Below are 55,526 nucleotides of genomic sequence, written 5' to 3'. Positions count from 1 at the left end.
GGGCTTCACCATATTGGGATTGCGGTTGCCCAGCACATATTCGATCAACCGGTATTGATGGCTCTGGAAACCGGAGCTTGGCCCTAGTGCCTCGCGAAAGGTGGTGTAATCCGCCGGGGTCATCGTACGCAGCACATCCCAGGCGGAGTTGAGCTGTTCAAAGATCCGGCTGACCCGCGCGAGCATCTTGAACATATGGCTCAAATCCCCAGCCTTCAGCGCCTCCCGCGCCGCGCCAAGTTCGTGCAACGCCAGTTTCATCCAAAGCTCGGAGGTCTGATGCTGAATGATAAACAGCATCTCGTCATGCGCGTCGCTTTGCGGGTGCTGCTGGTTCAGGATCCCGTCCAGATGCAGATAGTCGCCATAGGACATGGCATCCTTGAAAGACATTTTGGCCCCGTCGGTGGACGGATCATAAGCTTGCTTTGTCATCATTTCTTCCTCAGGCGGAACCGCTGAATTTTGCCGGTTTCCGTCTTGGGTAATGCGTCGGTGTACACGACCGAACGCGGGTACTTAAAGGGGGCGATGGTGGCTTTCACGTGATCTTGCAACGCTTTGGTAATGGCCTCATCACCAGCCCCGCTGGCCAGGACCACATGCGCCTCCACAATCGCGCCGCGCGCCTCATCCGGCACGCCGATCACGGCACATTCTGCCACCGCCTCATGCGCCAACAAAGCAGCCTCAACTTCCGGCCCAGCGATGTTGTAGCCGGAGGAGATGATCATGTCGTCATTGCGCGCGGCAAAGTGGAAGTACCCGTCCTCGTCTTGCCAGAAGGCATCGCCGGAGATGTTCCAGCCGTCCACAACATATTCGTCCTGCCGTTCGCCGCGCAAGTAGCGACACCCGGTTGGGCCGCGTACGGCCAAACGCCCTACCTCACCGCGTGGCAAGGTCGCGCCATCCAGCCCCACCACTTTGGCCTCATAACCGGTCACAGGCTTGCCGGTACAGGCCGGGCGGTGATCGTCAAACCGGTTCGAGATGAAGATATGCAACAACTCCGTTGCGCCAATGCCATCCAACATCGGCTTGCCGGTTTTCTTTTGCCACTCCTCATAAACCGGCGCAGGCAAGGTCTCCCCCGCACTCACCGCCGCCCGCAAGGAGGACAAGTCTGCCCCCTCGTCCATCGCCGCCAACATCGCGCGATAGGCGGTTGGCGCGGTGAAACAGACAGTGGCCTTATACTTCTCGATAATCTCAATCATATTGGGCGGCGTGGCCTGCTCCAGCAACGTCGCCGCAGCGCCAAAGCGAAGCGGGAAGATCGCCAGCCCGCCAAGCCCAAAGGTGAAGGCCAAAGGTGGGGAGCCGACAAAGACGTCTTCCGGCTGCACGTCCAGCACCTCATTGGCATAGCCATCGGCAATGATCATCAGATCGCGGTGAAAATGCATGGTGCCTTTCGGCTCCCCCGTGCTGCCAGACGTGAAGCCAATCAGCGCCACGTCATCCGCCGCCGTCGGCACCGCCTCAAAGGTCACGGGCTTTTCGAGTGCCAGCCGGTCCAGCTCCGCATCGTGGTTGGCCGTGCCGTCAAAGCCAATCACTTTCAGCCCGTCGCAGGCCTCGGCACTGGCCGTCATTTCCTCCATCAGCCGCGTGTCGCAAATGGCGTGGCTGATCTCCGCTTTCTCAACATATTTGGTCAGTTCCACCGCGCGCAGCATCGGCATGGTGTTCACCACAACCGCACCAGCTTTGGTGGCCGCCAGCCAGCACGCCACCATCGCCGGGTTATTGGCCGATCGAATAAGTACGCGATTTCCGGGCCTTACCCCCAAATCCTCAACCAACACATGCGCCAGCCGGTTGGTCCAGTCGGTTAGCTCCTTGTAGGTCCGGCGGCGCCCATTGCCGATCAGCGCGGTGTTGTCGCCAAAGCCTTTGGCGACCATGCCATCGGTCAACTCCCAGCCGGCGTTCATCTGTTCCGGACAGTCAAACCCCGCCAACAACAGGTCCGGCCACGTCTCCTTTGGGGGGAGATTGTCCCGCGTGAAGCTGTCCTCATGTGCGCTGGCGCCCATCATTTTCCTGCTCCTTCTGCTGTCGCGTTTGCCAAGGTCTGGCGCGCAATCACCACGCGCTGCACGTCGCTTGCCCCCTCATAAATCCGCAAAGCCCGGATCTCGCGATAGAGCCGTTCGACCACCTCGCCGGATTTCACCCCGTCGCCACCAAAGAGCTGTACCGCTTTGTCGATCACCTGCTGCGCGTGGTCGGTGGCAAAGAGCTTCGCCATAGCCGCCTCCCGTGTCACCCGTGGCGCGCCGCTGTCTTTGGCCCAAGCCGCACGATAGACCAGCAACGCCGCCGCATCCACATCCAGCGCCATATCCGCAATGTGCCCCTGCACCATCTGCAACTCAAACAGCGGTGCGCCCTGCACCTCTCGCGCCTGAACCCGTGCCACGGCTTCATCGAGTGCGCGACGGGCAAAGCCCAGCGCCGCCGCCGCCACGGTGGAGCGGAACACGTCCAGCACCGACATGGCGATGGCAAAGCCGCGCCCTGCTTCGCCAATCAAGGCGTCGGCTGGAATGCGGCAATCGTCAAACTTCAAAGTCGCCAATGGATGAGGCGCGATGGTCTCCAACCTCTCCACCACCGACAGGCCCGGCGTGTCCGCAGGCACCACAAAGGCGCTCAGACCCTTGGCCCCCGGCGCTTCGCCTGTGCGCGCAAAAACCGTGTAGACATCGGCAATCCCGCCGTTGGAAATCCAAGTCTTTTCGCCATTCAGAACAAAGTGATCGCCGTCCCGCGTCGCGGTCATGGTGGAGTTCGCCACATCAGAGCCAGACTGCGGCTCGGTGAGCGCAAAGGCAGCGATCGCCTTACCAGCCCGCGTCAACGGCAGCCATGCCGCTTTCTGTTCGTCCGTGCCAAACAGAGAGAGCGCCCCAGTGCCCAGCCCCTGCATGGCAAAGGCAAAATCCGCCAGCCCATCATGGCGCGCCAAAATCTCCCGGCTCAAACAGAGCGTCCGCACATCCAACGCGCCCTCCTCAGACGCCGTGGCCTGCAAAAAGCCTGCATCGCCCAATCGCGCCACCAGATCGCGACAGGTGCCATCCACATCCGCATGGCTCACCGAGGCCAAGGCGCTCTCAGCCCAGGCCTCCAACTCTGCAGCCCGCGCACGATGGGCCTCCTCAAAGAAAGGCCAGTCCAAAAAAGTTTGATCCGCCATGTGAAAGCCTCCCCTGCTTTCTCATTCGTCAAATATCTCGGGGGTCTGGGGGCTGGCCCCCAAGAAACCCTCAGTCGCCCTCAAACACAGGCCGCTCCTTGGCGACAAAGGCATGATAAGCGCGGTGGAAATCCTGCCCCTGCATACAAATTGCCTGCGCCTGTGCTTCGGCCTCGATGGCCTGCTCAATCGACATCGACCATTCCTGCGCCAGCATGGTTTTGGTCATCATATTGGCAAAGCCCGGCCCATCCGCGATGCGCCGCGCCAAGGCCTGCGCCTCGCCCATCAAAGCATCCGCCGCGACCACGCGGTTGAAATAGCCCCAGGCAAATCCTTCTTGCGCTGTCATCGCGCGGCCCAGATAGAGCAGTTCTGCCGCCCGGCCCTGTCCAATGATACGCGGCAGGATCGCGCACGCGCCCATGTCACAGCCTGCCAGCCCGACGCGGTTGAACAGGAACGCCGTCTTGGCCTCCGGCGTGGCAATGCGCAGATCCGACGCCATCGAAATGATCGCCCCCGCGCCCGCACAAACCCCGTCCACCGCCGCGATGATCGGCTTGCCGCAGTTCACCATGGCTTTGACCAGATCGCCGGTCATGCGGGTGAAGGCCAAAAGCTCTTTCATACTCATCTTGGTCAGCGGGCCGATGATGTCATGCACATCGCCACCGGAGCTGAAATTGCCGCCGTTGGGGGCAAAGACCACCGCTTTGACTTCATCATCATAACTCAAATCGCGGAACCAGTCGCGCAGCTCGGCATAACTGTCAAAGGTGAGCGGGTTTTTCCGCTCCGGGCGGTTCAGTTGCACCGTCGCGATGCCGTCCACAACACTGCACAAAAAGTGCTCCACATCCGTGCGCATCGCTCAGATCTCCCTGTCTTCCAATGTCTCAATCAGCCGCTCCAGACGGGTCGCCATGCCGTCCACATCGTCTGCGCCAAGACCGCCAAGCATCTCGTTAAGCCAGCTTTCGTGGGTCGCAGCATGGTCTGCAAAGGCGGCGATGCCCTTGTCAGTCAGCTTCACCAGCGAGGCCCGGCGATCTCCGGGAACCGCCACCCGTTGCGCCAAGCCTTCATCGGACAGCTTGTCCACAATGCCGGTGACATTGCCATTAGACACGCGCAGCAAATCACTGATCTGGCTCATCTTTTGCCCTTCCGGGAAGCGCGCCAGAACCGACATCACGTCAAACCGTGGCAAAGTGCTGTCAAACTCGCGGCGCAGGCGGCGGCGGATTTCATCTTCGATCATGCCGGAGGCTTTCAGAAGCTTCAGCCAAAGCCGCAGCCGCTCTTTGCTCAGGTCATTTTGTGTCTCGGTCATACTTCCCCTCCCGACAGGGTCATGGCGTGGCCGTTTACAGAACGCGCCGCGTCTTCGCACAGCCACAGCGCGGCGCCTGCGACCTCATCCACCTCGATAAACCGCCCCTGCGGGTTGCCCCGCGTGAGGCTGGCGCGGGCTTTTTCCGCGCTCATACCGGTCTTCGCTACGATGTTTGCAATCGAGCGGTCCAGCATCGGCGTGTCGACAAATCCCGGGCAAATCGCGTTGGCGGTGACGCCGCTGTCGCCCAATTCGATGGCCACGGAGCGGGTCAGCCCCACAACCCCATGTTTGGCGGCGCAGTAGCCGCTCACATAAGGGTAGCCTTTGAGGCCAGCGGTGGAGGCCACGGCGATCAACCGTCCCCAGCCTGCCGCCTGCATATCCGGCAGCGCCGCCTGCCAGACGTTCACCACACCGGCCAGGTTCACATTCAACATGGCCGTCAGATGATCCGGTGTCATCTTGGCAAAAGGCACGCTCTCCGCCGCGCCGGCGTTCGCCACGACGATCTCGATCGGCCCGTCCAAAGCCCGCGCCTCGGCGAAGGCCGCACGTACGGCGTCTGCATCGGTCACGTCACAGACCTTCCAGCCGATGAACTTGTGTTTGCCCGCCACTTCGCGCAATGGCCCCTCGCGTCTGCCCACGACGGTGACCTTGGCACCGGCGTGCGCCATGGCCTCCGCGATCGCAGCGCCAACGCCGGTGCCGCCGCCTGTCACCACCGCATGTTTGCCCGCAACACTCATACCCGGATCATCTCCGCTTCACGGTCTGCCAAGCGCCAGGCCTGATCCCGCCCCGCCTCGTAAGGCTTGGGCCAAGTGGCATGGCGGTCCCCAATCCGCGCCGCCTCATGGTGCAGCCAATAAGGATCGGCCAGATGTGGACGGCCCACCGCCACCAAGTCTGCCCGTCCTGCAATCAGGATCGAATTGGCGTGATCCGCCTCATAAATGTTGCCCACCGCCATGGTTGGAAGACCCGCCTCGTTGCGGATGCGGTCGCTGAACGGCGTCTGGAACATACGGCCATAGACCGGCTTGGCCTCGGTGCTGGTTTGCCCCGCGCTCACGTCGATGATATCCGCTCCCGCCGCGCGGAAGGCTTTGGCAATCTCCACCGCCTCCTGCGGGGTTACGCCATCCTCACCGACCCAATCACTGGCCGAAATCCGCACCGACATGGGCTTTTCTGATGGCCAGACCGCCCGCATCGCTGCGAACACTTCCAGCGGATACCGCAAGCGGTTTTCCAGGCTGCCGCCATATGTGTCGTCGCGCTGATTGCTCACCGGTGAGATGAAGCTAGAGATCAGATAGCCGTGCGCCGCGTGCAATTCGATCATGTCAAAGCCAGCGCGCTCTGCCATTTCCGCCGCTGCCACAAACTGCGCCTTGATCGCATCCATATCTGCGCGCGTCGCGGCCCGTGGCACAGCGTTGTTTTCGCTCCACGGGATCGCTGAGGCTGAGACCAGTTCCCAATTGCCCTCTTTCAACGGCGCATCCATGATCTCCCAACCCACCTGCGTGGAGCCCTTGCGCCCAGAGTGGCCAATCTGACAGCAGATCTTCGCGTCCGTCTCGGCATGCACAAAATCCGTCAACCGCCGCCACGCCGCCTCATGCTCGGGCGCATAAAGCCCCGGACAGCCTGGCGTGATCCGCCCCTCAGCACTCACACAGGTCATCTCGGTGTAGACCAGCCCGGCCCCACCCTTAGCGCGCTCCCCGTAGTGGATCAAATGCCAGTCGGTTGGACAGCCATCCACCGCCTTGTACTGCGCCATGGGTGAGACCACGATGCGGTTAGCCAGTTCCATATCGCGCATCTTGTATGGGGCAAACATTGGCGCGCGCACCGGAGCCTCCGCAGGTGCCCCCGCCTGATCCTGAAACCATTTTTCCGCGGACTTAAGCCAGTCCGCATCCCGCAAGCGCAGGTTCTCGTGGCTGATGCGCTGACTGCGCGTCAGCAGCGAATAGTTGAACTGCACAGGGTCCAGATCGAGGTAGCGCTCCACCTCCTCAAACCACTCCAGCGAGTTGCGCGCCGCCGACTGCAGCCGCAACACATCCAGCCGCCGCTCGTCTTGATAACGCTCAAAAGCCCCTTCCATGGTTGGTTCGGAATGCAGGAACTCCGCCAGTGCAATGGCACTGTCAAACGCCAGCCGCGAGCCGGACCCAATCGAGAAATGCGCCGTGGCGGAGGCATCACCCAGCAGCACCACATTTTCGTGGTGCCATTTCTCACACAGCACCCGCGGGAAATTCATGAACACAGCCGAGCCACGCAAATGCGCCGCGTTGCTCATCAACTCGTGCCCACCAAGATGGTCGGCAAAGACCGCGCGGCAGGTCTCAACAATCTCTTCTTTGGACATGTCTTCGAACCCGAAGCTGTCCCAGGTCTCCTGCCCGCACTCCACGATGAAGGTCGCCGTCTCATCATCAAACTGATAGACATGCGCCCAGATCCAACCGTGCTGCGTTTTCTCAAAGATGAAGGTGAAGGCGTCGTCAAACTTCTGATGCGTGCCAAGCCAGACAAATTTACATGCGCGCACGTCGATCTCTGGCTTGAAGTGGTCTGCGTAAGCTTCCCGCACGCGGCTGTTCAAGCCGTCACAACCAACAACCAGATCATACTCCGCGCGGATCGCTTCGATGTCGTCAAACTCGGTCTCAAACCGCATCTCGACACCCAACTCCCGCGCGCGCTCCTGCAACAGGATCAGCATCTGCTTGCGGCCAATCCCGGCAAATCCATGCCCACCGGACACCGTGCGCACGCCGTCATGCACCACCGCAATGTCATCCCAATAGGCAAAATGATCGCGAATACTCTGAGCCGATTTGGGATCATTGACCTGCAGGTTCTCTAGCGCATCATCAGACAGCACCACGCCCCAACCAAAGGTGTCATTGGCGCGGTTGCGCTCGATCACTACAATCTCATGCGACGGGTCGCGCAGCTTCATTGATATGGCAAAGTAAAGTCCAGCGGGACCACCGCCCAAACACGCAACTCGCATCATCCCCTCCAATGTCGACTTGCGGAGCGGCAAGCGCCCCGTCGCTGACTTCACGCTAGGATGAGTCGCAATTTACTTCAAGCTTGAAATTTCTAACCTGTGAATTTCTCAAGCATCCCTTCCGCCACGCACCCCATTGCGCAATGTCTCCCGCCGTGGTTCGATCCGCGTGAGTTTCGAAAGGACGCGCCATGACTCTGCCTGCCATAATGACTGCCATGATCCTCACTGGTCACGGCGGTATGGACAAATACGAATGGCGCACCGATTGGCCGGTACCATCGGTTGGCGCAGGCGAGGTTCTCGTGCGGGTCAAAGCTTGCGGCATGAACAACACCGATGTGAACACCCGCGCGGGTTGGTATTCCAAGGCGGTCACCGGCGCGACGGACAGTTCGGCAGAGGAAGCGCCGGACGGCGACGATCCCAGTTGGGGTGGCAAGCCGCTCGCTTTCCCGCGCATTCAGGGTGCCGACATCTGTGGAGAAGTAGTGGCTGTGGGCGATGGCGTGGATGCCGCCCGCATTGGCGAACGGATCATCACCGATTGCTGGTTGCGCGACCCGGACAACCTCACGGACAAAACCAAAACCGGCTATGTTGGCTCCGAATGTGACGGTGGCTTTGCCCAGTATTGCGTGCTGCCCTCGCGCAATGCCTTGGCGGTCAACAGCCCGCTTTCGGATGCCGAACTGGCCACCTTCTCCTGCTCATACTCCACCGCCGAAGGCATGCTGACCCGCGCGAAAGTCAGTGAGGCCGACACTGTGCTGGTGCCAGGTGCCTCCGGCGGCGTTGGTGGGGCCGTGGTGCAGCTTGCCAAACGCCGCGGCGCGCGGGTGATTGCCATGGCGAGCGAGGCGAAACACGAGGCCGTGGCAAAACTTGGCCCCGACCGCATCCTGCCGCGCGCGCCAGAGAACCTGCGTGCCGCCTTGGGTGATGAGAAAATCACCGTTGTAGGCGACGTTGTTGGCGGCCCCTATTGGCCGACATTGATTGACGTGCTGGAACGCGGCGGGCGCTACACCTGCTCCGGCGCCATCGCAGGGCCGATGGTCGGTCTGGACCTGCGCACGCTCTATCTGCGCGACCTGACGTTTACCGGCTCCACGGTGATTGATCTCGAGGTCATGCCTAATCTGATCCGCTACATCGAAGCCGGGGACATCCAGCCAGCCTTGGCCGCGACCTATCCGCTCGCCGATCTGGTGGCCGCGCAAACCGCCTTCATCGCCAAAAAACACACCGGCAATATCGTGGTTTTACCATGACATCAGAGGTATTTGATCTACTGCTCAACGCAGTAAGGGCCACGCATGAAGCCCACCCTGACTTGTCCGACTTCTGCGCCTTCCCCGAATATGTATGGCAAAACCCGTTCACCCCGCGAACCGTAAGGGCCAGCACAGAGATGCAACGCGCGCCAGGGCAAACCATCGAAGCGCTCGCAGTCATGCGAGACGCGCTTTTGGCGGCGGCGCCCAGCGCCAACTGGCTGGACGTCTATCAGGACACGGATATCGGAGAAGATTTCCTCACCCGTTTTGGCTTCTTTGGTCTGATCGGGGACACCGCGCCATTCATGAGCGACACGATGCGCGCCTGGATGGTCTACATGCCCGCTGGCCTGCATTATCCCTTCCACCAGCATCCTGCGGAGGAGATGTACCTTGTGGTCTCCGGCAGCGCTGAATTTCAACGCGCGGGCCATCCGCCTAAACTGCTGGGGCCTGGCGACACCGTATTTCATGCCAGCAATGAGCCACACGCCACAATAACGCATGACAGCCCACTGATGGCTTATGTGATCTGGCGCAATCGATTTGAGACGCCGCCTGTTTTGACCACTGCTGAGACCGGGGCATGAAAGAATCAGATGTGGAGGACTATTTTGCAAACCTACCAGCGTCTCCCCGTGCGGCCTGTCTCGCTTTGCAATCCCTGATCCGGCGGGCTGCCACCATCGCAGACATACCGCTCACAGAAACCCTCAAATGGGGACAGCCAAGCTTTGCGCCTCCCAAGCGCATCGGCACGCCGATCCGGCTGAGCTGGTCGGCCAAATCGCCAGATCGCGTCGAATTTCTGGTACATTGCCAGACAACGCTGGTAGAGGCCTGGCGGCACAGGTTTGGCGATTTGTTTGACTACGACGGGACGCGCGCAGTCCACATCCCACTTGGGCAACCTCTGCCGGAAGAGGCCTTGCACATCATGGCGATGATGGCGCTGACCTACCATCAGAAAAAGGGCTGAGTTACGTCCGGACCTCAACCAATTGATCCACCGACACGGTGGTCAAGGCCGTCATCACGTCCGCCACAACCATGGCGGCAATCACCTCGGGGCGCTTGTCTGTGCTGCCGCCTGCCCCAATTGGGCAATGCAGCGCCGCCGCGCTCAGCCCATCACATTCGGATTGCGCAAAGCGCTCAAACTTCACCCGTTTGGTGGCAGAGCCAATCATGCCGACCCAGCGCGCGTCCTGGCGGGTCAATCCCTCAGCCGTCAGCAGAAAGTCCAGCGCATGATCGTGGGTCAGCACAATAAAGGCACTGCCCGCAGGCGCGCCGCGCACCTCGGCTTCGGGTAAAGCGGTCAGGCGTTTTTCGACGTTGGCCTGCGACAGCCCCAACTCTTCTGTGCGGCTATCCACCAGAAGACAACGCACCGGCAAATGCTGGAACAGACTGGCCAGCGCCCGGCCCACATGGCCCGCGCCAAAGACGTAGACATGAGGCAATGCGGCCTCTTGTGCCTCAACCTCTGCCACTAGATTGGCACGCGCCGCGCTGTCCATTTCGGTGAGCGTGATTTCCACACGCCCGCCACAGCACTGGCCGATCTCTGGCCCCAAAGGCACATCCATGAAGCCGGAGGACTGACTTAGTTTCAGCAACTTACGCGCCTCATCTAAAGCCATGTACTCGAGTTGCCCGCCGCCAATGGTGCCGACCATTGCCATTGGCGACACCACCATCACAGCGCCTTCTTCACGCGGAGAACTGCCACGCACGCGGGTGATCTCCACCCGCATGGCCCGCGCTTCGCGCTCCAGAAATGCTATGAGGTCGGCCGCTTTCATCCGCGCAGGCGCTCAACCGCCATCAGCACGCACTCCGGCGTCGCGGGCGCGTCGAGACGTGGGCATTCGGCGTAGTCCGCCACCGAGGCCACCGCCATGCCCAGTGCCTCAAAGACACAGATCGGCAGCATAAACGGCGGCTCGCCCACCGCTTTGGAGCGTTTGATGGTTAGCTCGCGGTTCTCAGACCAATCGGCCAGATTGACGTTGAACTCGCGCGGGATGTCGCCTGCCAGCGGGATCTTGTAGGTGCTTGGCGCATGGGTGCGCAGCTGGCCTTTGTCGTCCCACTTGAGCTCCTCGGTGGTGAGCCAGCCCATGCCTTGAATAAACGCGCCCTCAACCTGACCTTTGTCCAAAATCGGGTTCAGCGATTTGCCCACATCATGCAGCACATCGGCGCGATCCACGGTGTATTCGCCGGTCAGCGTGTCCACCGAGACCTCGGCCACCGCGGCCCCATAGGCGTAGTAGTAGAACGGACGCCCCTGTCCCTTTTCGCGGTCCCAGTGGATTTTTGGCGTCTTGTAGAACCCTGCGGCCCAGAGCTGCACCCGCGCCATATAGGCCTGCTTGATGAAGTCGCCAAAGGCAAAGACCTGATCGCCCACATGCACCTCATTCGGGGCAAACTTCACGAGCAGCGCATCAACGCCAAAGTGATCACAGGCCCAACGGATCAGGCGCTCCTTGATCTGCTCACAGGCATTCAGCGCCGCCATCCCGTTCAGATCGGTGCCGGAACTCGCCGCCGTGGCGGAGGTGTTGGGCACTTTTTCGGTGGTGGTCTTGGTGATCTTGATGGTGTCGAAATCCACCTGAAACGCCTCGGCCACAACCTGCGCGACCTTGGTGTTCAGCCCCTGCCCCATCTCGGTGCCACCGTGGTTCAGCATGATGGAGCCGTCGTTATAAATGTGCACCAGCGCCCCGGCCTGATTGTACCAGGTGGCGGTAAAACTGATCCCGAATTTCACCGGCGTGAGCGAGATGCCTTTGCGGATGATGCCACCTTTGGCGTTGTGCGCCAGCACCGCTTGGCGCCGTGCCTGATAATCCGAGCTTTGCTCCAGCTCTTCGACCAGGCGCGGCATAACGTTGTCTTCAACCGTCTGGTGATAGGGCGTCACGTTGCGGTCTGTATCGCCATAGAAATTCGCCTTGCGCACCTCCAATGGGTCTTTGCCCAGCTTGTAGGCAATCTCCTCCATCATGCGCTCTGCGGCGACCACACCCTGCGGGCCACCAAAGCCCCGGAAGGCGGTGTTAGAGACCGTGTTGGTCTTCATCGGGCGGCTTTGCAGTTTAACATGCGGATAGAAATAGGCGTTGTCCGCGTGGAACAGCGCGCGGTCGGTCACCGGCCCGGACAGATCCGAGGTCCAGCCACAGCGCGCGGCAAAAGTGTTGTCCACCGCCTGGATTTTGCCGTCCTCATCAAAGGCCACGTCGTAGTCCACAACAAAGTCATGCCGCTTGCCAGTGCTTTCCATGTCCTGATCGCGGTCCGGACGGATTTTCACCGCACGGTTCCACTTCTTCGCGGCCAAGGCTGCCACGGCGCAGAACTGGTTCATCTGGCTTTCTTTGCCGCCAAAGCCACCGCCCATGCGGCGTACATTGACCACCACGGCGTTGGATGGCACACCCAAAACATGGGCCACCATATGCTGCGCCTCGCTTGGGTGCTGGGTGGAGGAATGCACAATCACATCGTCGTCCTCGCCGGGCATGGCAAAGGCAATATGGCCTTCCAGATACATGTGATCCTGACCACCAATGCGCATCTGGCCCTGAATGCGGTGCGCGGCATCGGCTTGTCCTTCAGCCACATCCCCCCGTTTCAACGTCATCGGCGGAGTGACATGCGGGTAGCCTTTGGCCACCGCCTCATCGGCCTCAATCACATGCTCCAGTGGCGTGTAGTCGATCTTGGCCAGCTCCACGGCGCGGCGGGCAATGTCGCGGCTTTCCGCCACCACGGCAAACAACACCTGCCCCCAAAACTCGACCTTCTCGGTGGCAAAGAGCGGCTCATCATGTCGCCCCGTGGGGCTCACGTCGTTCACACCGGGCACATCTTCGGCGGTCAGCACCCCAACCACACCAGGCGCGGCGCGCACGGCAGAAAGGTCCATCGACTTAATTTCGGCGTGGGCCACTTTGGCGGTGCCAAAGTAGGCGTGCAGCGTGCCAATTGGCTCGGCGATGTCATCGCAATAATCTGCGCTGCCTGAGACATGTTTGATCGCACTGTCGTGGATCAGATCGGTGTGGGCGGAACCGCGAATGGAGACGGTCTGTTTCATAGGTATTCTCCTTACGCGCTGGCCAGACGGGCGGTGTCGCCGTTGGTTTCATGCCAGAAGCGGCGGAACAGGTTTTGCGCCACTTTCATGCGGTAATCCGAGGTCGCGCGCATGTCTGTCAGCGGCTGGAAGTCCTCCGGCAGCTTGGCGGCGGCGGCCACCAAAGTGGCTTCGCTCCACGGTTGGCCAACAAGCGCAGCTTCGACAGCGGCAGCGCGTTTTGGCGTGGCGGCCATACCGCCAAAGGCCAGCACAGCCGAGGCGATCATACCATTTTCGACCTGCACATTCATCCCCACGGCCACGGAAGAGATGTCCTCATCCCGGCGCTTGGATATCTTATAGGCCGCATGGTGGCCGGTGGAGACACGCGGAATGGTGATGCTTTCGACAAACTCACCGGCGGCGCGGTCTTGTTTGCCATAGGCAATAAAGAACTCTTCCAGCGGCAATACACGGCGGGTCGCGCCTTTGCGCAGCGTGATCGACGCACCCAAGGCGATCAGCACCGGTGGCGTGTCCCCAATGGGCGAGCCGTTGGCGATGTTGCCGCCCACGGTGCCCATGTTGCGGACCTGCCAACCGGCGATACGGTCCCAATAGTCACTCAGGTGGGGATAATGCTCCGCAATCACATCTTGCGCTTCGGTGTAGGTCACGCCCGCGCCCATGGTCACGGCATCTTCCGTGACGTCGATGGCCTTCAGCCCATCCAACTGACCAATGAAGACAGCCGGCGAAATCCGCTTGAGGAACTTGGTCACCCACAGCCCCACATCGGTTGAGCCTGCAATGATTGTGGCCTCTGGTTCAGCTTCCAGAACGGCGGCAAGGTCATCCACATCTGCTGGCAGAATGGCGCGACTGTCGCCTTTGGCAACTTCAACCCGCTTGCCATCACGCAGGGATTTAAGTGCGGCCACAACGCCATCGCGTTCGGTCGCGAGGTGTTCCGCAGAGGGCGTGCCATAGTTGGTCACTTCCTGCGCGGCGCGGATGATGGGCGCGTAGCCCGTACAGCGGCACAGGTTGCCTTGCAGTGCAGTTTCCACCTGTTTCACCGTGGGGTGTTCATGCTGCATCCACAGCGCATAGAGCGACATGACAATGCCCGGTGTGCAGAAGCCACATTGGCTGCCGTGGTGCTCCACCATCGCCTGTTGCACCGGCGACAGACGGCCATTTGGCCCGCCAAGGTACTCGATGGTGACCACGTGACAGCCGTCCAGTGACGCCAGAAAACGGATACAAGCGTTCACAGTCTCATAGACCAAGCCGCCATCTGTCAGCCGCCCAACCAAGACGGTGCAGGCCCCGCAATCGCCCTCGGCACAGCCCTCTTTGGAGCCGGTAAGCCGTTGATCAATGCGCAAAAAATCAAGGAGCGTGTCATCCGCTCCAACGTCTGAAAGCGCAATGTTGCGCCCGTTGAGTAAAAACCGAATTTCGCTGCGGTGCTGCATCCTGACCTCTTGCTGGGAGTCGGCACGGAAGTGGCCTTGATCCACTCTACCTGTGGCCTAGCCTTCAATGAAACGGGGGTTTTGGAAAATCTATTTCAACGATTTATTGAAAATCAAATTCCCAAACGCGCGCTATTGAGGCACAATCCCTAAAGGAGGCGCTCTCATGCCCTATCTGGAAAGCCTGCGAGTCTTTGTACGTGTGGTGGAACTTGGCTCCATCACCTCGGGCGGCCGCGACCTGCGCCTGACCCCGGCAGTGGCCTCCAACCGCGTGAAAGAACTGGAAAGCCGCCTCGGCGTACGCCTGTTCAACCGCACCACCCGCAACCTCTCCCCCACCGAAGTGGGCAAAGTGTTTTATGACCACGCCCGCAAGGTGATCGAGACCTTGGATGAGGCCGAGGCCGTGGTAGCCGGGTTCTCTGACAAACCACGCGGCACCATTCGTGTCACCGCGCCGCTTGGCGTGGGCCGTCGCATCGTTGCGCCGCTCATTCCGGCTTTTGCCGACAAATACCCCAATGTGGATGTGCAGCTGCGCCTGTCAGACCGCAAAGTGGACCTGTTTGAAGACGGGTTGGACGTGGCCTTTGTGTTGGGCGAGCTCAAAGACAGCAATCTCAAGCTGCGCAAAATTGCCGATTGTGACCGCGTGCTGGTGGCCGCGCCGGAGTACCTCGAAGCGCATGGCACGCCTCAAACGCCAGATGATCTATTGGGGGATCACAATTGCCTGCTGCTGCGGTTTCCGCGCAGTCCCGAGTATTTCTGGACCCTACAAACCGCAGATGGGCTGCGCAAGATCGAGGCCAAAGGCCGCTATGACGCGGATGACGGCGATGTGCTGACCCAATGGGCATTGGAGGGCGCCGGGATCGCCAACAAACCGCGTTTTGACGTGGCGCAGCATCTCAAAAGCGGGGCGTTGGTGGAAGTGCTCTCAGACACACCACCCCTGCCCGCGTCCTTTGGATGCCTCTATCCGCACCGCAAATTACAGGACCCAAAAATCCGCCTGTTTGTGGATTTTGTCGCAAGCGAAAGCAAGCAGCGCATCGCGCAACTTTGATCTTACGATTTCACAGGCTCAGTGATTGATCGCGAGCGAGCTGTTTTCCCGCAGCTTGGGCGCATACAGCGTATAGGTCGCGCGGCCATCATGTTTGGAGGCATACAGCGCCACATCGGCGTCATCCATCAGTTGCTCAGCAGAGGCATCGCCTTCACCATTATAGATCGCAATGCCGACACTGGCCGAGACCTTGCACAGGCTGTCTTTATAAGCGACCGGACGCTCCACCTCTTTGATGATACGGGTGCAGATCCGCCCAAGGATTTCCGGATCGATGGTGCCATTGATCACCAGCACAAATTCGTCGCCGCCGACCCGCGCCACCACATCGTCGCCGCGGCTGCTGTCCACCAGCACCTTGGCCACATGTTGCAACACGATGTCCCCGGCCGCGTGGCCCTTCGTGTCATTGACCTCTTTGAAAAAGTCTAGATCCACATGCAGCAAGCCAAAAGGCGTGCGATCTTCCACCATGCGCGGCAGGATATGGTCCAGCGCGCGACGGTTTTTCAGGCCGGTCAACGTGTCGGTATAGGCCTGTTCCTCGGCGGCAATCTTGGCGCCTTGCAGCCGCTGATTTAGCTTGCGGTGCGCTTCCATGGCGGCGGATTTTGCCTCCACCAGATAAAGCATCTCAATGGTCAGGTCTGTCGCCGCAAAATCCGACGCGTTCAGGGAGTATTCCTGCACCGCGTCCAGAATGGAGATGCCAAAGCTTAGGTTCACAATTGCGCCGCCGTCGCTGCAGGGCATCAACACGCCTTTGAGCCCGGTCTGCGGCTCCACCCGTTTTTTCAGGTGCAGCTTCTTCCCCGCCGCCGCCAAAAGCGTTTCCATCGAGGTGATGGAATGGGGTCGGTTCAGCTCAAACGCTTCCAGAAACCGGTTTCCGAGAATGGTTTGGTCGCCGTACAGCTTGGTCACAGTAGGACCCGCGTGGGTGATCTTGCCAAACTTGTCCAGGCGCACATGCATTGGACAGAGCACATCCAGCGTCGCCAAAACATCGCAATTGTCGACAATTTCGGTCATCCGGCCCGCGCTCCCAATTCAAACTCTCGCCCACTGGCAAAAGCTTGCTCCACCAGAGTGATGTCGATCACTTCGGCATCTGCCTGCGCGCCACGATGTTCCAAAAACACCAAAGCGCCATAGTCATCTGCCAACGTACGCAAAATGCCGATCATGACATAGCCAAAGCCCGGACGGTCGCCTTTTAGCGTCAAACTAAAGGTCTCAGTGGAATGCTGGCGCACTTCCATCGAGGGCAAGTCCAGATCATCCACAGCCAGTTTGGCACGATCCGGCAGTTCGTCCAGTGAATGCAGAAAATCGACGAAATCCACCCCGCCAAAGCGCAACAAACGGCGCAAGGCCTCCACATTGGGATGGGTCACAAGATAGGTGCCGAGGTCCTCAAGCACGGTTTCCTCAGGCACGCCAATCACATCCTTGGCCGCGGCAATCAGATTGTCGGTGATGTCGTCATCATAGTGCAGCATGGCCTCGAAATCCGTGACTTCGACACCCGCACGGCGAGTCACCTCAAGCCAGCGCGACAGCCCATAACTGTCGCGGACAAAGCACTGTATTGCCCTGTTGACCAACCCATGCATAACGTCACCTCATTCGTCGTGGTCCATAAGACCAGACTCACCTTAAGATTTTCCCAACAGCCTCAGAATTCCGGGAACAGTTCCACGTCCCCGATCCAGAGTGAGCGCCGGCTGCTGGGAGCAACCTCATAGCGCCCCTCCAATATAGAGCGAACTTCCGTCACCGTCACCACTTTGCCGCCAAAGGGCGCCAGTCTTTCACCTATGACGAGATCGCGACCGTCAACAAACACGCTAAATACGTCAAATTTGCGATTTTCAGCTGGGATAAACAGCACACCCTGCTGCGCGCCTTGCTCCGGAGCGAACTGATCCAGCAGCAAAACACAGCCCGGATCGGGGCTATTTACACAGCTTTTGGACCATTCCCGCAGCCGGTAGCTTGGCCAGTCCTCCAGCATCTCCTCAGTCACTGCCGCCGTTTGCGGCAATACGGTCAAATGTGCGTGGATTTCCGCCGCCTGGGTCTCGGACCGGCGGTCCGCCTGTCCGCGCTCAAACTGCCAGCGGCTGTCAGCCGACAACGCCTTGGTCACCTGCGCTTGAAGGGCCGCATCTGTCTGAGCCGCGCCGTCTTGCAGTTGGGCGATCCCCGCCCGCCCCGGCTTGCCCCAATCATGGGCCAGTTCATACAGTGCCATATCCGGCAGCGGCACATTTCCGCTTTCGATCCGCACCACCTGCGACTTGGAGGAGATCTGCTCCGCATTCAGTAGCGGGCTTTGCCAAGCGGCGGCGGTTAAGAGCACCACCACTGCCACCAGAATATTGGCCTGACGAATGCGCGCCATCCAGGGGCCGCGCAGCACCACCGCCACCGCATAGGTCAGCGCATACAGCGCCACAATTGCGGCTGTTGCAGCCGCTGCCAACCGTGCCGGTGTCCAGCCATATTGCGCCACCCGCAACGACAACGCGTAAATCGCCAGCCCGGCAATCACCGGCAATAACAGCGCCAGTGCCGCCGTGCACAGCCGCATCCACCGCGAGCGCACCGCATCCGCATCGCCGCGGTCCAGCGAAATGCTCACCAGGCAAATCATTGCTAAACCAACAAACAAGAGCACCGCTGTGCGGCTCAAAGAGCCAAACAAGGTGCTCGGATCTTGCGACAGCGCCGCCACCACAAAAATCAGCACCACGGCGAGCACCACCGGCACCAACAGCCGCAACAGGCGCAGTACCAGGAAAGGTGAGAGATATTCGCGCATCTCATGCACCACCGACAGGCCCAGTCCCAGCGCAAAGCCGGTCACCACAAAGGGTACGCCGTCGATGTCGAGGATGTCCTCGATGATGGTGAGGCCCACAATCTCCAAAAGCGCGTGGCTCATGAACAGCACCGCCCAGAACAGCCCGGCAAACAGCCAGCCCGCCGAGTAGCGCACCAGAATGCTCCAACTCACGTCAAACAGGTGGCCGTAGTCGCGCAAACTATGATGATCGCGCAGAAGCGCAGCGGCAAAGGGCGCGCCAATGGTGACAAAAACACCCCAGGCCATAATCGGGTGCCCGGCCTCGGCAAAAGCCTCCAGCGTGTCAAAGCGCCAGCCTGCCCAGGTCACCAAGAGCGCGGCCAACGCGGACAGCCACAGCGCCGGAAGCGCTGCGCGCACCACGCGGTACGGACCGCTCAGCCCCATCAAAACGGCAAAGAACCCAGCCACAAAAGAGGTCACAGCCAAATAGACATGCGGGTGGTCGATGACATCGGGGAGATGCTCCGCCAATGCCCAAATCGCCAGGCCTGCAACAGACCCGACAGCGGCCATTTCCGCGCGCCCTGTGACCGTGCGCCCGCCCTGAGTGTGCATGGTACCCCTCCTGCAACCCTGTGCGGCGTTTATAGCGACGAGCGTTTCAAAAACAATGATTTATAGCAAAGGTCGCATGTGACAATTCTGGCAGGCGCGCCCTGCGCAAATTGCATAAAAGCCTCAGAAATCTGTTGGCGCACCGCCTTCTTCTTTGCGTTTGGCGACAAACTCCACCAAGGCCGCGCGATGCTCCGGCGGCATCGGCGGGGCGTCAAACTCGGCCAGAATATCCTTGTAAAGGTGATGCGCCCGCTCTGCGGTCCACGTCCCGCCCGCTGCCTCAAATGCTTCATAATTGCGCCAGTCCGAAACAAACGGCTGATAGAAGGCAGTGGTATAACGTTCCTGCGTGTGATCGATGCCAAAGAAGTGCCCGTCTGTGCCGACCTCAGTGATGGCGTCAAAGGCAATCTCGTCCGGTCCCGTGGCGCAGATCTCCGGCTCCAAATAGCGTTGGATCATCTGTAACTCTTCGCAATCCATGACAAATTTCTCAGGACTGGCAATTAATCCGCCTTCGAGCCACCCCGCTGCGTGATACACCATGTTTGAGCCCGACTGCACCGCGCTCCACAGGCTATTGCTGGTCTCCCACATCGCCTGCCCGTCAGGCACATTGGCTGCACAGACACCGCTGGCCCGCATCGGCAGGCCGTAAAACCGCGCCATCTGACCGGTCATCTGGGTGGCGCGCATATATTCAGGCGTACCAAAGGCAGGCGCACCCGACTTCATGTCCACATTGCTGGTAAAAGTGCCAATCGCACAAGCCGCACCGGGGCGGATGTATTGTGCCAGGGCCACCGCACTTAACGCTTCGGCCAGCGACTGCGCCACCGCGCCCGCCATGGTCACAGGCGCCATCGCCCCTGCCAAGGTGAAGGGCGTGACCACGAGGCCTTGATTGCGCCGCGCCATGCGCATCCAACCATCCATCATCGGGTGGTCGTGTTTGAGCGGCGAGGTCGAGTTGATGTTGGTGAACATCCGTGGGCTGGCCTCAAACGCCTCATGGCTCAACCCGCCCGCCAGCCGCACCATCTCCATCGCGTCCTCAACCCGCTCCGCGCCCAAGGCATAGGCATGCACCACCTTGTCGGTGAGTGTCAGCGCGTCAAACAACACGTCCAGATGCCGGATCGAGGCGTGGATGTCCTGCGGCTCCACCGGATAACCTCCGGTGAAGTGGATACAGTTGAAATACTGCGTCAGCTTAAGCAGGTTGGCGCAGTGTTCTCGCGTACCGGGCACCTTGCGCCCCAGTTCCAGATCCCAATAGTTCGGCGGGCTGGAGACGTTGCCAAAGAGGATATGATTGTCCCCCATCACCAGCTGTCGCTCTGAATTGCGCGGGGTCATGTTCCAGCGCGCGGGCGCCCTTCGGACCATTTCCATCACAAAGGTCCGATCAAAGAAGACCTGATCCTCGACAACTTTACACCCGGCGCCTTTCAGGATGGTCCGCGCCTCATCATTGTAAAAAGCGATGCCAATTTCCTCGAGGATGCGCATCGCGCCCTCATGGATGGCCTGCGTGCCCTCTGCGGAGAGCGGTTCCGTTGGGCGATCCGTATTGACCGGCAAGCGCCAGGGCATCTGCTCGATCACGCCAGATTTCCTGCGCCGCGCCGCATTGCCCGCGCGCCCACCGCCGCGCCGCCCTTTGGGTTTGCTGTCTGTGTCCGACATCTTGGCCTCCCCTTCGCGTTGGGAAAAGCAAATGCCATCTCCGCGCCCAAGTCTGCGCGTTTGCGACAAAAGCTGTCGTTTTTGCCGTTTGGGATTGGCGAGGCACGATTAAACGCAAAACGGCGCGCCCAAAGGCACGCCGTTCACAAACCCAAGTTCTACTGACGCGTCAGGCCGCCATCCACGCCGGGATATGCCCGATATTGGGCAACACCACATCCGCATGCGGGGCCAGTTCTGCCTCCAGTGCCACACCGGTCAGCACGGCCACGGTCTGCATCCCCGCGCGGCGACCGGCGATCAGGTCGTGGGTGCTGTCCCCCACCATCGCCACCCGCGCCGGGGCCAGCTTGGTGTGTTCCGCAAAAGCCAGCAACGGGCCGGGTTCCGGCTTTGCGCCAAAGCCGCTGTCAAATCCGGCGATAAAGTCAAACCGGTCCATCACGCCCGCTTCTGTCAAATGCGCCTTGGCGCCGTATTCCGTGTCATTGGTCATCACGCCCAACTTCAGACCGACCTCACGAAACCCGTCCATCAACGGCGCAAGCGGCACGGCCGGAGCCAGTGGCGCCTCTGCGGCAGCCAACATCAGTTCTTCGTCAATGGCGTCCACATCAGACCCCGGCAACGCGCTTGCCACCGCCTCTGCCGCCTCGCGGTTGGTGCCCGCAATCACAAAGCTCTCTGGCAAAAACGCCTTGGCCGTCAGATCAAACATCAAAGCCTCGGCAATCCGTTGCGACACCGCGGCGTCGCCTTGGGCAAAGCGGTCAATCATGCTCGCCGCCCAGCCGTTCCAAGTCGCCCCGAAATCAAACAGGGTGCCATCTTTGTCAAACAGAAGTCCGTCTACGCGCATGTTTGATCTGCCTTGCCTCACTGTGGTCCTGCCGCAGACCCTGCCCTGCCGCCAACCTCAGTGCAAGCGGATCTGCGCCATTAACCCAATCTTAGGCTCAGGTCCAATGGGTTCGGGCGGTCCCAAGCAGGGTCGTAGCCGCCATCATCGGCACTTCATAGGCGAGTGCATTGCTGTCACAGAATTCAACCACCCAAGCATCATCCATGGTGATAAACTCAAGCACAGAGCCCAGAAAATCAGGCTCCGCCGCCCGTGCGCGCAGGTCCTCTACTGACGCACCGGTTGAGCCCAAAAATACAGAGCACACTTCCTCGTTGTTGACCAACCAGGCCAGGGCCTTCAAGGCGGTGGTCTCGGCGACCTCCTGAGAAACACTCATTTTTTCTCACTTTCGAAAGGGTTTGTTAACCATTCATACCACATTATGAACGTGTCCCTTCTTTCCACAGTTTCAGGTTTCTCTATGGCAGCTCGTGTCTTGATCGTCGACAGCATTTCGGCGAACCGTATCTTGTTGAAAGTCAAACTGGCCAATGCATTCGCTCAGGTTGAGCAGGCTGCCAGTGCCGGGGAGGCGTTAGACCTCCTCGAAAACGAAGCCGCGCCCGACCTTCTGGTGCTGGGGGGCGACCTTGTGGACATGAATGCAATTGACCTTTGTTCGGTCATCAAGAAGCGCCCGCAACTGGCCAATCTGCCGGTCTTGCTGGTGCACACCGACGGCCACCGCGCCGATCTGATTGATGCGCTGCGTGTGGGGGCCGATGACTCCTTTGACATGTCAGTCAGCACCGACGCGCTGCTGGCCCGCATCCGCTCAATCGTACGCGCCCGCAACAGCTTTGAGGAACTGCGCCTGCGCGAAAGCACCGGACATATTCCCGGACTCGCCGAAACGCCCGCCGCGTTTGACTCCCCCGCGTCCGTGCTGATCGCTGCCCGCAATGAAACCGAAGGCGCGCGCTGGCAGGCGCAGCTGTCCAAGCTTGCCCCCTTTGCCCTGCGCCACCAGATGGAAGCCGACATCATGCGCAACATGGGGCAGTTCACTGCGCCGGATGCCATTGTCATTTCCCTCGCCGTGGCGGCTCCGGAAGAAGCCCTGCGCCTGCTCGCGGAAATCCGCGCCCGCGCCGCCACGCGCCAGGCCGCTGTGTTGGTTGTGCTGGATGAAAACGACGACACCGCGCGGATCAATGCGCTGGACCTTGGGGCCAATGACGTGATTGCCGACGGTTTCCATGCCGAAGAGGCAGTGCTGCGGCTCGATAAGATGATTGCCCGTAAGCGCCTGACCGATCGCCTGCGCCAGAAAGTCGAGGACGGTCTGACCGCCTCGGTCACCGACCCGCTGACCGGCCTGTTCAACCGCCGTTACGCGATGCCGCATCTGGACAACATGGCGCAACGCGCCACCGGGCACAGCGACCAGACCGGCGATTTTGCCGTGATGCTGGCCGATCTCGACCACTTCAAAGAGGTGAATGACAAATATGGCCACGCTGCTGGCGACATCGTGCTGGCCGAGATTGCCCGCCGTATGCGCGCCAACATCAAATCCGCTGATCTGATTGCCCGAATGGGCGGCGAGGAATTCCTTGTGGTGGTGCAGACCGACAACCGCGAAAGCGCGGCCAAAGTGGCCCAACGCCTCTGCGATGTGGTGCGAGCGGAACCGGTTTATCTGCGCGGCCGCGACATCCAGATCCCTGTGACCGTCAGCATCGGCGTCGCCATGGGCAGCGACATGCTGGCAGCCAGGAAAGCCAAATTTGGCGGCGGCGAAGACAGCCTGGCCAGCGCCCTGATCGATCAAGCGGATCAGGCGCTTTACGGCGCCAAGGCGGACGGGCGCGACAAGGTGCTGCTGTCGTTCGCTGCGGCTTAAATCAAGCGCCGTTGGGGGCGCTGCCCCCGCCCCATCCTGTGATGGGGCTCCCCCGGGATATTTATCGACAGATGAAGATCAGGGCTGTTTGGAGGAGCGTGGCTTGCCATCCTTAGACGGATGTTTCTTATTTTTGTGCCCTTTCTCCAGCACTTCTTGAAGCCTGTCGGCATAGGCCGCACGCTCCGCATCACTCATCGACAGGATTTTCTGCAGAAGCACCTCACGAGCCACTTTTCGACGATTTTCGCTTGCCTGATCCAACGTCGTGACCAAGTCGCGCAGCGCCGCCTCGTCAAACGGGCTGGTGCGTAAAACCGCGAGCGCCTCTTTGTAATGTTGATGGTCTGCCCGATGATCCACGTCACCTTTACGGTAGGCGTCCCGGATGGCGCGGCCGACTTCGCGCTTGTCATCAAAGGTCAGCGCCTTGATGTGGGGCGAGCCGTATCGGTCTGACACCGGGGGTTTTGATCCATGTCCGCGGATGCTGATCGCCGCGCCGCCAACAACGCCGATGATCAACAGGTTCAAGGCCAGCGATCCGATAAGGAGCGCACGGGTCAAGCGGCGGGGTTTAGGGGTGGGCAATTCGCTTTTTGGCTCAGTCATGCTCACTCCTCCGCTGTAAAATCAAAGGCATAGGTATCATCCAGATCAGAGAGATAGCTTTGAGCGGTCTCTCCATAAATATCAAGGCCCAGGGTATTCTGCATAAAAGTAGTGCCAGACGCGACGCCGATCCAGACACCGGCCACCCCAGCCATAGCCACGCCACTGAGCGCGGGCCAGCCGCCGACGGCCGCCACCAACGCTGCCCAAAGGCTTGGTCGCAACGGTGGTGCAGACGGGACAGGTTCCGCAACCTGGAGCCCCTCGGCCTCACTCAGCACCCGTGCCGGAAGGTCAGGCGACGGGGTGGCGCGGCTGTCATTTCGGGCCGCTGCAAACAGATCGTCCAGCATATCGTCGTCAAACTTCTCAGCCATCGGTATACCCCAGTGCCTCGCGCTGGCTAGCCAAAGCCTGTGCCAACGCCCGTTTACCCCGCGCCGTGAGGCTTTCCACCGCCTCGACGCTGATCTCCATGATCTCCGCAATCTCGGGATTGCTTTGACCCTCTATGTGCCGCAGCACCACTGCCTGCCGTTGCCGGTCCGGCAATGTTGCCAACGCGTTTTGCAAAGCATCCGCACGGGCACGGTCCTGCATTTCTTGGGCCGCCGATTTGGCCCCGTCTTCCGGTTCTGGAATGGCATCTAGCGCCACCCCTTTTGTCTTACGCAACCGGTCGGTGCACAGATTGGCGGTCACGCGATACAGCCAGGTTGTCACCTTGGCCTCACCCTGCCGCCAGTCAGGCGCCTGCTTGAACAGCCGGATCATTGCCTCTTGTGCCACATCTTCGGCCTCTGCCCGATCCCCCAACATGCGGAAGGCATGCGCAAAGGCGCGCGGCGTCAACCGCAGCGTCAAAACCCGCGCCGCCGAACCGTCACCGTTGGCATATAGCACCAACAAGGCGTCGTCCGGCGTGTCCTCCTGTTGATCGTAAGGCATCGTCATAGTCTCGATGGCTAGCCTCTCATGGGCGGTTGTGCAATCAGTCTCAGTTGGGCGGCCCGAAGGCCGCCCTCCCGTGAGCGGGATCAGTTGTCCTGCGTATCGCCACGCTTTTTAAAGCCACGCGCTTCTTTGGCAGCATCCCATTCTTCCTGAGAAATCGTGCCGTCGCCATTGGTGTCGAGCTTCTTGAACATCTCCGCCTTACGCTCAGAGCGCTTGGTCTTGCGCTCTGCCTGCGCGGTTTCGAACTCGGCTTTGGAAATCTTGCCGTCGCCGTCCGTGTCCAGCTTCTCGATCATCTTAGCCAAGCGATCTGTTTTGGGTTTCATCTCATCCACGCTCAACTGCCCGTCGCCATTGGCATCCATCCGGCTGATCATGCGATCCAGCTTTTTCACCATTCGCTCGTTGCCTTGGGATTCGGCATGTGCGGTCAGCTCTTCTTTGGTGATCACCCCGTCGCCGTTGGCATCGATGCCGGCAAAACGCTCTGCAGCCTTCGCCTGCAGATCTTCAGCGGTGATAAAGCCATCGCCATTGGTGTCGAGTTGCTCAAAGCTTGGCATCTGCCCGCGCATGTGGCGCATCTTGCCGCCTTCTTTGGCGGAAGCGGACACGGCGGTCACACCCAGGGCTGCAATCACTACGGCGCTGATCATCATTGTGCTCTTCATGGTGGTCTCCTTTTGGGCCTGTCTCATGGTTGTCTGCGTCGGCTCATTGCCTGTTCAGTGATGGTAAAACGCGGCGCCTCAGAGTTTCCGTCGCACATTCTCAATCTTTTTTTGGCAAGACTGTTTTGAGGGGGCTTTTGCGACATCGCGACGCAAGTCAGATTGCCCCCTTTCATGTTTGCGCAAACCGACACATCTTGGCCACGCGAGCACCGAGGGGAAACGTGATGAGTGAAACCAATATGTCTGATGCGGTCATTGCCGAAGAGGACCGCCCAATGAAGCAAGCCTTGTATCGAGGCTGGCGTCGTAAATGCCCAAATTGTGGGACAGGCCCGATGCTTAAGGGCTATCTGAAAGTCCGCGACCATTGCCCGGTCTGCAAAGAGGACCTGAGCCACCACCGCGCCGATGACGGCCCGGCTTATCTGACGATTCTTGTGGTCGGCCACCTGCTGGCCCCGCTGTTGCACGTGGCCTTTGTGCACTGGCGGCCTGACCCGTTCATTCTTTTCACCGTTTTTTCGGTTGGCTGCGTCGGGCTCTCACTCTACCTTCTGCCGAGATTGAAGGGGTGTGTGGTCGCTTTCCAATGGGCGCGCCGGATGCACGGGTTCAAATAGAGCCCGGCCACCCCATCCTGTGAGGGGAGCACAGCATGACCAACGCCACCACAGTGGACAAAACCGCGATCCGCAACGCCGCCACGGTGATTGTGCTCAGAGATCGTGACACCAATCCACAAATCCTGATGGGCCAGCGCGGCGCCAAGGCGGCGTTCATGCCCAACAAGGTGGTGTTCCCCGGCGGGGCGGTGGACCTTGAGGATGCCGACATCCCGCTGGCCGCGCCGATCTCCGACTTTTGCAGCCAGCGTCTGCTGGAAGACCGGCGCGAAGACACAAGCGAAAGCATCGTGCACGCGCTGGCCGTCGCCGCTATTCGCGAACTCTGGGAAGAGACCGGCCTGATCCTTGGCACCCAAGGCAACTGGTCGATCACGCCCCCTGCGGATTGGGAAACCTACGCGGCCACCGGCCACGTGCCCACCGCAGAGGCCCTGCAATTTGTCTTCCGCGCCATCACCCCTCCGGGCCGCCCGCGCCGCTTTGACGCGCGCTTCTTCCTGTTGGATGCAGACGAAATCACCAGCGATCTGGATGACTTCTCCGCCGCCTGCGAAGAGCTCTCCCATCTGCAGTGGATTCCGCTCAAAGAAGCCCGCAGCTTTGATTTGCCCTTCATCACCGAGGTGGTGCTGGCCGAGATCGAAGCCCGCGTGACCGACCGAACTCCACCCGAGGCGGTGCCGTTCTTCCGCAATGATGATGAAGAGAGCCTGTTTTTGCGCCTCAAAGGCCGCTTGCCGGATCTGAACGGGCGAGACGATTAAGCCAAAAGCACCAGCGTCAAGATCGACACCGCCAAAAGCGCCATGCCGAGGTATTCGCGGCGGCTGATGGTCTCTTTGAAGATCAACACTGTGCCGAGGATGCCAAACACCAGTTCGATCTGCCCCACCGCTTTCACATAAGCCGCATTTTGTAGCGTGAAGGCAGTGAACCAGCAAAACGTCCCTGCCATGCTGGTCAGCCCAATGAACCCCGCGCTGCGCCAAGCCGACAACACCCGCCCCACTTCCCCCGGTTCGCGCAGCGTGAGCCAAAGCCACATGCTGACCATCTGCATCAGCGTCACGGCCGCCAAGGTTACCAGCGCGCGCAACAATGGCGCATCCGTAACCACCTCAAGCGACGCGCCGCGATAACACACGGCTGAGACCCCAAACAGCGCCCCCGCCACCAAGCCCAGCGCCGCCGAAGGCGTCAAAACCCGCCGCCAGCCGGTCGCCTCGGCTTCAATCGGCCCGGACAAAACCAAAACCCCACCAACGCCAATGGTGATCGCAATCAGCCCCACGCCGGAAATGGTTTCCGAGAACAGCACCAAGCCAATCAACGCCGTGAAAAACACTTCGCTTTTGATGAAGGCCATGCCGACAGCAAAGTTGCGCCGCCCAAACAGCATCACCGTGCAGACCGTCGCCGTGATCTGCGCCGCACCGCCTACAGCGCCAAACAACCAGAAACTTGGCGTGACATCCGGCAAGGTTACACGGCCCGTGGCCACCAGCGTCGCCAGGACTGCCGCAGCAATGGGCGCGGAATAGACAAACCGCGCAAAGGTCGCGCCCGCGGCGGACAAAGACACCTGCGCCAGATGTTTTTGCAACATGAAGCGCACAGTTTGAAAAGCGGCGGCGGCGACGGAGGCGATGATCCAGAGTTCCATGGCCGCCTTGATGCCCAGCTAAGCCATGGAAGTCACGAGAAAGATTGTACCCTTACACGCGCCGCTGTCAGCCATCCCGTTTCCAAAGCGGATGCGCCACCGGGTCCTTGCGCCGCCAGAAAAACCGCCGAAACACCTCGCCATAAGAGGCAAAATAATAGCCGTCGTTGCGCGACAGGTAGCGCTCCCGATTGCTGCGAAACAGCTCCGGCAGGCGATACCACGGCATCTTGGGGTGCATGTGATGCACCACATGTAGATTGTTGTTCAGGAAAATCCACGCCAGCGGCCCACGATCCTCAATGATCACCGTCCGCCCCCGCGCCCGCTCATGTGCCTGATGTTCCAGAAAGGTGCGGATTTTGAGGATCGACAGCGCCGCATACGCACAAATCAGATAGGCCCAGCCAGGGACTGCACCAAAAGTCCTCATCCACCAAACAACCACCAAAACCGCAGGCACATGCCACAGCCAGCCTGCCAAAACTCGGCGATCTCCGCCCAAGATCGCCTGCCAATCGCTCACCATAAAACAGACCTGCCCCACCAGCGGCCCCACCAACAACCGTCCCACCAGCGTGTTGTTGAACAAGAGCACAGCCTGCCGCCATTTTGACAAGGCCTGCCAGTCCTCGGCGTAAAGGTAATTGCTCTCCGGATCGTCATAAGGATCAGTCAAACGGCTGTCCAAATGGTGATCCAGATGGGTGTCTTTGAACCGCAGATACGGCACAAACAAACCAATCGCCGGAAACACCAGCGCTGCATTCAACACTTTGTTTTGAAACGGATGTCCATGCAGCACCTCATGACTTAACGAGCTGTGCAATGCCAGCGCGACAATCGTCAGCGCCATGCCCAAAGGCAGCCAAAGCTGCGCCGCCCAAACTGTGCCCAAAGCATAAAGCCCGTAACACCCTGCCACCAAAACCAGCGTGGGCCACTCCACTTTGGGCAAGCGCTGCTCAGCCATGCTGTCGCCCCCAGCGCACACGGGACCAGATCCGCTCGTAAATCACATACATGCTGAACCCCAATCCGGTGTTGATCAGCGCCATCTTTCCCCCAAGAGCCGCTGATCCGGTGGCCAAAATTCCCACCACGGACATCGATATGATGCCAATCACATTCCAAATCACCGCTTTCACGATGGAGCGTTTTTGCGTGTCCATTGCGCCGTCCCGTGCGTCTGTCTTCACAGATGTGTTACCGGCAAAAAAGGCGTTGCAGAATTCTGTATCTGATTAACAAAACTCGACAGCTGTGATATTTATCACCTTATGATTGAAACTATCGACAAACGTCTGCGCGCAGATCAGTTCCGCAAGCGCCTGGCCACCGCCATGCGCAACAAAGACACCACCCAAGCTGGCCTGGCTCGCAGCATCGGCGTGGACCGCTCCACCATCAGCCAATTGCTGAAGGACCAGGGCGCGCGTCTGCCGAATGCACAAGTCGTGGGTGAATGCGCCGCTGCGCTTGGGGTTTCTGCGGATTGGCTGCTCTCGCTTACCGACAGGCCTGAAAACACCGCCGATATTCTTGCAAACGCTCTGACGGTCACAGAGGCTCCCCGTGCGCTGGTGGATGAACAGATTTTTGCTTGGCACCAAGAAGCTGTCGGCTACAAGATCCGTCACGTACCTGCCGGTCTGCCGGACATGTTAAAAACCAACGACATGTTGGATTGGGAATATGCCCCACATTTGGGCCGCACCACGGAACAGGCGATCAACGCGTCGCGCGACCGGCTGAACTGGATGCGCCAATCGCAATCGGACTACGAAATCGCCCTGCCGATGCACGAGCTGGCCGCCTTTGCCCGCGGCGAAGGCTATTACGCGGGCCTGCCCGAAGACCTACGCGCGCAGCAGCTTGACCACTTTGCCGATCTCAGCAGCCAACTCTATCCGCGCCTGCGCCTCTACCTGTTTGACGCGCGTCGGCTGTACTCCAGCCCCATCACCGTCTTTGGTCCCCTGTTGGCCGTGCTCTATCTGGGCCGCAATTACCTCGCCTTCCGAGACCGCGAACGTGTCACCAGCTTCACCGAGCACTTTGACGACCTGATCCGCCAAGCAGATGTCACCGCCCGCCAAATCCCGGACCATGTCGCCGCCCTCAAATCTGCCCTGTAAACTCATGCGGTAGTCCAGCCAGCAAACGCGTCCCCGCCCCGCTTCTTCTTACCAAAAATATCCTGGGGGAGTCGCAGCGCCGCTGTGACGGGGGCAAAGCCCCCTCTCGCCCTCTGGCTACCCGCGCCTAAACCTTCGGGTCCGGGTTCACCGTAAACCCATCCACGGCGATCACCTGCCCGCTCACCAGCCGCGCCTTGTCGCTGCACAAAAACACCGCCATCTCGGCCACATCCCGCCCCTCCACAAAGGAGCCCAGCGCCGTGCCAGAGGCATAGCCCTCATACACCGCATCCCGCGTCATGCCTTTGGCTTCTGCTTCGCGCGCCAACACCCCTTCCATACGCGGCCCTTCCACCGCGCCGGGACAAATCACATTGGCCCGCACGCCAAACGCCCCCAACTCCATGGCCAGCGTTTTGGTTAGGCCGATGACGGCCCATTTCGCCGCCGCGTAAGGCGCACGATAAGGATAGCCATATTGCCCCGCCGTGGAAGACGTCACCACAATCGCGCCCTGCCCTGCCGTCTTCATCATCGGCGCGGCATATTTGGCCGCCAGAAACGCCCCTTCCAAATTGACCGCCACGCAGGCCTGCCAATCTTGCAGGTTTATGTCTTCCACCGCCGCCGTTGGTCCGGCAATACCGGCATTTGCGCAAAGCGCATCCAGCCCGCCCCAGGCCTCATCAATCTCGGAAAACAGCGCAGCAACAGCACCTTCGTCGGTCACATTCACCTGCGTGCTGCGCCACCGTTTTGGCACCTCTGCCAAAGCCGCCGCATCCACATCCGCAACCCAGACCTGCCAGCCTTCGCGGTCAAACACCTCCGCCATAGCCCGCCCTACACCAGACGCACCCGCGGTGATCAGAACCCGCCCCGTCATCGGGGTTGCCCAACGTAGCGCCCGAGCCCTTCCGGCGCGGGCAAATCGGCCTGCGCCTCGCTGATCATCTTCAGGTTGGCGGCAATTTCCGGACTAAACGGCGCAGGCCGTCGTGTCTCAAGGCTCACGTGGATCAGGATATGCTCCGCTGTCGCTAGCAGTTTCTCGCCCGCATACATCTCATGCCAAAGGTGCATCTTCTTGCCCTCTGCCATCAGCACACGCGTCCGCACGTCAATCACGCTGCCCAGATGGGTCTCGTCGATGTGCCGGATATGCGTCTCCGCCGTGAAGAAGCTGCCCCCCGTCGCGATATACTCCTGATCACACCCAATGATCTCCATCAGCCGGTCACTCGCATCGGCAAAGGCCTGCAAATAGCGGCTTTCGGTCATATGCCCGTTGTAGTCCAACCAATCCACCGGCACCGCACGGCGCACAGTCACGATGGGTTGCGTCGGGTTGGCTATGTCGCTGGCCCTTCGCACCATACCAGCCGCCGCTGAGAGCTTGACGTCGTGCTGGTTGAGCACTGCACCCGATGCAAAATCCTGCGCTTTCAGCGCGCGCATCATGGCAACAAGGTTGTTGTCCCGTATCCGCTCCATTTCCCGGATTGTCAAATGGCCGGACTGTGCGTCACTTTGGCCAGCGATCAGATCCACCAACTCGTCGGTGAACTCCGGCACATCCATCAATTTGGTCCAGGGCCATTCTAGTGCCGGGCCAAACTGCGCCATGAAGTGTTTCATACCCGCCTCACCACCGGCCACACGATAGGTGTCAAACAACCCCATCTGCGCCCAGCGGATGCCAAAGCCCATACGAATAGCCTCATCAATCTCTTCTGTGGTGGCAATGCCGTCTTTCACCAGCCAAAGCGCCTCACGCCACACCGCCTCAAGGAAGCGATCTGCAATATGGGCATCAATTTCCTTGCGCACATGCAATGGGAACATGCCCAGACCCTTGAGCGTCTCCTTGGCGCGTTCGATCAAGTCAGGCGCGTTTTTCTCGGTTGGCACCAGTTCCACCAGCGGCATCAGGTAGACCGGGTTAAACGGATGTGTGACCACAATCTGCTCTGGGCGCGTCGCACAGCCCTGCAATTCACTGGGTTTAAACCCGCTGGTCGAGCTGCCCAAAATCGCCTCGGTGTCACAATGCTCCTGCAGCGTCTGATAAACCTTCCGCTTGAGTTCTAACCGCTCTGGCACGCTCTCCTGAATCCAAGACGCGCCTGCAACCGCCTCAGACATGGTCTCATGAAAGCTCAGCGCGCCTTCCGGCGGCAAAGCCGTATCGCTCAACCCCGGCAAAGACACCCGCGCGTTGGCAATCACCTCGCCAATTTTGCGCTCTGCTTCCGGGTCCGGGTCAAAGACTTGTACATCCCAGCCATTGAGCAAAAACCGCGCGGCCCAGCCGCCGCCAATCACCCCACCGCCAATAATCGCTGCCGTTTTTGTCATGTCATCTCCTGCTTTTTGACCGCCTCAAAAAAGACCCACTAGAAAAAGCACCATGCCGGCACAAAATGCCGCCGAAACTGTTTGACGTTCCGAAAACCGCTTTCGCGCCGCAATTGTTGCCAAACTTACAAGCGCCAGAAGGATCGCAGCCGCTATCCCAATTGAGGCAGAAACAGTCAGCGGATTGTCCGAAGTGGCCGGTTCATGCCCTCCGGCTGCGATCAGGCCGAGCGAAATCGCCATAATAAGCGCTGACCACAAAATGCCCTTCCACCAAACAGCATCGTACTGAAGATAACTCGTCAAGGCAGCCATCACGCCAACCAATACCGCCAAAGTCAAAACTGCAAACATGAAGACCCTCTTTGGAAATGCAAACAACTCAAAGTAGCTAGACCCACATCTCAGATCCACTTCAAGCGCATTTTCAACCCCAATCGGTTTGCTCTTCAGACATGCCTCTGGCGCTGCCTGTCCGTGTCTCCACTTAATTAGCAGGAAACGGGTCGCCGCATGCCCACGCCACGTCATAGCGTCCCCTCAAAAGGAGCGCTTACATGACCATCCAGTTTCACCCATTGCCCGCCGATCACGTGGACGCCATCCGCAACAGCCGCACCGACGCCTACGGCAACACTGTGGAGGTCGCGATCAGCGACGGCGACGGCATCCCTTGCCGATCCTGCCTGAAGGTCACGCCCAAAGGCAGGCCCTTCCTGATCCTCGCACATCGCCCGTTTGAAGGCCAAAACGCCTACACCGAGACCGGCCCGATTTTTTTGTGCGAAGATTGTGCTGGCACCGCGCCGTCCAGCACCCTGCCCGACATCCTGACAGCGCCAACCTATATTGTACGCGGCTACTCTGCGGACGAGCGTATTGTCTATGGAACGGGCCAAGTGACCCTGACCGCGAACATTGCGCGTTACGCCGAAAACCTGCTCGCCCGTGACGACATCGCCTTTGTTGATGTGCGCAGCGCGTCCAACAACTGTTTTTTGTGTCGGGTGAAACCTGACTAGCCTAGCCCTGACCAAGCCGGTTTCGCTTTGCGAAACTGGCAGCGCCCGACCCTCCCGTTTTGCCGGAGGCAAACCTTCGGTTTGACGGGAGGGCGCTTCCAGCACCCACCTAGGGTCGCGCGCTGCCTTAAAGGTTAAAATGCCTGCGCCCAAATTCACGCGAACATGCGCACCTCCGCAAAACAGTCGCGATACAGACACCTTACCGACGTGTTGCGCCGCTCTGTGCACCCCCCCCAAACCGCCAATTCCTAAGCCTGCGTGCGCAGCTGTTGCCGCAACACTCACCCTTTGGGTGCTCGCTTCACCAGCCCCAGTTTCTCGCGCACCTCCGCAGGCCCAATCACCCGCGCGCCCATGTTTTCAATGATGGTGCCCGCCCGCTCCACAAGTTGCCAGTTCTGCGCCAACTCGCCTTTGCCAAGCCACAGATTGTCCTCAAGCCCCACGCGCACATTGCCGCCCGCCAGCACCGCCGCCGCCACATAAGCCATCTGATTGCGGCCCAGCGAGAACGCGCTAAACGTCCACTCATCCGGCACATTATTCACCATCGCCATGAAGGTGTTGAGGTCATCCGGTGCGCCCCACGGCACGCCCATGCACAGCTGCACCAGTGCATCCGGCGCCAGCACGCCTTCTTTGACAAGCTCCTTGGCAAACCACAGATGACCGGTGTCAAAGGCCTCAATCTCGGGCTTAACCCCAAGATCAGTCATCATTTTTCCCATGCTACGCAGCATGCCGGGGGTGTTGGTCATCACATAATCGGCTTCGGCAAAATTCATCGTGCCGCAATCCAATGTACAGATTTCCGGCAAGCATTCCGCCACATGTGCCACCCGTTCCGTGGCGCCCACCATGTCTGTGCCATCGACCGTGGGCAGCGGGCTTTCCACGCCGCCAAACACAATGTCACCCCCCATGCCGGCGGTCAGATTGAGCACCATATCCACCTCGCTGTCGCGAATACGGTCGGTAACTTCGCGGTAGTAGCCAAGGTCGCGGCTCGGTGCGCCAGTCTCCGGATCACGCACGTGGCAATGCACCACTGCCGCACCGGCTTTGGCCGCCGCAATCGCGCTCTCAGCAATCTGTTTTGGGCTACGCGGCACATGCGGGCTGCGATCCTGCGTGCCACCCGATCCGGTCACGGCACAGGTGATGAAAACCTCGCGGTTCATTTGCAAAGGCATGGCGATTCCTTTCGTGTTCCTTGCCCAAGCGTACCGCACTTGCTGCGCAACACTTTTCATTCTACGAAGCCAATATGTCTATTTTCGCAGAAACCAGCGTTTTCCGCCACGACCCGGCCCCTCTGAACGTCGCCATTCTGGTGCTGGATGACTGCAACACGCTCAGCTTCGCCGCCGCCGTGGACCCCATGCGCGCCGCCAATCGCCGCGCCGGAAAAAACCTGTTTGACTGGCAGTTTTACACCGCAACCGATGCCCCAGCCTCGCTCACAAGTGGATTACAAATCAACGGGTTAGCCATTGACCAACTGCTGCGCTGCGATCTTTTGTTGGTCGTGGCTGGCTTTCGATTAGAAGAGCAAGCGACCCCACGCCTATCGGCCTCCCTGCGACGGCTCTATGCCACCGGCACCACCATCGCCGCCATCGACGGTGGTCCGTGGATTCTGGCAGAAGCCGGCTTACTGGACGGTCACAACGCCACCACCCACTGGGAGGACATCGAAAAATTCTCCCAACAATTCCCGAAGGTTACAACGCTCCGAGACCGATTCTGCATCTCTGACCGCATTGCCACATCCGGCGGCGCCAGCCCCTGCATCGACATGATGCTCTACCTTATTGAGACCCGCTACGGCGCGGATCTCGCCCGCCGCGTCAGCAGCGCCTTTGTCTACGACCCCATGCCCGCCAGCGCCCAACGCCCCATCTCCATCCCCCGTGCGATCCATCATCACCCAAAGGTGATCAAGGCGCTGGACCTTATGGGCCAAACCCTAGAATCCCCACTATCCATCCCGGAAATTGCAACAAAAACAGGGCTTTCCACACGCACTTTGGAACTCAACTTCCAAACCCACCTGCGCAAGTCGCCGCAAGCGGTCTACCTGACCATGCGCCTCGAAGAGGCTCTGCGCCTCGCGACAGACACGCAAACCCCGGTGCGCGACATCGCCTTGGCCACAGGCTTCAACAGCCCCACCAGCTTTGCCCGCGCCTTCAAAGCCGCGCATGGCGCCTCTGTGCGATCCTTACGCAACAAACGACACTAAGCCACTGATTTTATGAGCCTCTAACGCGCTACCGCCAACAAGCCGTCCACATCCAGATGGGTCTCGATGTGATCGGCCAAGCGATCCAACACCGCTTCCACGGTGGCGTCATAGCCCTCGTTGCCCACCTCCGCACCCAATGCCGCCAACCACGCCCGCCGGAACCCGTCGTCCCGGAACATACCGTGCAAATAGCTGCCGGACACACGTCCATCCTCAGACACAGCCCCCTCATCACGCCCATCCACAGTCGCAAACGGCCGCGCCCGATCCGCCCCATCCGTGCGCCCGATGTGGATTTCATAGCCCCGAAACGCCTGCCCCGAGGCCACATGCTGTGCGGCGGTTTCCGTCAACCGCTTGTCCGGTGTCATCTCGGTAATCACGTCCAGCAGGCCCAGACCTTCCGTCGTGCCAGCCGGGCCTTCGATGCCGTCTGGATCGCGCACTTCTCGGCCAAGCATCTGATATCCGCCACAAATCCCCAGCACATGGCCGCCACGGCGCACATGCGCCAGAAGATCCACATCCCAGCCCTGCTCCCGCAGAAACGCCAGATCGCCACGCGTGGATTTGCTGCCTGGAATGATCACCACATCTGTGTCGCCCGGAATCGGCTCCCCTGCCCGCAACATCGTCAACGACACGCCCGGCTCCTGCGCCAACGGGTCCAGATCGTCAAAATTCGCAATTCGCGACAGCCCAAGGCAAACCACATTCAACCCGCCAACCTTTTTGGCGTTCTTGATGTCGAGCGCATCTTCGGCGGGCAATTTCCAAGCCTCGCCAAAATACGGCAACACCCCAAAGCCCGCCCATCCGGTCGTGTCTTTAATCAGCTCGTAACCATCATCAAACAAACTGGGATCACCGCGAAATTTGTTCACAAGGAAGCCCGCCACCAGCGCCGCGTCCTCTTCGGAAATCACCGCCTGCGTGCCAACGATCTGCGCGATCACGCCGCCCCGATCGATGTCGCCAGCCAAAACCACCGGCACATTCGCCGCCTGCGCAAAGCCCATATTGGCAATGTCGCCCTGGCGCAAATTGACCTCCGCCGGGCTGCCCGCGCCCTCGACAATCACCAGATCATTGTTTGATTTCAGTCGGTTGAAGCTTTCAAGCACAGCCTCCATCAGCTGTGGTTTCAGCTTCGCATACTCGCGCGCCTTCACCGTGGTCAGCCGTTTGCCCTGCACCACAACCTGAGACCCCACATCGGTCTCCGGCTTCAACAGCACCGGATTCATATCCACCGTTAACGCTTTGCCACAAGCCAAAGCCTGCAACGCCTGCGCCCGGCCAATCTCGCCGCCGTCGCTGGTCACGGCGGCATTATTGGACATGTTTTGCGGCTTAAATGGTGCCACAGACAGCCCCCGGCGCGCCGCCGCCCGGCACAGCCCCGCCACCAACATCGACTTACCGACATTGGAGCCCGTGCCTTGAATCATAAGTGCTTTGGTCACGTCACACCTGCTTGGGCAAAAATGCCTCAACGGCTGCGGAAGCGATCACCAACACATTGCCGTCATCCGGATTGGTCACATTCATACCGCCGAACACAGCTTTGACCTCAGCCCGCCCACGCGGCAACTTCTCTGCCAAGGCGACGCAATCCACCTTCTCTGGTTCCTGCACGCCGACCGTCACCTGCACTCGCATCTCTTTGGGGTCTTTACCCAGCGCGGCAAACATCGGGATCGCGGAATGGCGGATCGCATCTTCAATCGCCCGCGCGGCGGCCTTGGTATAGTCCTGACCATATTGGTCGTTGCCCATGCCCATTTCGATGATGAAACGCTGATCGCTCATGCCGCAACCTCCACATCCAGCGCAACCGAGATCGCCACATTGGCAATCACCGTTGGGTTGCCACCATCCTCACGCGGCACATCCAATCCGCCTTTCACAGGATTTACAGTGACTTGGCCATAGGGAAAGATCGCGGCAATGACGTCTACGTCGACTTTCTCAGGCTGCTGCACGGCCACCTCTACGGTGATGATCATCTCGGATTTGTCTTTGCCAAACAGCTCCGCGAGATTGATCGAATTGTGCCACAACGCGTCTTTCACAGCCCGCGACGCTGCTTCTGTATAGTCCAGCCGCCGCAGCGACGAGCCCATGCCGAATTCGGTGAGCAAGCGTTTTATCATGTTGATTTGCCTTTGAAAACTGAACGGACAAAAACAATCAAGGCGACAGCCACGATGACAAGTTCAACCTTGAACGTCCAATGTGCCATGAAGGATTTGATCCAATGATCATGTGTGGCCTGCACGGTCACAAGCGTCGTGGTACCGTCAAAAAACGGCCAACCCCAGCTTACTTTCCCGGCTATGCTGTCCAACATCAGGTGGAATAGCGCACCAACGCCAACGGCTGCAATGAACGACCTCCTGAGGACCAGCCCGACAAGCAAAAAACCAGCCCAAATGATAGGGCGATGGGTCAGATACTCATGGTGATGCGTGCTGCGATTGTCCACCAAATGAAACCAAAGCATATCCAAATCCGGGGCGATGCTCCCGATCAGAATTCCCCAGAAAACAGCTTTGGAAACACCGGCTGCCTGTGCGCTCTTAGCGGCAAGATAGCCAGCCGGCAGGTGCGCAACCAACATTATTAGAACTCCACCCCAGCCTGCGCCTTGATCCCATCGCGGAACGGATGCTTCACCAAAGTCATCTCGGTCACCAAATCCGCCGCCTCAATCAGCTCCGGTTTGGCATTGCGCCCGGTCAACAAAACATGGGTCATCTCTGGCTTTTCGCTCAGAAGGAAATCGACCACGTCGTCAATGTTCAGATAGTCGTTGCGCAGCGCAATGTTGATTTCATCGAGCATTACAAAGCGGTTCGCGGGATCGCGGATCAACTGCTTCGCCAGTTCCCAGCCCGCTTCGGCCTTGGCGATGTCACGCTCGCGGTCCTGCGTTTCCCAGGTAAACCCTTCGCCGGACACGTGAAATTTCACCTCTTCCGGAAAATGCTCTTCCAAAAACGCACGCTCGCCTGTGGCCATCGCGCCCTTGATGAACTGCACCACAGCCACCGGCATCTCGTGCGCAATACAGCGCATGATCATGCCAAAGCCGGAGGATGATTTGCCCTTGCCCGGCCCAGTGTGCACCATGATCAGACCTTTTTCCTCGGTCTTCGTGGCCATCATTCGGTCGCGTGCGGCTTTGATTTTCGCCATCTTGGCCTTGTGGCGTTCATTTTGTTCGACGCTATCAGACATCTGCCTCTCCGTTCCCGCTTGACTTAACCGCCATGATTGCCCATTCGGGATGTTGCTGGTTCCTGCTCATTTGAGCAGGTGAAAAGGGAATGTGAAACGGGCCCAACGTCAAGGCCCAAAGCGCAGCCGCCCCCGCGACCGTGACCGGAGAGGTCCACCACAGTCACTGGAGATATCCGGGAAGGCAGGTGGGCCGCAGGCAGATGCCGTAATCCGCAAGCCGGGAGACCTGCCAGCGGACATGACATGTACCGGACGGGGTGTTTCGGTGTCGGGCTGCCCAAGGGAGTCCCACGCCTGCCTTGTCCAGAAAAAGGACCGAACCCATGGCTGACGCATCTGCGCCTGTCGATCTGCTTGTCTGCACCTCTTGTCGTGCCGGACAGCCGACGGACGTCGAAGGCCCCCGCCCAGGCACGCAACTGTTTGACGACCTTTGCGCAGCGGACTTGCCTGACAATGTAACCGTGAAAGGCGTGGCCTGTTTTTCCAATTGTGACCAAGGCTGTTCGATCACAATCCGGGGCGGTGACGAACGCTGGACTTATGTCTACGGCAACTTCACCGGAGCCGACGTTGATCTCGTTGCTGAAGGCGTCACCAAATACGCCGCCACTGCCGATGGTCTTGTGCCATGGCGCGAGCGGTCCACTCACTTTCGTAAAAATTGCATCGCGCGCATTCCACCACTGGAGATCCCTGAATGAGCACCCTTGAGAAACTCCCCGTCACCGTCATCACCGGTTTTCTCGGCTCCGGTAAAACCACTTTGGTGCGTGGCCTGATGCAGAATCCGCAGGGCAAGCGCCTTGCCGTGATCGTAAATGAATTTGGCGATGTGGGTGTGGATGGCGAGATCCTGAAATCCTGCGCCATTCCGGATTGCCCGGCGGAAAATATTCTGGAGCTGGCCAACGGCTGCATCTGCTGCACCGTGGCGGATGATTTTATCCCAACCATCGAAGCGCTTATGGCGCTGGAACCACGCCCGGAACATATCCTGATTGAAACCTCCGGTCTGGCTCTGCCAAAGCCGCTTTTGAAGGCGTTTGATTGGCCCGATATCCGCTCCAAGATCACCGTGGACGGCGTGATTGCACTCGCCGATGCCGAAGCCGTCGCCGATGGCCGATTTGCCACCAACGTTGCCGCAGTGGATGCGCAGCGGGAAGCCGATGAAGGGTTGGACCATGAGACGCCGTTGTCGGAAGTCTTTCAGGATCAAATCAACTGCGCCGACATCGTGTTGTTGACCAAGCCTGACCTGGCTGGCCCCGACGGCACCGCCAAAGCCAAAGACATCGTGCTGAAAGCTGCCCCACGTGCGTTGCCAGTTGTCGAAGTGGCCGAAGGCGAAGTCGACCCTCGTGTGATTCTGGGGCTCGAAGCGGCTGCGGAAGACGACATTGATGCGCGTCCGTCCCATCACGAGGACCATCATCACCACCACGATCACGACCATGATCACGACGACGATCACCACCATCATCACGGCCATGACCACGATCACGATGCGTTTAACAGCATTGTGGTGGACGTGCCGGAGCAAGCTGATCCAGCGGCTTTTGCGGCCAAGATTGAGAAAATGGCCAAAGATCAGAACATCTTGCGCGTGAAAGGCTATGCGGCTGTGACCGGCAAACCGATGCGTCTGTTGGTGCAAGCGGTTGGTGCGCGGGTGCGTCATCAGTTCGACCGCCCATGGAAACCCGAAGAAGGCCGCCAGGGCCGCATGGTCGTGATTGCCGAACAGGGTGACGTAAACGTCGAAGCGATCCGCGCAGCTCTGGTAGACTAAACCCCATGCACGTTGTCTTTCGCGAAAGCCATGGTCTGGATGAGGCCGACACTCCAATGGATCTGGGTCAAACCCCGGCCGATCTTGTGGTGCTGTCCTTCTCTGACAGTGACCTTGGAGCTTTCGCGGCAGGCTGGCACCGCAGCAACGGAGACTTGCCCACGCTGCGGTTGGCCAATCTGACGGCGCTCAAACATCCGCTGTCGGTAGACACCTACATCGAACAGACATTGGTGGGCGCCAAGGCCATCTTGATCCGCCTGATCGGGGGCATTTCCTACTGGCAATATGGCATCCAACAGGTGCAGGCCTTGGCGCTGGAAAAAGGCATCGCGCTGGCGGTGTTGCCAGCCGACGGTCGGCCTGATGAGCGGTTGGACGAAGTCTCCACCCTGCCCGCCTCGACGCTCCATCGCCTGACACACCTGTGTGACACGGGCGGCGCGATTGCGGCACAGGCTGCATTGGCACAACTGGCTCTGGCTGCGGGGCTATATGCCAAACCAGTGATGGGCTCCAAAGCCCTGCCAGATCACGGCGGCTGGACTCCTGAAACTGGCCTGTGTGACCCGTTGGCGGGCCGCAGTACCGACAAACCACTGATCGCGCTGACGTTTTACCGCGCCTATGTAAGCTCTGCAGATACCGCCCCTATTGAAGCGCTGTTTGAGGAGTTCCGTGGCCGTGGCTTTGACGTGATTGGTCTTTTTGCGCCATCGCTGAAAGTGCCAGCGTCTGCAGCATGGATGGCGGACACGCTCCAACAGCTCTCCCCCGACGCCATAGTGAACGCCACGTCCTTCTCCGGCAAAGGTGACAATGGCACCTCCCCTTTGGATGCCACCGATGCGCCAGTGTTCCAGGTCGCGCTCGCCACCTCACGCAAAAAAGCCTGGTCCGGATCCGAGCGCGGCTTGGCGCCAGCGGACCTCGCCATGCATGTCGTGCTGCCAGAAGTGGACGGGCGTCTGTTTGCAGGCGTGAGTTCATTCAAGGAACCGGGCAAGAAAGACCAAGCGCTGGAGTACTCCCGCTTTGCCCATCGCGCCTTGCCAGAACGCATTGCGTCCGTGGCCGACAAAGTTGAAGGCTGGGTGTCGCTTGCGCAGAAAGCCAATACGGACAAACAGATCGCCTGCGTTCTGAGCACCTATCCGGGCAAAGACTGGAACATGGCGCATGCAGTTGGACTAGATCCTCTCGCCAGTGTGGAAGCTGTTCTTGGCGACTTGCAGAACGCTGGATTTCAAACCGCACATGCGGGCAAACTCGAAGACGCGTTACTGACGGAAACTCTGTCCTGGTCTCTAGCGGACTACCACGCCACGTTGGCAACGCTCCCCGAAGCACTGCGCGACGACCTGACCGAAGTTTGGGGCGCTCCTGAAAACGACTTAACATTTGCCGACGGTGCATTCCACTTCAAAGCCACCAAACGCGGCAACGTGCTTGTGGCCTTGCAGCCCGAACGTGGCAGCGATCAGCAACGCGAAGATGAGTACCATGACCTCTCCCGCGTGCCGCGCCACAGCTATGTCGCCTTCTACCTCTGGCTCCGCCATGCGCTCAATTCTGACGCGCTGATCCATGTTGGCGCCCACGGCACTCTGGAGTGGCTGCCGGGCAAATCCGTGGCGCTGTCCGCAGAGTGTTGGCCCGAAGCGCTGATTGGCGATCTGCCTGTGATCTACCCGTTTATCGTGAACGACCCCGGTGAGGCCGCCCAAGCCAAACGCCGGATCAACGCGCTGACGCTTGGGCACGTGCCACCGCCGCTCAAACAATCCGCGACGCCAGAGCGATTTGCCCGTTTGGAAACCATCCTTGATGAGTTCTCCAATGCCGACGGGTTGGACCCCAAACGCCGAGACCGGCTGCAAACCGACATTCGCGACGAGGCCGAAGCGCTTGGTTTGCAAGCGGAGTTGGGTCTGGACGACGCGACATCTCTGGCCGAAGCCATCACGCGCATCGACACGTTTGTCTGCGACATCAAAGAAAGCCAATTTGGCGACGGCTTGCATATTTATGGTCGCGCGCCACTAACCGAGGGAAGCTTTGATGCCGCCCCCTCCGCGAATGCCGAGCGTGACGCGCTGATCAAAGCGCTCGAAGGCAAACGCATTGAAGCAGGTCCGTCCGGCTCACCTTACCGAGGCCGGCATGATGTGCTGCCTACGGGGCGCAACCTCTATACCACGGACCCGCGCTCGGTTCCGTCGCGGTCTGCTTACGCACAGGGTGTGAAACTTGCAGAAGAGCTGGTGCGCCGCCATTTGCAAGAAGAAGGCGACTACCCCAAAAACCTGATCGTGGACCTCTGGGGCTCCGCCACCATGCGCACAGCAGGCGAAGAATTTGCCATGGCGCTGCATCTTCTGGGCGCGAAACCTGTTTGGGACGAGGGCAGTGAGCGTGTATCTGGTGTGGAAATCTTGCCCATCGCGTTGCTGGACCGACCACGCATCGACGTCACCTTGAGGGTCTCGGGCCTGTTCCGCGACGTCTTCTCAACGCTCTCAACGCTTTTTGGCCAAGCCGTGAAAGCGCTTGCAGAGCGCGACGAGGCCGCAGACTGGAACCCATTTGCGGGCCGCATCACCGCTCCGCGTGTCTACGGCCCTGCGCCGGGCAGCTACGGGCTTGGCATGGGACACGAGATCGAAAACTACTCCGACGAAGGCCGAAAATCCGCTGGCGAGGCTTGGCTCAACGCTTCTTCCTACGCGCTCGACACCGGCGAAGGTACCAAAGACCTTGATGGCATTCGCGACCGGGTTGGCGCGGCGGACAGTTTTGTACATTTGCAAGACCTTCCGGAAACCGATGTGCTTGTGGCCTCAGATTATGCTGCGCACGAGGCAGGGTTTGCCGCGGCGCAAGCCATAACGGGTGGCAACGCAAACCTGTATCATGTCGACAACACCAATCCTGAAAACCCGCGTGCGCGCAGCTTGACCGAGGAAATCGCTCGCGTAGTACATGCCCGCGCGACCAACCCGGATTGGCTTGCCGGGATGATGCGCCACGGCTTCCGTGGCGGTGCGGAGATTGCTGCAACGCTGGATCATATGGGCGCTTTTGCCAATCTGGCTGGCGCCGTGCCACCCCAGCTATTTGACGCCTACCATGATGCCACTTTGGGAAACGACGATATTGTCGCCTTCCTTGAGCGTGAAAACCCACAAGCGCTGGCCGCCATGCGCGATCGTTTTGCTGCGCTTCATGACGCTGGCCTGTGGATCACCCGCCGCAACTCCATTCTTGCCAATCTGGAGCAAGCTTCATGAGCCGTCCGGACGCCAAAGGCTGGTGCCCCGGCGCCTATAAACCGATGATGTCCGGCGATGGTCTGGTGGTGCGCGTGCGCCCAGTTATGGCCCGTTTGACGCAGGAACAGATTCTGGGCTTGTGCGAAACAGCAGACCGATTTGGCTCTGGCCTGATCGACTTGACGAGCCGCGCCAATTTGCAAATTCGCGGCGTCAAAGAAGAAGATCACGAGGCAGTTCTGGTAGAGCTACACAAACTCGACCTGCTGCCAGACGATCCTGCCCTCGAAAGCCGTCGCAATATCCTTATCCCGCCGATGTGGCGCGAAGACGATGACACACATCGCGTGGCGTCCGAATTGGTCGCGCGCCTTGGTGAACTCCCAGACCTGCCGCCCAAAATGGGTTACGCCATCGACATTCAAGGCGGCCCGCAACTCTCTGACAAATCAGCAGACTTCCGCTTTGAACGCGACACCAATGGCGGCCTTATCCTACGCGCCGATGGCGCCTCTCGTGGTCGCGTTGTGACTGTGGACGCCGCCGTCGACGCCCTGTTGGAGATGGCGCGGTGGTTTGTTGACACGGATGGGCCGACCCGCCGCCGTATGGCCGCACATGTGGCTCTGACGCCTTTGCCTGCGGACTGGCAAGCCGTGCCCCCCGCCGCATTGCAAAAACCGCCAGTGCCCGGTGACACAGAAATTGGCGCCTTGTTTGGCGTGGCGTTTGGTCAGATCGAAGCGGCGCAACTGGCCAACCTGATAACCGCAACCAAAGCAGAGGCGATGCGTGTCACCCCATGGCGGTTGTTCCTGCTGGAGGGAGCAGACATTGTTGAAACTGACGCCTTTATCACCGACACGCATGATCCGCTGCTGCATGTGGACGCCTGCCCTGGCGCCCCGTTGTGCAATTCCGCAACCGTAGAGACTCGCCAACTGGCCCGCCAACTGGCGAACCATTTGCCAACGCCCCTGCACGTCTCCGGCTGTGCCAAAGGCTGCGCCCTGCCGCGCCCCTGTGCGACAACATTGGTCGGCAATGACGGCGCATTTGATCTTGTGAAAAACGGCCGCCCATGGGATGCGCCTGTGAAAACCGGCCTCACGCCGAGCACCTTACTTGAAGCCCGAGGAGAGCTTTAGTGCCTTACGAATACGAAAAAAACGGTCAGGCGATCTATGACGAAAGCTTCGCCACCATCCGGCGCGAGGCCGATCTGGCCGGGTTTGACAAAGACGAAGAACAGGTTGTGGTGCGTATGATCCACGCGGCCGGCATGGTTGGTTTGGAAAAGCATGTGAAATTCACCCCCGGTATGGTCGCCGCTGCGCGCAAAGCCATGGAAGACGGCGCGCCGATCTTCTGTGACGCGCGCATGGTCAGCGAGGGTGTGACCCGCCCACGCTTGCCTACCGACAACGAGGTGATCTGCACCCTGCACGCCGAAGGCATCTATGAGCTGGCGGCAAAAATCGGCAACACCCGCTCCGCTGCGGCGCTGGAACATTGGCGCGACAAATTGGGTGGCGCCATCGTGGCCATTGGCAACGCACCGACCGCCCTCTTCCACCTTCTGAACATGCTCGAAGACCCGGACTGCCCGCGCCCTGCTGCCATCATCGGCTGCCCGGTGGGCTTTGTCGGCGCGATGGAGAGCAAAGACGCGCTTTGGAACGATCAACCCGTGCCCTGCATGATCGTGGATGGCCGTCTTGGCGGCTCCGCCATGACCGTAGCTGCTATCAACGCCATCGCGAGCCGCAAAGAATGACCCAAACCGGCACAATTTACGGCGTTGGGCTTGGCCCCGGCGATCCCGACCTGATGAGCGTGCGCTCGCATCGGCTTATTACCAACGCGAAACACGTGGCCTTTTTCCGCAAAGCAGGTCGCAAAGGACAAGCACGCGCGATTGTCGATGGCATGTTGCCAGAAACGGCAATTGAGTTTCCAATGGAGTACCCAGTCACCACGGAAATCTCGGTGCATGACCCGCGCTACAACGAGGCATTGTCTGCCTTCTATGAAGACGTCACCCAACACCTGATCGCGCTGGCGCAAACCGGCGAAGACGTGGTGGTGCTCTGCGAAGGCGATCCGTTCTTCTACGGCTCCTTCATGCACATCTACGCTCGCGTGCGCGACGTGGTGCCAACCCAGGTTGTGCCCGCGATCACCGGCATGTCCGGCGCCTGGACTGCCACCGAAGCCCCAATTACATGGGGCGACGACGTGCTGACCGTGCTGATGGGCACGTTGGACGAAGAAAAACTCACCCGTCACATGGCTGACACGGACGCAATGGTGGTGATGAAAATTGGCACCAACTACGACAAGGTCATCCGTGCCTTGAAAGCCTCAAACCGCTATGAAGAAGCCTGGTTGGTGCAGTTTGCCACCATGCAAAAACAGAGCGTCAAAAAACTGTCGGAAACAACGGATCACGGCACGCCCTATTTCTCCATCATTGTGGTGCACGGACAAGGACGGCGGCCATGAGTGGCTGGGTTCAGATTGTCGGCATCGGCCCCGGCGACGACGCGCTCGTGACCCCACAGGTGCAGGCCGCTTTGGCCGAGGCCACCGATGCGGTTGGGTATATTCCCTACGTGGAACGGGTGGCGCAAAACCCGAACCTGACCCTGCACCCGTCTGACAACCGCGTGGAAATTGACCGCTCCCGCCATGCGTTGGAAATGGCCTCCGAGGGCAAACGTGTGGTGGTGGTCAGTTCCGGCGATCCCGGCGTGTTTGCCATGGCGGCGGCAGTGTTTGAGGCGGTTGAGCACGGCGAGCCTGCGTGGCGCGATCTCGACATTCGCGTGTTGCCAGGCATCACTGCCATGCTCGCGGCATCTGCGGCTTGCGGTGCGCCACTAGGCCATGATTTCTGCGCCATCAACCTCAGCGACAACCTCAAACCATGGGAGCTGATCGAGAAGCGCTTGCATCTGGCGGCCGAAGCTGATTTTGCCATGGCGTTTTACAATCCACGCTCGAAGTCTCGCCCGGAAGGCTTTGAAAAAGCGCTCAAAACGCTCAAGGAAAGCTGCGGCGACAATCGTCCGATGATCTTTGCCCGGAACGTCTCCCGCCCGGACCAAACGATCAACATTGTGCCCTTGCAAGAGACCACGCCAGACATGGCCGACATGCGCACGGTTGTGCTTGTGGGGTCCAGCCAAACCCGGATTATTGAGCGTGATGGCGCACCCATGGTCTACACCCCGCGCTCGGTGGAGGGCTAGGTGACTTGGGGCGCCAGTCAAACGGCGACAAAGCGCATCCTCTCAGGATTGCGCCCGTCAACTTGTGACCCACTCCAGCACGGCATCCACAGTCGCGACCTCGGATCGCGGCGGCAAGTTTGGTCGATCAATCATGATCACTGGGATGCCGAGTTCGCGGGCCGCAGTCAGTTTGGCTTCTGCGCCGACACCGCCCGCGTTTTTGCAGACCACCAGCTCAATGCCTTGCTCCTGCATCAACGCGCGGTCGCCCGCCACATCAAACGGCCCGCGCGCGACAACAACCGTGTGACTGGGCAGCGCCGGTGGCGCTTCCGGCTGATCCACCAAGCGCAAAACGTACTGATGCTGCGGCTGCGCCGCAAAGGCGGGTACATTCAACTTGCCCAGCGCCAAAAGAACCCGTTTGGGATCGCCGGCCAACGCCGCAACGGCGCCGTCAATGTCGGACACATGCGTCCATCGATCTCCGACCCGCGCTTGCCAGGCAGGTCGCGTCAGCGCCATCAATTCCGTGCCAGCCTGATGATGACAAGCTTCAAACGCATTCCAGCTCATCTGCGCGGCAAAGGGATGCGTGGCGTCCACCACATGGGTGATGTTATGCTCCTGCAAATACTGGACCAATCCTGCCACACCGCCAAAGCCGCCCACCCGCGTGGGCAACGGCTGCGCCTTGGGGCTGGCCACGCGTCCGGCGTAAGAAAACACAGCGTCCACGTCGCGCTCCGCCAAGGCGCGTGCCAAGAGGTTGGCCTCGGTTGTCCCACCGAGAAGAAGGAGTTTGGGCGCCATGTCTGAAAATCCGTGGTTGACTATTGTCGGGTTGGGCGAAGATGGCCCAGAAGGCCTGTCGCCCGCAAGCCGCAAAGCGCTTGAGGAGGCCGAGGTGGTTATGGGGGCTGAACGGCATTTATCGCTGTTGCCAGACCTATCGGCAGAGATCATCACCTGGCCGGTGCCATTTGCTGACGGCATCCCATTTCTGCTCGAACAGCGAGGGCGCAAAACTGTAGCCTTGGCCTCTGGCGATCCCTTCTGGCACGGCGCGGGCACGTCACTGACCAAACACTTGGACCGTGGTGAGTGGCAGACCCTGCCCGCCCCGTCCACCATGTCGCTCGCTGCCGCCGCCCTCGGCTGGCCGCTGGAAAGCGCCATCACACTTGGCTTACACGCCGCACCCTTCACGCGCCTGCGCCCGCATCTGGCCAACAGCACCCGCGCGATTGTGACGCTGCGCGATGGCGAGGCTGTGCCAACCTTGGCCGCATGGCTCACAGAGATTGGCTTTGGCGCAAGCACGTTACATGTGCTCGAAGCCCTTGGTGGACCGCGTCAGCGCATCCGTGAAACGCGCGCTGATGCATTTGATTTAGAGAACATCCAACATCCGGTCTGCGTCGCCATAGATGCGTCCGGCGGCCCTGCCCTCACCTCGGTGGGTGGCAAGGATGACGCATTCTTTGACAACGATGGCCAAATCACCAAACGCCCCGTGCGTGCGCTGACCCTCTCCGCTCTGGCCCCTCTCCCAGGCGAACACCTTTGGGACATCGGCGGCGGCTCCGGCTCCATTGCGATTGAATGGCTGCTCGCGCATTCGAGCACACAGGCGACCTCCGTTGAAATTGAGCCAACGCGTGCGGACCGCATTGCAAAAAACGCCGCGAACCTTGGCGCGGACCGTCTCTCCGTCGTCACTGGCGCCGCTCCCGACGCCTTGGAAGGTTTGCCCGCGCCGGATGCCGTGTTCATCGGCGGCGGCATCTCCGAAGAGATGTTGCAAACCGTATGGGCAGCCCTGCCAATGGGCGCGCGCCTTGTGGCCAATGCCGTCACGCTCGAAGCCGAGGTGCTTTTGGCAAATTGGCAGGCCGACAAAGGCGGCGACCTCTTGCGCATCGAACTGGCGCAATCTAAGCCTTTGGGCCGCAAGCGGGGCTGGAAATCCAGTTATCCCATCGTGCAGTGGAGTGTGCAGAAATGATCGTCGCTGGTTTTGGATTCCGGGCCTCCGCTACGGAGCACAGCCTGAGCGATGCACTCGCATTGACGGCGGCCAAGGTCGACGCCATCGCTACGCCTGCGGACAAAGCGAAAAGCAAAACGCTGCAATCCTTTGCTCAAGCACACAACTTACCAGTTTTGGAAATTGAAGCGGGCGCAATGCAAGCTGTTGAAACGCCAACCCAATCCGCCAAGGTGCATGAACAACGCGGTACCGGCTCGGTGGCTGAAGCCTGTGCGCTTGCAGCCCTTAACAACGCCTGCCTGACCACATCGCGCGTCGTTTCCGCCGACCGCCTTGCCACCTGCGCCATCGCGCAAGGAGAGCCCCTATGACTGTTCACTTCATTGGCGCAGGCCCTGGTGCCGCAGATCTGCTCACTTTGCGGGGCCGCGACCTGATCGCATCCTGCCCGGTTTGCCTCTATGCGGGCTCCTTAGTACCCGACGCCATCTTGTCACATTGCCCCGACAACGCCCGCGTGATCAACACGGCACCGCTGGACCTCGACGCCATCGTGGCCGAGTGCAAAGTGGCCCATGAGGCTGGTCAAGACGTGGCCCGCCTGCATTCCGGCGACTTGTCCGTCTGGTCCGCCATGGGAGAGCAAATCCGCCGCCTGAAGGCCGAAGGCATCCCGGTATCCGTGACTCCCGGCGTGCCCAGTTTTGCCGCCGCAGCTGCCGCCCTGCAATCCGAGCTAACCCTGCCCGGCCTCGCCCAATCCGTGGTTTTGACCCGAACACCGGGCCGCGCGTCGTCCATGCCAAAAGGCGAGACACTCACCAACTTCGCCGCCACCGGCGCGACATTGGCAATTCACCTATCGATTGGCAATCTCGATAAGGTGATTGCAGACCTCACACCAGCCTATGGGACCACCTGCCCTGTCGCCGTGGTATACCGCGCCAGTTGGCCGGACCAGCAAGTCATCCGCACGACGCTCGCCAGCCTGAAAGACGATGTGACCGAGAACATAACCCGCACCGCGCTGATCCTCGTAGGCCCCGCACTCGCAGGTGAAGGCTTTGACGAAAGCTGCCTCTACGCCACCGAATATGACCGCCGCTATCGCCCGCAGACCGCTGACAGCCCGTGGTCCAGCTGGCAACACGGCGACGACTAAAGAAAGATAACTGACATGACCATGCCTCCCGGTATTCTGATCTCCGCCCCTTCCTCCGGCACCGGCAAAACCACGGTTATGTTGGGCCTCCTACGTGCATTGGCCGAAGACGGACTGAAAGTGCAACCGTTCAAATCAGGCCCGGATTACATCGACCCGGCGTTTCACCATGCTGCCGCGCGCCGCCCGGCCTTCAACCTCGACACTTGGGCCATGCCGCCTGCGCTGGCTGGTGGAATCTCTGAGCAAGCCCAAGGTGCCGACATTGTGGTCGCCGAAGGCAGTATGGGCCTGTTTGACGGCGTTGCCACGCGCGGCGAAAACGGCTTTGGAAGTTCGGCGGAGACCGCCCTGATGATGGGCTGGCCGGTGGTCTTGGTGATCGACGTGGGCGGCCAAGCGCAATCTGCTGCGGCCACAGCTTTGGGGTTCAAAACCTACAATCCCGATCTTCCGTTTGCTGGCGTGATCCTCAACCGCTGCGCCTCACCGCGCCACGAGCGCCTTGCGCGACTGGGTATGGACAAAGCTGGCGTGAACGTACTTGGCGTGTTGCCGCGTCGTGGCGACCTAACCCTGCCAGAACGCCATCTCGGGCTGATCCAGGCGGTGGAGCATCCAGATTTGGAAGAGGCCATCACCGGCTATGCGGCTTTCTTGCGTGAACACGTCGATCTCGAAGCGATTAAATCCGCTGCGCGCTCAGGCGACACCAAAACCGGAACCCTGCCCAAACCACCTGCGCAGCGCATTGCTTTGGCGCGCGATGCCGCCTTTAGCTTCACCTACCCCCACCTTTTAACCGGCTGGAGCAACGCCGGTGCGGAAATTCTGCCGTTCTCGCCCCTTGCGGATGAAGCGCCTGATCCAAGCGCCGATCTGGTCTGGCTGCCCGGCGGCTACCCGGAGCTGCACGCCAGCAAACTCGCCGCCAACCAAACCTATCTCACCGGCCTGCGCAAACATGCCAAAACCAAACCGGTGCACGGAGAGTGCGGCGGCTATATGGCGCTCGGAACTGCTTTGATCGATAAAGACGGCATCCGCCATGAAATGGCTGGGCTACTCGGCCTTGTGACTTCTTACGAGAAACGCAAATTTCACCTCGGCTACCGCCAGGCCACCCTCAATGCCCCGATGCTGGGTTTTGACACCGGCGCGCGTCTTCGTGGGCACGAGTTTCATTACACCACCATTTTGGAAGAACCGGACGAACCTCTGGCCCAAGTGGGCGACGCGGATGGCAACCCTGTCCCGGAAACCGGCTCCATCAAAGGCCATGTCACTGGCACCTTCTTCCACCTGATCGCAGAGGCCACCTCATGAGCGGATTTGTCAGCTTCGTCAGCTCCGGTCCAGGCGATCCCGAGCTTTTGACCCTCAAAGCCGTGAACCGCCTTGGCAAGGCCGAAGCGGTTCTGTTTGACGACCTGTCCTCCGGTCCCATCCTGGAGCACGCCAACAAGGACGCCGATCTGGTGGGGGTTGGCAAACGCGCGGGACGGCCAAGTCCGAAACAGCATCATGTTAGCCAACTTCTCGTGGACTATGCCAAAACAGGCGCCCATGTGGTGCGTTTGAAGTCGGGTGACTGCGGCATTTTTGGCCGCCTTGAAGAAGAGATCACCGCACTCAAAGAACATGGCATCGACTTTGAGATCATCCCCGGCGTGACCTCGGCAAGTGCGGCCGCAGCTGCCGCAGGTATTCCGCTCACCCGCCGCCTTGTGGCGCGGCGTGTGCAATTTGTGACCGGCCATGACGTGGCAGGCGCCTTGCCCGGCGATCTGCACCTGCAATCGCTGACCGATCCTGGTGCGACCACTGTTTTGTTTATGCCCAAGCGCACTTTTCCGGAACTGGCCGAGAAGCTTTTCGCGTCCGGCCTGCGCCGCGACTGCCCTGCTCTCTTGGCTGAAAACGTTTCCCACCCGGATCAAACTCTGACCCGCACCACCATGGAGGCCTTGGCAGACCAGCTCAGCAAGGAGATCACCAAGGCCCCTGGCATCATCCTCTTTGGCGAGTTGGCGGTAAGCGCATGATCAACCTATCTTTGGTCGGCATTGGCTCCGGCAACCCCGATCACTTGACGCTTCAAGCGATCAAGATGCTGGAAGGCGCCGACGTGATCCTGTTGCCGCGCAAAGGGGATGAGAAAACCGAACTTGCCGACCTGCGTCGGATGATTGCCAGCGAGCTGCTCAGCACGTCGCCAAAGATTGTTGAATTTGACTATCCGGTGCGCGATGCCAACACGCCGAAATACCTCGACGGCGTGAACACATGGCACGACGCGCTGGCCGCCATCTGGCAGGACCTGATTGCCAGCCACGTGCCAGACAACGGCAGTGTCGCGCTGATGGTCTGGGGCGACCCGTCGCTTTACGACAGCACCCTGCGCATTGCAGACCGCCTGATCGCACGCGGTATCGACCTTAACGTGCAAGTTATCCCCGGCATCACGTCCTTACAAATGCTGACAGCGGCCCACGCCATCCCGCTCAACACCCTCGGTGGTGCGGTGCAAATCACCACAGGCCGCAAACTGCGGGATGAAGGCTGGCCAGTCGATACGCCCACTGTGGCGGTGATGCTGGACGGCGAATGCTCGTTCCAAAACCTCGACCCAAGTGGCATCCACATCTGGTGGGGGGGCTATGTCGGCATGGATCAACAGGTCCTAATCGAAGGCCCTTTGTCTGAGGTCTCTGCCCAAATCGTTGAGGCCCGCGCGGATGCACGGGCCTCTAACGGGTGGATTATGGATATCTACCTACTGCGCAAATCGACTTAGATTGTCGCTTCAAACAGCGCAGTCAAGTTGGCTTCGGTCAACTCAACCGGGTTGCCGCCGCAAGACGGGTCAATCAACGCGCCTTTTACCAGCTCAGGGATCGCATCCGTGGTCACGCCCAACTCAGAGAGCTTGCGTGGGATGCCCATGCTGTCGTTGAAGCCCTGCACAAAGGCGCAGAAACCATCAAAGCCGCCTTCGATGCCGAGATAGCCCGCCGCACGGTCAAACCGCTCCGCAATCACCGACGCGTTCAACTCCAGAACCGCGGGCATGCAAACCGCATTGGTGGTGCCGTGGTGGGTGTTGAACATCGCGCCAACCGGGTGGCTCATCGCGTGGATCGCGCCCAAGCCCTTTTGGAAAGCGGTCGCCCCCATCATCGCGGCGCTCATCATCTCCGCACGGGCTTCAATGTCACGTCCGTCAGCATAAGCACGCGGCAGGTTCTCCACCACCAGCTTCATGCCTTCCAGCGCAATGCCCTGGCTCATTGGATGGTAGTGCGGGCTGGAGTAGGCTTCGACACAGTGTGCAAAGGCGTCCAGACCGGTGCCAGCAGTGATGAACTGTGGCATGCCCACAGTTAGTTCCGGATCACAAATCACCACAGATGGCAGCACCTTCGGGTGGAAGATGATCTTCTTCTCATGGGTGACGCTGTTGGTGATCACGCTGGCGCGGCCCACTTCGGAGCCGGTACCCGCGGTGGTTGGCACCGCCACAATCGGCGCAATCGCGTGGGCGTCCGCACGGGCCCACCAATCGCCGATGTCTTCAAAGTCCCAGATCGGACGGGTTTGGCCCGCCATAAAGGCCACCATTTTACCTAGATCAAGACCAGAGCCGCCACCAAAGGCAATCACGCCATCGTGGCCACCCGCCTTATAGGCTTCCACACCGGCTGTCAGGTTCAGCTCATTTGGGTTTGGGTCAACTTCGGCAAACAGCCCACGGCCAAGACCAGCAGCTTCCAACAGGTCCAGCGTAGCCACGGTGATTGGCAGGTTTGCCAGACCTTTGTCGGTCACCAGCAGCGGTTTTTTCATGCCAGCCTGGGCACAGGCTTCTGCCAATTCCCCAATGCGGCCAGCCCCAAAACGGATCGCGGTCGGATAAGACCAGTTTCCAGTGAGTGTCATTGTTCTTCCTCAAAATGTGGATGCCGGGACATTCTGTCTCCGGCACCCGGTTTATCCGTTCTCATAGCACTGACAGAGAACGGATCCCCATATTTACACAGTCACCTTTTTCAGGTGATAGCTCTTTGGTCGTGTCAGGTTCTGGTAGCCGATCACCGACAACCCACCGCCACGGCCAGTGTTTTTGCAGCCGGTCCAGCACAGACCCGGATCAAGGTAGTCGGCGCGGTTCATAAACACGGTGCCGGTCTCGATCTCGTTGCCCACGCGCTCGGCGCGCTCCACGTCTTTGGTCCACAGCGACGCGGTCAGGCCAAACTCGCTGTCATTCATCAGCGCGATGGCTTCCTCATCGGAGGACACCTTCATGATGCCAACAACCGGACCAAAGCTCTCATCGCGCATCACGCGCATCTCATGCGTCACGTCGGTCAGAATTTGTGGCGTCAGATAGGCCCCGCCGTCATCTTCGGCGAAAGTCTCGATATGCGCGGTGGCACCGGCTTCCAAGGCCTCAGAAATCTGCGCTCGAACCTCATTGGCAAAACGCACGTTCGCCATTGGGCCAATGGTGGTGTCTTCCTCCAGCGGATTGCCCAGCTTGTAGCCTTGCACAATCTCAACCGCCTTGGCGACAAAATCGTCATACAGGCTCTCATGCACGTAAATACGCTCAATACCACAGCAACACTGGCCCGAGTTGAACATCGCGCCGTCGATCAGCGTATCCACCGCCGCATCCACGTCTGCGTCTTCCATGACATAGCCCGGATCTTTGCCACCCAGCTCGGTGCCAACGCCGGTGAAAGTGCCCGCGGCCGCGCGCTCCATCGCCTGACCGCCACCCACAGAGCCGGTGAAGTTCACAAAGTCAAACGCATTGCCCGCGATCAGCTCGTTGGTCACGTCATGGCTCAGGAACACATTCTGGAACACGTCTTCCGGAACACCGGCGGAGTGGAACGCCTGCGCCATGCGCTCGCCAACGACCAGCGTTTGCGTCGCGTGTTTCAGCATCACCGTGTTGCCCGCAATCAGCGCAGGCGCAACAGTGTTAATGGCGGTCATGTAAGGGTAGTTCCAAGGCGAGACAACAAAGACCACCCCATGCGGAAGGCGCTTGATGTAACGTTTGAAGGTGGAGTCCTCGCCAACTTGAATATCCGCAAGGCTCTCCGCCGC

Annotated in this window: 58 protein-coding genes and 1 riboswitch (2 of these 59 cut by a window edge); of the genes, 23 read left to right on the top strand and 35 right to left on the bottom strand. The window is 59.9% G+C overall.

Features of this window, described 5'->3' with window-relative positions; translation table 11 throughout:
- The 7 genes from MK208_RS16600 to MK208_RS16570 all read right to left on the bottom strand — a co-directional run.
- Positions 1-435, bottom strand: the 5' portion of a protein-coding gene (locus MK208_RS16600; RefSeq protein WP_294118484.1) for a tryptophan 2,3-dioxygenase family protein. It extends 405 nt beyond the left edge of the window; the window shows 435 of its 840 coding nt (coding positions 1-435); the start codon lies at positions 433-435; its stop codon lies beyond the left edge, outside the window.
- On the bottom strand, positions 435-2,045 hold the full coding sequence (locus MK208_RS16595; protein WP_294118481.1) for an AMP-binding protein: 1,611 nt from the start codon (positions 2,043-2,045) through the stop codon (positions 435-437). The genes MK208_RS16600 and MK208_RS16595 overlap by 1 nt, the downstream gene beginning before the upstream one ends.
- Positions 2,042-3,208 carry an acyl-CoA dehydrogenase family protein gene (locus MK208_RS16590; protein ID WP_294118479.1) on the bottom strand — a complete coding sequence of 389 codons (1,167 nt, stop codon included), beginning with the start codon at positions 3,206-3,208 and terminating at the stop codon, positions 2,042-2,044. The genes MK208_RS16595 and MK208_RS16590 overlap by 4 nt, the downstream gene beginning before the upstream one ends.
- Positions 3,209-3,278: 70 nt before the next feature.
- Entirely contained in the window at positions 3,279-4,079 is an 801-nt protein-coding gene (locus tag MK208_RS16585) for an enoyl-CoA hydratase family protein (RefSeq protein ID WP_294118477.1), read from the bottom strand.
- Positions 4,080-4,082: 3 nt separating this feature from the next.
- On the bottom strand, positions 4,083-4,544 hold the full coding sequence (locus MK208_RS16580) for a MarR family transcriptional regulator (protein WP_294118476.1): 462 nt from the start codon (positions 4,542-4,544) through the stop codon (positions 4,083-4,085).
- Positions 4,541-5,299, bottom strand: coding sequence for an SDR family NAD(P)-dependent oxidoreductase (locus MK208_RS16575; RefSeq protein ID WP_294118475.1), 759 nt, complete (start codon positions 5,297-5,299; stop codon positions 4,541-4,543). The genes MK208_RS16580 and MK208_RS16575 overlap by 4 nt, the downstream gene beginning before the upstream one ends.
- Positions 5,296-7,590 (bottom strand): bifunctional salicylyl-CoA 5-hydroxylase/oxidoreductase, encoded by a 2,295-nt coding sequence (locus tag MK208_RS16570; RefSeq protein WP_294118474.1) that lies wholly within the window; start codon positions 7,588-7,590, stop codon positions 5,296-5,298. Before MK208_RS16570 ends, MK208_RS16575 begins: the two co-directional genes overlap by 4 nt.
- A gap of 209 nt (positions 7,591-7,799) precedes the next feature.
- Here MK208_RS16570 and MK208_RS16565 point away from each other — a divergent pair, with 209 nt between their 5' ends.
- Genes MK208_RS16565 through MK208_RS16555 form a run of 3 tightly spaced genes read left to right on the top strand, consistent with a single transcriptional unit; the run spans position 7,800 to position 9,849 of the window.
- On the top strand, positions 7,800-8,864 hold the full coding sequence (locus tag MK208_RS16565) for an alcohol dehydrogenase family protein (RefSeq protein ID WP_294118473.1): 1,065 nt from the start codon (positions 7,800-7,802) through the stop codon (positions 8,862-8,864).
- A complete protein-coding gene (locus tag MK208_RS16560) occupies positions 8,861-9,460 on the top strand; it encodes a dimethylsulfonioproprionate lyase family protein (RefSeq protein ID WP_294118472.1) in 600 nt (199 codons plus the stop codon). Before MK208_RS16565 ends, MK208_RS16560 begins: the two co-directional genes overlap by 4 nt.
- On the top strand, positions 9,457-9,849 hold the full coding sequence (locus tag MK208_RS16555; RefSeq protein ID WP_294118471.1) for a DUF1801 domain-containing protein: 393 nt from the start codon (positions 9,457-9,459) through the stop codon (positions 9,847-9,849). The genes MK208_RS16560 and MK208_RS16555 overlap by 4 nt, the downstream gene beginning before the upstream one ends.
- Before the next feature lies 1 nt (position 9,850).
- On the opposite strand, the gene xdhC is transcribed toward MK208_RS16555, so the two are convergent.
- From xdhC to xdhA, 3 genes are read right to left on the bottom strand one after another with little or no spacing between them, the layout of a single operon-like run.
- Positions 9,851-10,678, bottom strand: coding sequence for a xanthine dehydrogenase accessory protein XdhC (xdhC, locus tag MK208_RS16550; protein WP_294118469.1), 828 nt, complete (start codon positions 10,676-10,678; stop codon positions 9,851-9,853).
- A complete protein-coding gene (gene xdhB, locus MK208_RS16545) occupies positions 10,675-12,987 on the bottom strand; it encodes a xanthine dehydrogenase molybdopterin binding subunit (RefSeq protein WP_294118468.1) in 2,313 nt (770 codons plus the stop codon). Before xdhB ends, xdhC begins: the two co-directional genes overlap by 4 nt.
- A gap of 11 nt (positions 12,988-12,998) precedes the next feature.
- Positions 12,999-14,450 (bottom strand): xanthine dehydrogenase small subunit, encoded by a 1,452-nt coding sequence (xdhA, locus tag MK208_RS16540; RefSeq protein ID WP_294118467.1) that lies wholly within the window; start codon positions 14,448-14,450, stop codon positions 12,999-13,001.
- 166 nt (positions 14,451-14,616) lie between these two features.
- On the opposite strand from xdhA, the gene MK208_RS16535 reads away from it, so the two are divergent.
- Positions 14,617-15,522: a LysR family transcriptional regulator gene (locus MK208_RS16535; RefSeq protein WP_294118466.1), complete on the top strand. Its 906-nt coding sequence runs from the start codon at positions 14,617-14,619 to the stop codon at positions 15,520-15,522.
- Between the two features lie 18 nt (positions 15,523-15,540).
- Here MK208_RS16535 and MK208_RS16530 read toward each other — a convergent pair whose 3' ends face one another.
- The 6 genes from MK208_RS16530 to MK208_RS16505 form a co-directional block, all read right to left on the bottom strand.
- Positions 15,541-16,557 (bottom strand): diguanylate cyclase, encoded by a 1,017-nt coding sequence (locus tag MK208_RS16530; RefSeq protein ID WP_294118465.1) that lies wholly within the window; start codon positions 16,555-16,557, stop codon positions 15,541-15,543.
- Positions 16,554-17,141, bottom strand: coding sequence for a heme NO-binding domain-containing protein (locus MK208_RS16525; RefSeq protein ID WP_294118464.1), 588 nt, complete (start codon positions 17,139-17,141; stop codon positions 16,554-16,556). The genes MK208_RS16530 and MK208_RS16525 overlap by 4 nt, the downstream gene beginning before the upstream one ends.
- Before the next feature lie 62 nt (positions 17,142-17,203).
- Entirely contained in the window at positions 17,204-18,955 is a 1,752-nt protein-coding gene (locus tag MK208_RS16520; protein WP_294118463.1) for a DUF4153 domain-containing protein, read from the bottom strand.
- Between the two features lie 123 nt (positions 18,956-19,078).
- Entirely contained in the window at positions 19,079-20,647 is a 1,569-nt protein-coding gene (locus MK208_RS16515) for a trimethylamine methyltransferase family protein (RefSeq protein ID WP_294118462.1), read from the bottom strand.
- A 169-nt stretch (positions 20,648-20,816) separates the two neighbouring features.
- Positions 20,817-21,506 carry an HAD family hydrolase gene (locus tag MK208_RS16510; protein ID WP_294118461.1) on the bottom strand — a complete coding sequence of 230 codons (690 nt, stop codon included), beginning with the start codon at positions 21,504-21,506 and terminating at the stop codon, positions 20,817-20,819.
- Positions 21,507-21,603: 97 nt separating this feature from the next.
- Positions 21,604-21,888: a DUF3572 domain-containing protein gene (locus MK208_RS16505; RefSeq protein ID WP_294118460.1), complete on the bottom strand. Its 285-nt coding sequence runs from the start codon at positions 21,886-21,888 to the stop codon at positions 21,604-21,606.
- Between the two features lie 84 nt (positions 21,889-21,972).
- Between MK208_RS16505 and MK208_RS16500 the strand changes: the two genes are divergently transcribed.
- Entirely contained in the window at positions 21,973-23,397 is a 1,425-nt protein-coding gene (locus tag MK208_RS16500; RefSeq protein ID WP_294118459.1) for a diguanylate cyclase, read from the top strand.
- 78 nt (positions 23,398-23,475) lie between these two features.
- Here the strand turns inward: MK208_RS16500 and MK208_RS16495 are convergent, their stop codons facing one another.
- The 4 genes from MK208_RS16495 to MK208_RS16480 form a co-directional block, all read right to left on the bottom strand.
- On the bottom strand, positions 23,476-24,009 hold the full coding sequence (locus tag MK208_RS16495) for a periplasmic heavy metal sensor (RefSeq protein WP_294118458.1): 534 nt from the start codon (positions 24,007-24,009) through the stop codon (positions 23,476-23,478).
- Positions 24,010-24,011: 2 nt separating this feature from the next.
- Positions 24,012-24,386, bottom strand: a complete 375-nt coding sequence (locus MK208_RS16490; protein WP_294118456.1) for a hypothetical protein — start codon at positions 24,384-24,386, stop codon at positions 24,012-24,014.
- A complete protein-coding gene (locus MK208_RS16485) occupies positions 24,379-24,963 on the bottom strand; it encodes an RNA polymerase sigma factor (protein ID WP_294118455.1) in 585 nt (194 codons plus the stop codon). Before MK208_RS16485 ends, MK208_RS16490 begins: the two co-directional genes overlap by 8 nt.
- Before the next feature lie 83 nt (positions 24,964-25,046).
- Complete coding sequence (locus MK208_RS16480; RefSeq protein WP_294118454.1) at positions 25,047-25,637, bottom strand: EF-hand domain-containing protein; 591 nt, start codon at positions 25,635-25,637, stop codon at positions 25,047-25,049.
- Positions 25,638-25,864: 227 nt separating this feature from the next.
- Here MK208_RS16480 and MK208_RS16475 point away from each other — a divergent pair, with 227 nt between their 5' ends.
- Both MK208_RS16475 and MK208_RS16470 read left to right on the top strand, forming a co-directional pair.
- Positions 25,865-26,260: a DUF983 domain-containing protein gene (locus tag MK208_RS16475; RefSeq protein ID WP_294118452.1), complete on the top strand. Its 396-nt coding sequence runs from the start codon at positions 25,865-25,867 to the stop codon at positions 26,258-26,260.
- Positions 26,261-26,295: 35 nt separating this feature from the next.
- Positions 26,296-27,030 (top strand): NUDIX domain-containing protein, encoded by a 735-nt coding sequence (locus MK208_RS16470; protein ID WP_294118451.1) that lies wholly within the window; start codon positions 26,296-26,298, stop codon positions 27,028-27,030.
- Here MK208_RS16470 and MK208_RS16465 read toward each other — a convergent pair.
- From MK208_RS16465 to MK208_RS16455, 3 genes are all read right to left on the bottom strand, one after another.
- A complete protein-coding gene (locus MK208_RS16465) occupies positions 27,027-27,929 on the bottom strand; it encodes a DMT family transporter (protein WP_294118450.1) in 903 nt (300 codons plus the stop codon). The genes MK208_RS16470 and MK208_RS16465 overlap by 4 nt on opposite strands.
- A gap of 67 nt (positions 27,930-27,996) precedes the next feature.
- Positions 27,997-28,902, bottom strand: a complete 906-nt coding sequence (locus MK208_RS16460; protein ID WP_294118448.1) for a fatty acid desaturase — start codon at positions 28,900-28,902, stop codon at positions 27,997-27,999.
- Positions 28,895-29,101 carry a DUF2061 domain-containing protein gene (locus MK208_RS16455; RefSeq protein ID WP_294118511.1) on the bottom strand — a complete coding sequence of 69 codons (207 nt, stop codon included), beginning with the start codon at positions 29,099-29,101 and terminating at the stop codon, positions 28,895-28,897. Before MK208_RS16455 ends, MK208_RS16460 begins: the two co-directional genes overlap by 8 nt.
- A 108-nt stretch (positions 29,102-29,209) precedes the next feature.
- Here MK208_RS16455 and MK208_RS16450 point away from each other — a divergent pair, with 108 nt between their 5' ends.
- Positions 29,210-30,067: a helix-turn-helix transcriptional regulator gene (locus tag MK208_RS16450; RefSeq protein ID WP_294118447.1), complete on the top strand. Its 858-nt coding sequence runs from the start codon at positions 29,210-29,212 to the stop codon at positions 30,065-30,067.
- A gap of 127 nt (positions 30,068-30,194) precedes the next feature.
- On the opposite strand, the gene MK208_RS16445 is transcribed toward MK208_RS16450, so the two are convergent.
- The 3 genes from MK208_RS16445 to MK208_RS16435 are packed head-to-tail and all read right to left on the bottom strand — an operon-like array spanning position 30,195 to position 32,782.
- Positions 30,195-30,956, bottom strand: a complete 762-nt coding sequence (locus tag MK208_RS16445) for an SDR family oxidoreductase (RefSeq protein WP_294118446.1) — start codon at positions 30,954-30,956, stop codon at positions 30,195-30,197.
- On the bottom strand, positions 30,953-32,428 hold the full coding sequence (locus MK208_RS16440) for a carnitine 3-dehydrogenase (protein ID WP_294118445.1): 1,476 nt from the start codon (positions 32,426-32,428) through the stop codon (positions 30,953-30,955). Before MK208_RS16440 ends, MK208_RS16445 begins: the two co-directional genes overlap by 4 nt.
- A 24-nt stretch (positions 32,429-32,452) precedes the next feature.
- A complete protein-coding gene (locus tag MK208_RS16435; RefSeq protein ID WP_294118443.1) occupies positions 32,453-32,782 on the bottom strand; it encodes a hypothetical protein in 330 nt (109 codons plus the stop codon).
- Positions 32,783-32,985: 203 nt separating this feature from the next.
- Here MK208_RS16435 and MK208_RS16430 point away from each other — a divergent pair, with 203 nt between their 5' ends.
- Entirely contained in the window at positions 32,986-33,450 is a 465-nt protein-coding gene (locus MK208_RS16430; protein ID WP_294118442.1) for a DUF1203 domain-containing protein, read from the top strand.
- A gap of 284 nt (positions 33,451-33,734) precedes the next feature.
- Here the strand turns inward: MK208_RS16430 and MK208_RS16425 are convergent, their stop codons facing one another.
- A complete protein-coding gene (locus MK208_RS16425; RefSeq protein WP_294118441.1) occupies positions 33,735-34,646 on the bottom strand; it encodes a 3-keto-5-aminohexanoate cleavage protein in 912 nt (303 codons plus the stop codon).
- Positions 34,647-34,720: 74 nt separating this feature from the next.
- On the opposite strand from MK208_RS16425, the gene MK208_RS16420 reads away from it, so the two are divergent.
- Positions 34,721-35,698, top strand: a complete 978-nt coding sequence (locus MK208_RS16420) for a GlxA family transcriptional regulator (protein WP_294118439.1) — start codon at positions 34,721-34,723, stop codon at positions 35,696-35,698.
- A gap of 20 nt (positions 35,699-35,718) precedes the next feature.
- On the opposite strand, the gene MK208_RS16415 is transcribed toward MK208_RS16420, so the two are convergent.
- Genes MK208_RS16415 through cobO form a run of 5 tightly spaced genes read right to left on the bottom strand, consistent with a single transcriptional unit; the run spans position 35,719 to position 38,944 of the window.
- Positions 35,719-37,167 carry a cobyric acid synthase gene (locus tag MK208_RS16415; RefSeq protein ID WP_294118437.1) on the bottom strand — a complete coding sequence of 483 codons (1,449 nt, stop codon included), beginning with the start codon at positions 37,165-37,167 and terminating at the stop codon, positions 35,719-35,721.
- Between the two features lies 1 nt (position 37,168).
- On the bottom strand, positions 37,169-37,513 hold the full coding sequence (locus tag MK208_RS16410; RefSeq protein WP_294118435.1) for a Lin0512 family protein: 345 nt from the start codon (positions 37,511-37,513) through the stop codon (positions 37,169-37,171).
- Positions 37,510-37,857, bottom strand: coding sequence for a Lin0512 family protein (locus MK208_RS16405; protein WP_294118434.1), 348 nt, complete (start codon positions 37,855-37,857; stop codon positions 37,510-37,512). The genes MK208_RS16410 and MK208_RS16405 overlap by 4 nt, the downstream gene beginning before the upstream one ends.
- Positions 37,854-38,324, bottom strand: coding sequence for a metal-dependent hydrolase (locus MK208_RS16400; RefSeq protein WP_294118433.1), 471 nt, complete (start codon positions 38,322-38,324; stop codon positions 37,854-37,856). Before MK208_RS16400 ends, MK208_RS16405 begins: the two co-directional genes overlap by 4 nt.
- Before the next feature lie 2 nt (positions 38,325-38,326).
- Complete coding sequence (gene cobO / locus MK208_RS16395; RefSeq protein WP_294118432.1) at positions 38,327-38,944, bottom strand: cob(I)yrinic acid a,c-diamide adenosyltransferase; 618 nt, start codon at positions 38,942-38,944, stop codon at positions 38,327-38,329.
- A 39-nt stretch (positions 38,945-38,983) separates the two neighbouring features.
- A riboswitch (cobalamin riboswitch) is annotated at positions 38,984-39,196 on the top strand.
- A 74-nt stretch (positions 39,197-39,270) separates the two neighbouring features.
- On the opposite strand from cobO, the gene MK208_RS16390 reads away from it, so the two are divergent.
- Genes MK208_RS16390 through cobJ form a run of 7 tightly spaced genes read left to right on the top strand, consistent with a single transcriptional unit; the run spans position 39,271 to position 47,268 of the window.
- Entirely contained in the window at positions 39,271-39,651 is a 381-nt protein-coding gene (locus MK208_RS16390) for a DUF1636 domain-containing protein (RefSeq protein WP_294118431.1), read from the top strand.
- Entirely contained in the window at positions 39,648-40,742 is a 1,095-nt protein-coding gene (cobW, locus tag MK208_RS16385) for a cobalamin biosynthesis protein CobW (protein WP_294118429.1), read from the top strand. The genes MK208_RS16390 and cobW overlap by 4 nt, the downstream gene beginning before the upstream one ends.
- A 5-nt stretch (positions 40,743-40,747) precedes the next feature.
- Positions 40,748-44,032 (top strand): cobaltochelatase subunit CobN, encoded by a 3,285-nt coding sequence (cobN, locus tag MK208_RS16380; RefSeq protein WP_294118428.1) that lies wholly within the window; start codon positions 40,748-40,750, stop codon positions 44,030-44,032.
- Complete coding sequence (gene cobG / locus MK208_RS16375) at positions 44,029-45,162, top strand: precorrin-3B synthase (RefSeq protein ID WP_294118427.1); 1,134 nt, start codon at positions 44,029-44,031, stop codon at positions 45,160-45,162. Before cobN ends, cobG begins: the two co-directional genes overlap by 4 nt.
- Entirely contained in the window at positions 45,162-45,791 is a 630-nt protein-coding gene (locus tag MK208_RS16370) for a precorrin-8X methylmutase (RefSeq protein ID WP_294118425.1), read from the top strand. The genes cobG and MK208_RS16370 overlap by 1 nt, the downstream gene beginning before the upstream one ends.
- Complete coding sequence (cobI, locus tag MK208_RS16365) at positions 45,788-46,519, top strand: precorrin-2 C(20)-methyltransferase (RefSeq protein ID WP_294118423.1); 732 nt, start codon at positions 45,788-45,790, stop codon at positions 46,517-46,519. The genes MK208_RS16370 and cobI overlap by 4 nt, the downstream gene beginning before the upstream one ends.
- Entirely contained in the window at positions 46,516-47,268 is a 753-nt protein-coding gene (gene cobJ, locus MK208_RS16360) for a precorrin-3B C(17)-methyltransferase (RefSeq protein ID WP_294118421.1), read from the top strand. The genes cobI and cobJ overlap by 4 nt, the downstream gene beginning before the upstream one ends.
- Before the next feature lie 57 nt (positions 47,269-47,325).
- Here the strand turns inward: cobJ and MK208_RS16355 are convergent, their stop codons facing one another.
- Positions 47,326-48,063 carry a cobalt-precorrin-6A reductase gene (locus MK208_RS16355; RefSeq protein ID WP_294118419.1) on the bottom strand — a complete coding sequence of 246 codons (738 nt, stop codon included), beginning with the start codon at positions 48,061-48,063 and terminating at the stop codon, positions 47,326-47,328.
- Between MK208_RS16355 and cbiE the strand changes: the two genes are divergently transcribed.
- Genes cbiE through cobF form a run of 6 tightly spaced genes read left to right on the top strand, consistent with a single transcriptional unit; the run spans position 48,062 to position 53,202 of the window.
- A complete protein-coding gene (cbiE, locus tag MK208_RS16350; RefSeq protein WP_294118417.1) occupies positions 48,062-49,258 on the top strand; it encodes a precorrin-6y C5,15-methyltransferase (decarboxylating) subunit CbiE in 1,197 nt (398 codons plus the stop codon). The genes MK208_RS16355 and cbiE overlap by 2 nt on opposite strands.
- Entirely contained in the window at positions 49,255-49,614 is a 360-nt protein-coding gene (locus MK208_RS16345; protein ID WP_294118415.1) for a cobalamin biosynthesis protein, read from the top strand. The genes cbiE and MK208_RS16345 overlap by 4 nt, the downstream gene beginning before the upstream one ends.
- Positions 49,611-50,405, top strand: coding sequence for a precorrin-4 C(11)-methyltransferase (cobM, locus tag MK208_RS16340; protein ID WP_294118414.1), 795 nt, complete (start codon positions 49,611-49,613; stop codon positions 50,403-50,405). Before MK208_RS16345 ends, cobM begins: the two co-directional genes overlap by 4 nt.
- Positions 50,406-50,420: 15 nt before the next feature.
- On the top strand, positions 50,421-51,731 hold the full coding sequence (locus MK208_RS16335) for a cobyrinate a,c-diamide synthase (RefSeq protein ID WP_294118413.1): 1,311 nt from the start codon (positions 50,421-50,423) through the stop codon (positions 51,729-51,731).
- A complete protein-coding gene (gene cobA / locus MK208_RS16330) occupies positions 51,728-52,450 on the top strand; it encodes a uroporphyrinogen-III C-methyltransferase (protein ID WP_294118412.1) in 723 nt (240 codons plus the stop codon). Before MK208_RS16335 ends, cobA begins: the two co-directional genes overlap by 4 nt.
- Positions 52,447-53,202, top strand: a complete 756-nt coding sequence (cobF, locus tag MK208_RS16325; protein WP_294118411.1) for a precorrin-6A synthase (deacetylating) — start codon at positions 52,447-52,449, stop codon at positions 53,200-53,202. Before cobA ends, cobF begins: the two co-directional genes overlap by 4 nt.
- On the opposite strand, the gene MK208_RS16320 is transcribed toward cobF, so the two are convergent.
- Positions 53,199-54,344 carry an iron-containing alcohol dehydrogenase gene (locus tag MK208_RS16320; protein ID WP_294118410.1) on the bottom strand — a complete coding sequence of 382 codons (1,146 nt, stop codon included), beginning with the start codon at positions 54,342-54,344 and terminating at the stop codon, positions 53,199-53,201. The genes cobF and MK208_RS16320 overlap by 4 nt on opposite strands.
- A gap of 93 nt (positions 54,345-54,437) precedes the next feature.
- A protein-coding gene (locus tag MK208_RS16315) for an aldehyde dehydrogenase family protein (protein WP_294118409.1) crosses the window boundary here: on the bottom strand, positions 54,438-55,526 show its 3' portion. 294 nt of this gene lie beyond the right edge of the window; 1,089 of the gene's 1,383 nt are visible here — the last part of the coding sequence; its start codon lies off the right edge, out of view; its stop codon occupies positions 54,438-54,440.

The organism is Shimia sp., from assembly GCF_022448905.1.
Taxonomy (GTDB): Bacteria; Pseudomonadota; Alphaproteobacteria; order Rhodobacterales; family Rhodobacteraceae; genus Shimia.
This window is presented reverse-complemented; position numbering and strand designations above follow the sequence as displayed.

Bases quoted from the DNA above. Each gene is read 5' to 3' on its own strand.
- MK208_RS16565 (WP_294118473.1), top strand. From the start codon at position 7,800: ATGACTGCCATGATCCTCACTGGTCACGGCGGTATGGACAAATACGAA.
- MK208_RS16470 (WP_294118451.1), top strand. From the start codon at position 26,296: ATGACCAACGCCACCACAGTGGACAAAACCGCGATCCGCAACGCCGCC.
- MK208_RS16425 (WP_294118441.1), bottom strand. From the start codon at position 34,646: ATGCCTTTGCAAATGAACCGCGAGGTTTTCATCACCTGTGCCGTGACC.
- MK208_RS16530 (WP_294118465.1), bottom strand. From the start codon at position 16,557: ATGACCGAAATTGTCGACAATTGCGATGTTTTGGCGACGCTGGATGTG.
- xdhA (WP_294118467.1), bottom strand. From the start codon at position 14,450: ATGCAGCACCGCAGCGAAATTCGGTTTTTACTCAACGGGCGCAACATT.
- xdhC (WP_294118469.1), bottom strand. From the start codon at position 10,678: ATGAAAGCGGCCGACCTCATAGCATTTCTGGAGCGCGAAGCGCGGGCC.
- MK208_RS16595 (WP_294118481.1), bottom strand. From the start codon at position 2,045: ATGATGGGCGCCAGCGCACATGAGGACAGCTTCACGCGGGACAATCTC.
- MK208_RS16575 (WP_294118475.1), bottom strand. From the start codon at position 5,299: ATGAGTGTTGCGGGCAAACATGCGGTGGTGACAGGCGGCGGCACCGGC.
- MK208_RS16555 (WP_294118471.1), top strand. From the start codon at position 9,457: ATGAAAGAATCAGATGTGGAGGACTATTTTGCAAACCTACCAGCGTCT.
- MK208_RS16520 (WP_294118463.1), bottom strand. From the start codon at position 18,955: ATGCACACTCAGGGCGGGCGCACGGTCACAGGGCGCGCGGAAATGGCC.
- MK208_RS16445 (WP_294118446.1), bottom strand. From the start codon at position 30,956: ATGACGGGGCGGGTTCTGATCACCGCGGGTGCGTCTGGTGTAGGGCGG.
- MK208_RS16535 (WP_294118466.1), top strand. From the start codon at position 14,617: ATGCCCTATCTGGAAAGCCTGCGAGTCTTTGTACGTGTGGTGGAACTT.
- cobM (WP_294118414.1), top strand. From the start codon at position 49,611: ATGACTGTTCACTTCATTGGCGCAGGCCCTGGTGCCGCAGATCTGCTC.
- MK208_RS16505 (WP_294118460.1), bottom strand. From the start codon at position 21,888: ATGAGTGTTTCTCAGGAGGTCGCCGAGACCACCGCCTTGAAGGCCCTG.
- MK208_RS16480 (WP_294118454.1), bottom strand. From the start codon at position 25,637: ATGAAGAGCACAATGATGATCAGCGCCGTAGTGATTGCAGCCCTGGGT.
- MK208_RS16475 (WP_294118452.1), top strand. From the start codon at position 25,865: ATGAGTGAAACCAATATGTCTGATGCGGTCATTGCCGAAGAGGACCGC.
- MK208_RS16515 (WP_294118462.1), bottom strand. From the start codon at position 20,647: ATGTCGGACACAGACAGCAAACCCAAAGGGCGGCGCGGCGGTGGGCGC.
- cobN (WP_294118428.1), top strand. From the start codon at position 40,748: ATGCACGTTGTCTTTCGCGAAAGCCATGGTCTGGATGAGGCCGACACT.
- cobI (WP_294118423.1), top strand. From the start codon at position 45,788: ATGACCCAAACCGGCACAATTTACGGCGTTGGGCTTGGCCCCGGCGAT.
- MK208_RS16420 (WP_294118439.1), top strand. From the start codon at position 34,721: ATGTCTATTTTCGCAGAAACCAGCGTTTTCCGCCACGACCCGGCCCCT.
- xdhB (WP_294118468.1), bottom strand. From the start codon at position 12,987: ATGAAACAGACCGTCTCCATTCGCGGTTCCGCCCACACCGATCTGATC.
- MK208_RS16560 (WP_294118472.1), top strand. From the start codon at position 8,861: ATGACATCAGAGGTATTTGATCTACTGCTCAACGCAGTAAGGGCCACG.
- MK208_RS16510 (WP_294118461.1), bottom strand. From the start codon at position 21,506: ATGCGCGTAGACGGACTTCTGTTTGACAAAGATGGCACCCTGTTTGAT.
- MK208_RS16320 (WP_294118410.1), bottom strand. From the start codon at position 54,344: ATGACACTCACTGGAAACTGGTCTTATCCGACCGCGATCCGTTTTGGG.
- MK208_RS16500 (WP_294118459.1), top strand. From the start codon at position 21,973: ATGGCAGCTCGTGTCTTGATCGTCGACAGCATTTCGGCGAACCGTATC.
- MK208_RS16585 (WP_294118477.1), bottom strand. From the start codon at position 4,079: ATGCGCACGGATGTGGAGCACTTTTTGTGCAGTGTTGTGGACGGCATC.
- cbiE (WP_294118417.1), top strand. From the start codon at position 48,062: ATGTCTGAAAATCCGTGGTTGACTATTGTCGGGTTGGGCGAAGATGGC.
- MK208_RS16495 (WP_294118458.1), bottom strand. From the start codon at position 24,009: ATGACTGAGCCAAAAAGCGAATTGCCCACCCCTAAACCCCGCCGCTTG.
- cobW (WP_294118429.1), top strand. From the start codon at position 39,648: ATGAGCACCCTTGAGAAACTCCCCGTCACCGTCATCACCGGTTTTCTC.
- MK208_RS16490 (WP_294118456.1), bottom strand. From the start codon at position 24,386: ATGGCTGAGAAGTTTGACGACGATATGCTGGACGATCTGTTTGCAGCG.
- MK208_RS16580 (WP_294118476.1), bottom strand. From the start codon at position 4,544: ATGACCGAGACACAAAATGACCTGAGCAAAGAGCGGCTGCGGCTTTGG.
- MK208_RS16405 (WP_294118434.1), bottom strand. From the start codon at position 37,857: ATGATAAAACGCTTGCTCACCGAATTCGGCATGGGCTCGTCGCTGCGG.
- MK208_RS16435 (WP_294118443.1), bottom strand. From the start codon at position 32,782: ATGTTTGCAGTTTTGACTTTGGCGGTATTGGTTGGCGTGATGGCTGCC.
- MK208_RS16345 (WP_294118415.1), top strand. From the start codon at position 49,255: ATGATCGTCGCTGGTTTTGGATTCCGGGCCTCCGCTACGGAGCACAGC.
- cobA (WP_294118412.1), top strand. From the start codon at position 51,728: ATGAGCGGATTTGTCAGCTTCGTCAGCTCCGGTCCAGGCGATCCCGAG.
- MK208_RS16390 (WP_294118431.1), top strand. From the start codon at position 39,271: ATGGCTGACGCATCTGCGCCTGTCGATCTGCTTGTCTGCACCTCTTGT.
- MK208_RS16450 (WP_294118447.1), top strand. From the start codon at position 29,210: ATGATTGAAACTATCGACAAACGTCTGCGCGCAGATCAGTTCCGCAAG.
- MK208_RS16410 (WP_294118435.1), bottom strand. From the start codon at position 37,513: ATGAGCGATCAGCGTTTCATCATCGAAATGGGCATGGGCAACGACCAA.
- MK208_RS16335 (WP_294118413.1), top strand. From the start codon at position 50,421: ATGACCATGCCTCCCGGTATTCTGATCTCCGCCCCTTCCTCCGGCACC.
- MK208_RS16400 (WP_294118433.1), bottom strand. From the start codon at position 38,324: ATGTTGGTTGCGCACCTGCCGGCTGGCTATCTTGCCGCTAAGAGCGCA.
- cobJ (WP_294118421.1), top strand. From the start codon at position 46,516: ATGAGTGGCTGGGTTCAGATTGTCGGCATCGGCCCCGGCGACGACGCG.
- cobO (WP_294118432.1), bottom strand. From the start codon at position 38,944: ATGTCTGATAGCGTCGAACAAAATGAACGCCACAAGGCCAAGATGGCG.
- MK208_RS16440 (WP_294118445.1), bottom strand. From the start codon at position 32,428: ATGACAAAAACGGCAGCGATTATTGGCGGTGGGGTGATTGGCGGCGGC.
- cobF (WP_294118411.1), top strand. From the start codon at position 52,447: ATGATCAACCTATCTTTGGTCGGCATTGGCTCCGGCAACCCCGATCAC.
- cobG (WP_294118427.1), top strand. From the start codon at position 44,029: ATGAGCCGTCCGGACGCCAAAGGCTGGTGCCCCGGCGCCTATAAACCG.
- MK208_RS16570 (WP_294118474.1), bottom strand. From the start codon at position 7,590: ATGCGAGTTGCGTGTTTGGGCGGTGGTCCCGCTGGACTTTACTTTGCC.
- MK208_RS16465 (WP_294118450.1), bottom strand. From the start codon at position 27,929: ATGGAACTCTGGATCATCGCCTCCGTCGCCGCCGCCGCTTTTCAAACT.
- MK208_RS16430 (WP_294118442.1), top strand. From the start codon at position 32,986: ATGACCATCCAGTTTCACCCATTGCCCGCCGATCACGTGGACGCCATC.
- MK208_RS16455 (WP_294118511.1), bottom strand. From the start codon at position 29,101: ATGGACACGCAAAAACGCTCCATCGTGAAAGCGGTGATTTGGAATGTG.
- MK208_RS16460 (WP_294118448.1), bottom strand. From the start codon at position 28,902: ATGGCTGAGCAGCGCTTGCCCAAAGTGGAGTGGCCCACGCTGGTTTTG.
- MK208_RS16355 (WP_294118419.1), bottom strand. From the start codon at position 48,063: ATGGCGCCCAAACTCCTTCTTCTCGGTGGGACAACCGAGGCCAACCTC.
- MK208_RS16525 (WP_294118464.1), bottom strand. From the start codon at position 17,141: ATGCATGGGTTGGTCAACAGGGCAATACAGTGCTTTGTCCGCGACAGT.
- MK208_RS16485 (WP_294118455.1), bottom strand. From the start codon at position 24,963: ATGACGATGCCTTACGATCAACAGGAGGACACGCCGGACGACGCCTTG.
- MK208_RS16590 (WP_294118479.1), bottom strand. From the start codon at position 3,208: ATGGCGGATCAAACTTTTTTGGACTGGCCTTTCTTTGAGGAGGCCCAT.